Source organism: Falcatimonas sp. MSJ-15, assembly GCF_018918265.1.
GTDB lineage: Bacteria > Bacillota > Clostridia > Lachnospirales > Lachnospiraceae > Falcatimonas.
On record NZ_JAHLQC010000001.1, the window covers coordinates 230687 to 287878 of the forward strand.

Genomic DNA, 57192 nt, shown 5'->3' on the forward strand with positions numbered 1-57192 from the left:
GTTCTTTTGTTTCCGCTTGCACTTATATTATCTCAGAAGATGGTTTGTCCACTTAGAAAAGTTGCAGATTCAATCGAGCAGATATCTGATGGATATACAGAAGAGACGGTTGAAGAATCCGGATATGCAGAGACTATACTTATTGCAGAAGCGTTCAATAAGATGGTATCTAAGACCAAACAGCTTGATCTTTCAAGGCAGGAATTTGTATCTAATGTATCACATGAGCTTAAGACACCTATTACATCGATAAAAGTTCTTGCAGATTCACTTACAATGCAGGAAAATGTACCAGTTGAACTATACAAAGAGTTCCTTACTGATATAGCAGAAGAGATTGACAGAGAGAATAAGATTATAAATGATCTTTTATCACTTGTTAAGATGGACAGAACAGCGGCAGAACTTAATATATCACAGGTTAATATTAATGAACTGCTTGAACTTATTCTTAAGCGATTAAGACCGATTGCAGCCAAGAGAAATATAGAGCTTGTGTTTGAAAGCTTCAGACCGGTTATAGCTGAGATTGATGAAGTAAAACTTACTCTTGCATTCTCTAATCTTGTTGAGAATGCTATAAAATATAATATAGAAAGTGGATGGGTAAGAGTATCGCTTAATGCAGATCATAAGTTTTTTTATGTTAAAGTGTCTGATTCAGGAATAGGAATACCAGATGATGTTCAGGATAGAGTATTTGAGAGATTCTATCGTGTAGATAAAGCGAGATCAAGAGAGACAGGTGGAACAGGACTTGGCCTTTCGATTACCAAGAATGCGATACTTATGCATAAAGGTGTTATTAAATTGTACAGTAAGGAAAATGAAGGTACAACATTTACAGTTCGTATTCCATTAACGTATATATCATAAGCAGAGGAAGTGTATATAATGAAAAAAAATCTTAAAACTATTTTATTATGCATGTTTGCACTTATGCTTATGGCATCAGGATGTAAGAAAAAAGATGCAAATAATAATGAAGAAAGTAACAAATATAATATTTATTATATCAATCGAACAGGAACGTCACTTAAGACGAAAAAGTATACAGCTAAGTCAACGGATACAAGTGCACTTGCCGATGAGATTATTGAACAGATGAATACAGAACCTTCATCAGCAGATCTTAGTTCAGCAAAACCTGAAAATGTAGTGATTGATAAGATTGAGATAAGTAATAATACTATTGATTTTTATTATAGTAATGAATATTCTCAGATGAAGCAGAGTGAAGAGATACTCTATAGAGCAGCTGTTGTTAAGACAATAACACAGATACCTGATATTAACTATGTAAGATTCTATGTTGGTGATCAGCCACTTCTTGACAAGGCAGGTAAGAATATAGGAGTTATGATGGCATCAGACTATATCGAGAATATTGATGATGCTATAAGTTCAGTATCAACAACTAAGTTACGCCTGTATTTTGCCAATGATGCCGGCGATAAGTTAAAACCGCTTGATGTTGATGTCTACTATAGCAGTAATCTGTCACTTGAGAGAGTTGTAGTTGAACAGCTTATAAAAGGTAGTGGAGTTGAAGGATACAATAGAACGCTTCCGGAGTCTATGAGACTTTTGAGCATATCAGTAAAAGATGGTGTATGTTATGTTAATCTTGATGGTACATTTCTTACACAGTTAGTTAATGTATCTGATAACATACCAATATATTCAATAGTTAATTCACTGACAGAGTTAAAAGATATTAATTCTGTTGAGATATCGGTAAATGGAAGTAATAAGAGTCTTTTTAGAGATATTATACCATTGTCGAATACATTTAATAAGAATGAGGACATAATTGAATATCCTCAGGAAGAGACACAGGAGGGAACAAGCAATTAAACGGCCATTAGTATTATATATGGTGTTTGGGATACTTGGAGAGGTTATCGCACTATATGGCAATATATGGTTGTTAATTATAGTTCTTGGATTAATTGCAATAGGAATAAGATATAGAAGATTGTATGATATGAGATACTATCTTATTGTGCTATTTATAATGTCAGGTTATATAGTGATGATGCTATATAACCTGAATATAAGAGAAGATAAGATGATGCAGTATTATATAGAGAATGAAGTGAGTGTTGATGTAAGTGGAACTGTATCATCAATAACAGTAAAAGATGACAAAGCACAAATTATACTTAAAGATGTAACTGTAAAATCTGAAAATGATATGGATAGACAAGATGATAATCTGTCAGGTGATCATTCTAAAGCAGAAACAGATAAAAAAGTACAGAATAACGGATGTAATATTAAGAAAGCTATGGTATATATAAAGGGCGATATATCATCTATCAGATATGGCAATAAGATCTTAGTAAGAGGTACAGTATCAAGATTTAAGGAAGATACTAACCTGGGTGGATTTAATCTTATGCGATATTACAGAAGCCAGAATATTATATATCCGGTATATGCAGATGAATATAATATAATTGACAAGTCTTATTATTATATTAGTAATATAGCATACAAAACAGCTGCATTACTCAAAAAATCTATATACAGAGCATGTGATGTAAAAGATGCTTCTGTATTCTCAGCCATGATTCTTGGTGATAAGAAAAATCTTGATGAAGAAATATATGAACTTTATAAGAAAAATGGAATTGCACATATACTTGCAATATCAGGGCTTCACATATCGCTTGTAGGAATGTCTTTTTATAGATTATTAAGACATATAGGACTTAATTATGCGATATCAGCGACAGTTGGAAGTAGTTTTATAATATTCTATGGGCTTATGACGGGGATGGGAATATCGTCACAGAGAGCAATTATTATGTTTGTGATATGCGTTATAGCTGACGTGATAGGAAGAACATACGATATACTATCAGCAATGTCATTATCAGCACTTATAATGCTTGCATATTCACCATATCTTATAGAAAATGCAGGTTTTTGGCTGTCATATCTTGCGATTGTGGGCATAACAGTTGTTAATCCTGTGTTGCTTGATGAATATAAAAAAACTATTGCTAAGAGAGATAAAGAGAGTTATAAAAACATAGAAAAAGATAAGGCAATACAGAATTCATTTATAAAGTCAATGATAGAATCAATGATAAAATCAATGATATGCAGTATATCAATTACACTTATAACAATGCCGGTTATTATGTATATGAGTTATGAGATACCATTGTATTCTATCTTTCTTAATCTTTTAATAATACCACTTGCACCAGTGATTATATTCTCAGGAGCAGCAGTAGCAATAAGTGGACTTTTGTCGGTTAAGGTTGCTACATTTTGCAGTGGAATCGGAATATTTGTTCTTAAAGTATATGAGATTAGCTGTAAATTGTTATCTATGATACCATATAGTACTATAATAACCGGAAAGCCTATGATGATTAATATTATGATATACTATGCTATATTTATAGTTGCATTGATCCTCATAAAGACAAGCCATAAAGAGTATGGAGCAGTTGGTATGATTATAGCAATTATATGTCTTACATTCAGTTATCATTCATCACTTGAAGTTACAATGCTTGATGTCGGGCAGGGCGATGGAATTGTTATAAGAGATTACAGAGGAAGTATATATATGATAGATGGAGGTTCAACCACAGAGAAACAGTTAGCCAAATATACATTAGTACCTTTTTACAAAGCGTATGGAATAAGTAATATAGATTATGTTATAATTACTCATATGGATGCAGATCATTATTCGGGAATAAAGGAGATACTTGAAGAAGATAGCTTTAAGATTAATAATCTTATTATGGGCGATGTTGCTAATAAGAGTGATGCATATAATGAACTTGTTGAACTTGCAACTAAAAGGGGCGTAAAAGTATCTTATATATCAGATGGAATGATGATTAAGAATGGTAAATTCTCACTTGAATGTCTATCGCCGGAGAGTGGAATATATAAGGATAATACCAATGAAGTATCAGTTGCATTAGAACTTAATTACAATGATGTTAAGATGTTGTTTACAGGTGATATAGTTGATAGTGGAGAAGAATATATGAAAAGGCGAATTATGCAAAAATATGCTAATGAAGCAGCAGAATATGATATACTTAAAGTAGCACATCATGGTTCGAAATATTCAACAACAGAAGAATTTCTTGAAGGCATAGATATTGATAATGCACTTATATCATGTGGTGAGGGCAACAGATATGGTCATCCACATGATGAGACATTAGAGAGACTTATTAGTGCAGGTGCTAATATATATAATACCAAAGATGGTGGTGCTATTATGGTAAAACTCGGAATGACAGGTGAGATAAAGATTAAAGAGTATGTCAGATAAAAATCAGTGGATATGTCAGTTGATGTATAGTATTGATATTTTGGATAAAAACAAAAAACTTGTGTGTAGTTTATTTTTTTGTATTAATTATACAACTGCTTAATTGACATTGCATTAATATTACGATAGAGAGAGTGGAGAGAAAAAGATGGCTAAGACAAGAGATTTGACAAAGGGAAATATTACAGCAGGATTGTGGGCTTTTGCACTTCCGCTTATGTTTGGAAATGTATTACAGCAGATGTATAATCTTATAGATACATGGGTAGTTGGCAAGTATATAGGTGACAATGCACTTGCAGCAGTTGGCTCATCTTATACACTTATGACATTTCTTACGTCAATAATAATAGGACTGTGTCTTGGAAGCAGTTCATTTATATCAATGGCATATGGTAAAAAAGATAATCATACTATAAAAAATGGAATAAGTATGTCATTCATATCAATAGGAATACTTACTGTGCTTATCATATTAATATTTTATTTAGAGATTGATAGTATAATTAAGTTACTAAAAGTGCCAAAAGAGACAGTGGCACAGATGAAAGAATATCTTGTATATGTATTTATTGGATTTGTGGCAACATTCATATATAATTATGTATCCAATATAATGCGAGGATTAGGTAATTCACTTATACCACTTATATTCCTTGGAATATCAGTTATACTTAATATATTTCTTGATCTCTATTTTGTCTTGGTACTTGAACTTGGGATAAAAGGTGCGGCGATAGCAACAGTAATAGCACAGTATATCTCTGCGGCAGGGATATTCATATATTTTCTAAAAGGATATAAAGAATATATACCAGACAGAGAATCGTTAAGATGGAATAGTAATAATATGAAAGATATAATGGCATTGTCCGGTTTTACATGTCTTCAACAGTCAGTAATGAACTTTGGAATACTTATGGTTCAGGGAATTGTTAATAGCTTTGGACAGACTATAATGGCAGCTTTTGCAGTTGCAGTTAAGATAGATACTATAGCATATATGCCAGTTCAGGATTTTGGTAATGCTTTCTCAGTATTTGTAGCACAAAACTATGGAGCTTCAAAAACAGAGAGAATCAGAGAGGGAATAAAGAAGTCACTTATAAGTGTTACACTCTTTTGTCTGATTATAAGCACAGTAGTATTTGCATCAGCAAGGATACTTATGAGTATATTTGTAAGTGCGAATAGCATAGCAGTTATAGAAGCAGGAACAGAATATCTTAGAATAGAAGGAGCTTTTTATATAGGGATAGGTATTCTATTTATGCTATATGGATATTACAGAGCAGTTAATAAACCTGTGATGTCAGTGGTGCTTACAGTGATATCATTAGGAAGCAGAGTGCTTCTTGCATATATATTATCTAAGATACCTGCAATTGGCGTAATTGGAATATGGATAGCTATTCCGATAGGATGGTTCCTTGCAGATATAACAGGTGCAGTCTATTATATATTAAAATGCAGGAAAATGTAGAAAGAATAGCACTATCACTATTCTATTGCATATAACGAAGAACTAGAGATAAGAAATAATGTTTTGTAAAAAGTATAAGAGATAGTGTTTTACAAAAAGTATAAAAGGTAAAAGTATAAAAGTATAAAAAATAATATTTTGCAAAAAGTAGTTGCTATTTTCTAATTTGTAGAGTATAATCCTATCTTTGACAGTTGTATGAAAAGAAAATCGCTGTAATCCCAGCAAATATAAGGGATACAGCGATTTTTTGCGTCGTTTCGTTCTTTAGTAATTTATTCTTTACCTTTACTTTTTTTCTGAATGGTTTTCAATTGACTTTTTGTGATAAACTGGTAGTCTGTGTGGAAACCACAGGCATCATGTAAACCATCTGTAAGCTTGGAACGTTTATATAAGGGGATAAATCCCTGCTCCTGAATTTCGGCAAAGTTCATAGATTTTAAGGTGTCCAGAATCTCTTCACAGGTATATTTGTAATCAAGTTTTTTCTCTAAAATCCGGTAGGACAGTAATGCAAGAAAACAGATAAGAAAATGTGCTTTGATCCTGTTTTCGTCCTGAAGATAAACTGGTCTTGCAGAAAAATCTGTTTTTAGAATGCGGAAGCATTCTTCAATCTGCCATCTTCCTTCGCTTACTTTTAAGATATCACTTACATCATCATCTAATAAATCTGTGCAGACAGCGTACAGACCATCGTACAGAGCTTCATTTTCTACCTTATCTTCATCCAGGTAATGGTGTATGTTTGCTGCCTCACCATCAGCGGTAACAGCTTTGGTTCCGATAAATCTGGCTGGATCATTCGGATTTTTCCTTTGTTTTTTTGTATTCCCGGACTGAATCATTCTTTCGGCACGTTCTACCTGGGAATCCCGTATGGATTTCTGATAACGTGCGTATTTAGGTGAATAAGTAATAATGAGTCGCTGATGGAGTGTTTTTGGTGTGTAGGGCTCCTCTTTGTAATATAAATCTGTGTCATCACCTGAAAGCTCTGTGATATCTGTCAGCTTGTTATCGGTTACCCTGCGGAAGCCACTCTTATCTAATGCCCATGTTTTATCTTCAGCCGGAAGTTTTTTGATGGACTGGGTTACAATAAACGCTCTTTCACCCATGTGATTGTAATTGCGGATGCTTTCTGAACCTAAGCCCGCATCACTGCAGTAAATAAATTTCTGACATCCAAAGTCCTGAATAACCTGCTGTTCTAATGGCTTTAAAGATTTCTGCTCATTCGTATTGCCTGGAAAAAGTGAAAAAGCAAGAGGAATGCCGTCACCATCCATAAACATGCCCATCTGTATAATCGGATTAGGTCTGTGTTCTTTGCTTTTCCCATACTTTTTGTCACCATCTTCCTGCTCAATCTCGAAGTAGTAGTTAGTGCAGTCATAATAAAGAATCTTATCATTGCGAGAGCCTATGAAATGGCTGTTTTTATAAACTTCTGACTGGATGAAATCACACTCTGTCCCAAGGACATCCAATGCACGATAGACATCGTGGAGCTTATATGTTGGGTGTTCCAAAAATTCAGCAGCTGTTTTAAAAGATGAGCGTTTGCTTGCCGGTTCCAGAACTCTGGCGTAAATAAGGTCAGAGAGAATCGCATTGATATCATACTTGAATTTATATTTATCTCTTAGTTTTCGGCAGATTTTGTTCATTTGCAATCCGTAATAAATGACTTGAAGAAAGAGATAACCGCCTCGATAGAAGCATTGTTTATCATAATCTAATTGTCTGTCGGCATGAAAGGTAATCTGTACAGATTTTGCTTTTTGTTCTTTCTTATATTTTACTGTTTCGATTCTGGCTTCTTCCTTTGCCCAAAGCATGACATCGTCCCTTGTAGGACCATGTTCTTTTAATAATTCATTTAAAGTGCCGAGTTTACGAACAACAACCGAAGAACTTTTTCCTACGCTGTTTTTGAAACTTTTGGTGATATAAAAGGATTCTGAATTTTTTGATTTAGTCGTAGTTATTCTCATAATTTCTCCGTTTTTCTTTTAGTATATCATACTTTTGAAGTAATTACCACTAATTACTACTAAATAAAGCAAAAAATTTGACACAAAAAAAGCAGGTTTTATGCGACCTGCAGGTACTTTTTTCATTATTCAACTGTCAAACTCCCGTATAAAAGGTAAAAGTATAAAAGTATAAAAAATAATATTTTGCAAAAAGTAGTTGCTATTTTCTAATTTGTAGAGTATAATAAGTGAGTATGTCAAATTAATACTTTTTTGTCCAAAGGCTATACATTTGGTTATTTCTGAGATAAATAACACGATGTATAGTCTTTTTTTGCAAAAAAGCTCTGAGAGCTCTTATTGTGAAATTCTTGTAAGCAATAATATTGAAAATAAAAGATATGGAGTGAAAAAAATGGAACAAACTTTTATGAAAGAAAAGAAGATACTGCCACTGGTATTATCAATGTCATTACCGATGGTTCTGTCAATGCTTGTTAATTCTTTGTTCAATATCGTTGACAGTTTTTTCGTGGCAAAGTTAAGTGAAGATGCAATAACAGCATTGTCACTTGTATATCCGGTACAGATAACAATAACAGCAATATCTGTAGGATTCGGAGTTGGAATTAATGCACTTATAGCATACTATCTTGGAGCGAAAGAACAGGAAAAAGCAGATAAAGCAACAAGTATAGGAATGGGATTAAGTCTTATACATGGAATACTTATAATGCTTATATGTAATCTTATATTTCCAAGATATATAAGTATGTTTACAACTAATGAGTCAGTAATAACTTTGGGAATCAGATATGCAAGAATAGCATTTCTATTTTCAGCAGTAATAACAGTTGAGATTGCAATTGAAAAAGTATTTCAGTCTGTAGGAAGAATGAAAGAGACAATGATATGTATGCTTACAGGATTTATAGCTAATATTATCCTTGATCCAATTCTTATATTTGGAGTAGGACCATTTGCAAAGATGGGAATTGCCGGAGCTGCATGGGCAACTGGTATTGGACAGGTGCTTACACTTATAAGTTATATAGTATTCTATATAGTAAAACCATTACCAGTGAGAATAAAAGTTAGATCTATAGAATGGAATAGTGAGATATGGGGGAAACTATATTCAGTAGGTATACCGGCGACACTTAATCTTGCACTTTCATCAGTATTACTATCAGTAATTAATGGAATTCTTGCAATATATGGCGATGCGTATGTACTTGTATTTGGTGCATATTATAAACTTCAGTCATTCATATATCTTCCATCAGGCGGAATAATACAAGGAATAAGACCTCTTGTTGGATATAATTATGGAGCAGGTGAGAAAGAGAGAGTTAGAAAGATATCACAGACAGCACTTGTGATGGCGGCATTAATAATGCTTGTTGGAACTATATTATGTTTTGTAATTCCAAAACCTCTTATGTCAATATTTTCTAAGAATCCACAGACTATATTAATAGGAAGTAGTGCATTAAGGATAATTAGTTTTGGATTTATTATATCAGCTGTATCAGTAACTATCTGTGGTGTACTTGAGGGTCTTGGAAAAGGGATGCCGTCACTTTGGATATCTCTTGTAAGATATATAATTGTTATAATACCTCTTGCATTTATATTAAGCAGAATTATGAATTCAGAGATAGGGGTATGGATTGCATTCCCGGTAACTGAACTTATTGCAGCTGTTATATCTGTTATAGTATATAAGAGACAAGCTGGCGTTAAGTAATACAAAATACATTGCAAAGAAAGGAAAGTACAGATATAATTAATAAAGATTAGAAAAAATAAACGGGGTGAAAACAGTGAAATTACTGGAAAAAGATATAAAAGAAAAGAACTTTAAAAATGTTTATCTCCTCTATGGTGAAGAAAATTATCTGAAGCGTTCATATAAGAACAGATTAAAAAAAGCTATTCTTAATGATGAGAATGATACAATGAATTATTCTTACTTTGAAGGTAAAGATATAGATGAGATAAAGATAGTAGACACTGCCGAGACACTTCCTTTCTTTGCAGATAATAGACTTATAATAGTTGAAAACAGTGGATTCTTTAAAGAATCTAAAGAGAAGATAGCAGATTATGTTAATAATATATGTGAATCTACTATAATAGTGTTTATTGAAAATGAGATAGACAAGAGAAACAGACTGTATAAAGCAGTTAATAAAAATGGACTTGTAGTTGAACTTGGTATTCAAAAAGAAGATGCACTTGAGGTATGGATAGGTAAATATCTTAATTCAGTTGGTAAAAAAATGCTTGTATCTAATGTAAGATATCTGCTTGAAACAGCAGGAAGTAATATGGATAATCTGATGTCTGAACTTGAAAAACTTACTGCATATACACTTGGAAGAGATGAGATCACAAGAGAAGATATAGATGCAGTAGTAGTTGTTGAAGTTACAGGTAAGATATTTCTCATGGTTGAGAGTATTGCAAAGAGAGAGCAGCAGAAAGCACTTGCATTATATGATGATCTTCTTAAGTTAAAAGAACCACCACTTAAGATTCTATTTCTGATAGCAAGACAGTTTAATCAGCTTCTCATTGTAAAAGAAATGACAAGGCTTCACAATGATAAAAGTGAGATAGCAAAAAAAGCTCAGGCGGCACCTTTTGCAGTACCAAAGCTTCAAAGTCAATGTTCACGTTTTACAACAGAGCAACTAAAGATGGCTATTGAAGATTGTATAGAGACAGAAACTCTTATAAAAAGTGGTAAGATGACAGATGTGCTTGGAGTTGAGATGCTTATTATTAAATATAGTTCAAAGTGCTAGTATATGATTAAAAAATCCCTAATTGCTTATAAAATAGCGATTAGGGATTTTTTGGGTAATTAGGAAATTTTTAAAACAATTAAGAAGCTTAAAACAATTGGGGAGCTTTTAAAACAATTAAGAAGTTTAAAACAATTGGGGAGTTTTTAAAACAAATTAAGAAACTTTTAATTAGGCAACATAAAACAGGCTGAACATATATAATATGTTCAGCCTGTTCAAATATTCGTTGGGTTTAACGAAAATAATATTTGATAATTAAGCTATATTGTTAACTGCTTTTGTTAAACGAGATACTTTTCTAGCAGCTGTATTCTTGTGGTAAATACCTTTAGAAGTTGCTTTGTTGATCTCTGAAATTGCATTGATTAATGCGCTTTCTGCTGTAGCTTTATCCTTTGCTTCAACAGCTGTATCTACTTTCTTCACAGCAGTTTTAACTCTTGATTTGATTGCTTTATTTCTAGCAGCTTTAGTTTCGTTAACTAAAATTCTCTTCTTAGCTGATTTAATGTTAGCCAATCCGTACACCTCCAAATAAAAATAATATAATGGTTAATTGATTAAATTTACATTAGAATCGGACACGGACGTTCTGATGTAAACATACTACATTATTCTATACTAATGCCTCAAATATGTCAACACTTTTCCAAATTTTTTCAATAAAAACTAGTAGCCTGGGATTGTTGTGCTAAACAGATGATATAAGTGTATAGATAATTGAATTATGGAGATAATGTATAAGGATGATGTATAAATATGATGCATAAGAAAGTATATAACCGATTATGTTATGTCTTAAGAAATGACATAACAAGAAGACGGTAGTTGATAAGAATTTTTGAATAAATGATAAGAGGTAAAGATGTTTAATGTAGAATGTGAAGATTTTATAAGGTTAAGAACAGATCTTATACTTGAATCAAGTGAGATAGCAGAACCTGAAGAAGAGTATATGAGTGGGATTAAGATAGAAGAAAAGAACCTAAAAGAGAAAGATATTAAGATAACAGATGTACAGATAATTAGTGATACAGCAGCAAAAAGACTTGGTAAACAAAAAGGAAGATATATAACAATCGAGGCGGCATCGCTTATAGATAGTAATGAAGAGAGTTATCATATAAATGTATCAGAGGAGTTAAAAAAAGCAATTATCAGTATGCTTTCGATGTACAATAATATAAGACATATTCTTGTAGCAGGTCTTGGTAACCATGATGCTATGCCAGATGCACTTGGACCGGTAACTGTGTCCAATCTTAGAATTACAAGAAATATAGATGAAGATGCAGAATATATAATAAGTGCGATTGTTCCTAATGTAATGGCAAAGACAGGTATGGAATCTGCAGAAGTGCTGCAAGGGATTGTTGCAATGACACATCCGGATCTTGTAATTGTTATTGATGCACTTGCAGCTAGGCGTATGGAACGCCTTGGAAGAACAATTCAGATAACTGATACAGGGATTGCACCCGGTTCCGGAGTTATGAACAGAAGAAAGAAAGTTAATAAAGAGGTTCTTGGAGTGCCGGTGATTGCAATTGGAGTTCCGACTGTGATAGATGCAGGAACGATAGTATATGATGCAATAAGTAAGATAAGCAGTGATGAAGATGCAAAAGAATTGAAGAAATATATAGATGATTATAGCGAGAATATGTATGTCACACCTAAAGATATAGATGATTATATAAAAAGAGTAAGTTATACACTATCTGAGGCGATTAATGGTATGTCCGGAATAAAAAAATAATATCTGAATAGTATTAACTACGGAGGTATTGTGTATGTCTGGAAAGAAAAAAATTGGCAAAATGTTTGTTATTGCCTTGCTCTTGTGCCCTTCGGTAAATAGATTTCTTGATGTAGCACTTATTCTATATGAAACTAATTGTGAGTTAGTCGGGGCAAATAACAATACTGATAGTGAAATAGCAGGTACGGAATTGGTATATGATTATGTTGAAAAAGGCAAAAACAGTGATAAGAAGTGGCAAAGCGATCCATTTTATGCGATGTTAACAGAAGCTGATAATGAAAAAGAGCAAAATGAAGATAACAACAGAGAGATAAGCAAAGATAATGGCAAAGATAGTACTAGTAAAGATAATGATAGTGGAGTTGACAATACTAAAGATAAAGGATGTATATCAAAAAATAGTGAGAATGAAAGTACAGAAGAAACTGATAATGATGTATATGATGAATCAGAAGAGACTTTGGCTATTGGGACAAAAACATTTACAGATGAACAGTTAAAAGACTATAATTACCTGTATAATACTTTTTATACAGTAGACAGTACAACGATGCTTTCTGACGAATTACTCAATGGAGAAAAATTTCTTGCAAAAGATTTGACAATAGATAAGAATCCAAAAGTACCACAGATTCTTATTTTACATACACATTCACAAGAGTTCTTTGCTGATTCAGATGTTAATGATATTACCACAGGGATAGTCGGAGTTGGGGATTATCTTACAGAACTGCTCACTAAAAAAGGATATAATGTCATCCATGACAGAAGTATATATGATTATGTAGATGGTATTCTTGACAGAAATAATGCATATACGCTTGCAAGTGAAGGCGCAAAGAAGATAATTGAAGATAATCCGACAATTGAGATAGTAATAGATCTGCACAGAGATGGCATTGGCGATGAGTCTAAGCATATAACTACGGATGTTGCCGGTCAGACAGTAGCACCAGTTATGTTTTTTAATGGAATAAGTTATACCAATAAATTGGGAAATATAGAATATCTGTATAATCCATACATAGAAGACAATCTGGCAACAAGTTTTCAGTTGAAAATAAAAGCAGAAGAATATTATCCTAACGTGTTTAGAAAGATATATATAAAAGGATACAGATATGTGTTGCATTTAAAACCACGTTCAATGCTTATAGAAGCGGGATTTCAGACAAATACAAAACAGGAAGTCTGTAATTCTATGGATATACTTGCCGATATCTTTGATATGGTTTTTGCAAAATGAATACAGATTTTATGACTTGTTTTGGAAAAAGATAATTATGGCTTGTCAATATGAGCCTGCTGTAATAAAATTAATAAAGTAAATATGGAGGATAAGATTATGGACAGACAGAAGAAGACAAAGAAGCAGTTTAATAAAAAATATCTTGGATTAAAGATAATAGCGATATTGGTTTTGATTGTACTGTTAGGAGTTGTAGCCTTTAATATTTATGTTTCTGATTATTATAAGACAACAATGGATGGTCAGGAATATTTTGTAAGCGATACAGGAGCAGATGTGTTTACAAAAGGTAATAAGATTTACTTTGTTCCAAAGAGACCAAGTGATACCGGAATTATATTTTATCCGGGAGCGAAGATAGAAGCTTCAGCATATGCTCCATTAATGAAGATGCTTGCAGAAAGAGGAATATATTGCATAATATGTGATATGCCATATCATCTTGCATTTTTTGATAAAGATGCAGCAGATGATATTATAGGACAGGAAGAATTTACTAATATTAATCATTGGTATCTTGCAGGACACTCGCTAGGTGGAGCAATGGCAGCGACTTATATTAGTGATAATGCAGCAAAATATGATGGAATAATACTATTAGCATCATATTCAACAGCAAATCTTAAAAATAGAGGGCTTAAAGTACTTAGTGTATATGGTGATAAGGATGGAATTCTTAATATGGATAAGCTTGAGAAGAATTCTGATAATCTTCCGGAGGATGCAATTACAAAAGTAATAGAAAATGGTAATCATTCAGGTTTTGGATGCTATGGAGTACAAAAAGATGACAGCAAAGATGCATTAAGCAGCATTGATCAGATTAAGGAGACTGTTCAGATAATTGTAGATTTTATAGTAGATAATCAGAAGTGATTACATAAGTAAGACAATTGCTTATAAGAATAATAATTGCTTATAAGAATATTAAAAGATGATATCTAGTTGTTTTTGACAAAATCAGACTAATTATTATGAGAATGATTAGATTAATCGTATATGAAAGCTAAGGGAAGGAGAGACTGTTTAGAATATATATAATATATTTTGGGCAGCAGTAACATATGTTAAAAATAGAAAGAGATAGTGTAATGAATTTTGAAAATGCAATGCGAGGTGCAAGAAATCCACTCAATAGCTGGGCTAGAATGGATAGCTATGTTGATGAGGATGGTAACTTTGTATTTGGCGATAATGATATAGATCTTGCAAAAAGACTTAGAAAAGCAGGAAGTGATCATAGAAAGTTTATGAGACAGATTCTTGTATCATGCGATATAACAGCACCAATGTACTGGTGGAAAGAATATGATACTTATAAGGTTGCAACAGTAGCTAATTCAACAAGCACAATGCATAAGATTCATTCAAAACCTTTTGATATAGAAGATTTCAGTCATGATCATCTTACAGAAGAATCATTAAGAGCTATGAATAATATGATTGAATATCTTGAAAGCATAAGACTTAAATATGTTGAGACAAAAGATAAGAAGTATTGGTATGATCTTATTCAGCTTCTGCCATCAAGTTATAATCAGATGAGAACATGTACATTTAACTATGAGACACTTGTTAATATATATTTTTCAAGAAGAAATCATAAGCTTGATGAGTGGCATACATTCTGTGAATGGATAGAGACACTTCCTTATGCAAAAGAGATAATTATCGCAGAATAGAGAACGAGACTTTGTTAAAAAAAGAATTTTAGTATTAAGAAATGATAAAGAAGAATATTTATGGATATCAGATGCCGATAATATAATAAGAATACTAAGAGTCAGTAACTGAACATTATAGAAGTTACTGATTTATTTGTAGTAAGTTTTGTAGTAATACAGTTGAGTAGTAGCACTTAAGCTATGTTTGCAGAACAATATATCTGATAATGATATAGGGGGAAACATAATGATAAAGATAAGACGAAAAAAGTTTATTAATAGATATGTAAGAATAGTTATTTTTATATTTTTTTTGATAATCCTTTATACAATATATATATCTGTGATTAATGATGGTATAAGAGATAATATAGATATAGGTACAGATGTTAATGTTGAACATAATGGAGAGATATATGAGCATGTTAATATTAATTCATTCAAATTTGGCACAGTGAGTATAGGTGATAAAGTTACTTTAGATATTCCGATGCCGCAAAGTGATATAGTTGGTGCTATGGTTGAATTTAAAGTATATCATTGTGTTATTCATGCATATATGGATGATGAACTTATATATAGTTTTGGTGATCAATATATTCAGAATGGAAAGATGACAGGAAGTGGAACTCATTTTATAAGTCTTCCACAGAATTATCAGGGCAAACATCTTATAATTAAGCTCTATGTTACAGAGCAGAATGCGTTTACGACAATACCTAATATTAATTTCCAGAGTCAGCTTGGGATTATAGAGAATTTTATACAAAGATCTTTTTTACAGATTGTAACATCAATATTTATGCTTGGGATTGGTATTATGCTAATCGGAGTTATAGTAATCTTTGGAGATTTATCAAGAGAATATAGAACAATGGGATGGATGGCATGCATAGCGATATCTTCAGCACTATGGGTTATGGCAACGACAGGTATTATACAGTTGTTTGTCACTAATTATAGAGTTATAGGATATATAGAGTTTTTGTCATTAGATTTTTTGTTACTATTTTTCCTTATATTCATATATGAACTTCACTATGAACGAAAAGTCAAGATACCTCTAGGTGGACTTATAATAATGACGATAATATTTATCTTGACAAGTATTATATGTGACATTACGAATATTGCACATTTACCGGAATTTTTAACAGCATATCATACATTGGCAGTAATTGTATTCTTTGTAACTATAACAGTAAGTTTCTTACAATGGAGAAGAAATAAGGATTCATCAGAGGGAATACTCTTAAAAGGTATATTGTTTGTACTAATTGTGTTAATTCTTGAACTTATAAGATTTAATGGCGAAAAGTATCTGAGTGGCTTTTTTAAGGGAATGACAGTTAGTATACTTCCTATAGGAATAGTAGTCTTTATTGTGTCAATGTTTGCAATGTATGTAGTGAGAATGGTTAGAAGTTTTCATGAGAATATAGAGAAACAGACACTTATGCATATTGCGTATACGGATGTGCTTACAGGAGTGCCAAACAGAGCAAGATGTGAGGATATGTTTAGTGAGTATAATGATAATGTAGATGAATATACAATATTTAATTTTGATCTTAATAATTTTAAAAATATAAATGATACATATGGACATGCAACAGGTGATAGTCTTTTAGTTGATTTTGCTACAATAGCTAATAAAACATTTGAAAAATATGGATTTTTTGGAAGAATGGGTGGCGATGAGTTTATAGGACTTATTAACAGTTGCGATGAGCATAAGATAGCTAATCTGATTAGAGGATTACAAGAAGAGATCAGAAAAAATAATGAGAATACTACAAGAGAATATAAAATATCAGTATCATTTGGATATAAGAGTAAAGAAAAGCTAGAAGATATTACTATATGGGATGCCTACAAGATGGCTGATAAGAGTATGTATGAATATAAACAGGCATATAAAAAAGCACAAGGCGAAAATGAAGAGTGTTAAAAAGTATTAAGAAAAATATTAATGTGATACTAAAAAATATAAAAAAGCAGATGCTTAACAACTGACTAGGATTGTTAGCATCTGCTTTTTAATTAGGGCTTAATAGAACAGATTGGTAAAATATTAATTCTATTATTTGTTATTTGTTTTTATTACTTTTTCTTTAATTTGCCTAATGTACAGGCTATAAGTGTTACAAGTGATGATAATGAAACTGCTCCTAAGAAAAGTATATTGTGTGTATCGCCAGTATTAATTTCTTCACTGGCAAGTACTTCCGGTTTCTTTTCTTTTACAATTTCCATACCCAGAACTTCACCTTTTTTAGTAGGATTATTAGTGGTAGTTTCTTTTACTATTTCAGTTCCAAGAATACCAGTTGGCTTTTTAGTAGTAACTTCTTCTGTAGTGGTATTTTCTTCTTCGTAAGGTGTACTTGTTATTTCTGGAACTTTAGTAGTAGTCTCTTCCTCTGTAGTTCTAGTGACTGTCTCAGGTTCAGTATGATGAGGCTTTGTAGTCTCAGGTTCAGTATGATGAGGTTTTGTAGTCTCAGGTTCAGTATGATGAGGCTTTGTAGTCTCAGGTTCGGTATGATGAGGTTTTGTAGTCTCAGGTTCAGTATGATGAGGCTTTGTAGTCTCAGGAACAGTAACCGGAGCAGTAGTAACTTCTTCAGTAGTAGTCTCAGGAACAGTAACTGGAGTAGTAGTAACTTCTTCGGTAGTAGTCTCAGGAACAGTAACCGGAGTAGTAGTAACTTCTTCAGTAGTAGTCTCAGGAACAGTAACCGGAGTAGTAGTAACTTCTTCAGTAGTGGTCTCAGGAACAGTAACTGGAGTAGTAGTAACTTCTTCAGTAGTGGTCTCAGGAACAGTAACCGGAGTAGTAGTAACTTCTTCGGTAGTGGTCTCAGGAACAGTAACCGGAGTAGTAGTAACTTCTTCGGTAGTAGTCTCAGTAGGAAGAGTAGAAGTTTCTTCACTTAAGTTATCAGATAAAAAGTGCCATTCATTACCTGAATTAGTGAAGAATTTACTTACTATATGTCCACGACCACATCCACCAAGTGCGATATTGGCTTCTGGTGCAACGAATATACCACATCCTTCGGAGATTGTGATAATAGTATCGTTGAAGTCACTCAGATTCCATATGATAGTATCTGAGTTAAGTGCATTATCACTTGCTGAATTAGTACCATTTATAAAATATCTATTGATATAGACATTTTCAGTAACAAGATTGGTAACTTCATCGTTAACATAAGTGACTGCACCGTCATTAACAAGTTTTATGATAATTGCCTGATTATCATTTTTGTAAAACTTTAGTCCACCTGGTTGAATACATTTGTATTGACTTAATGGAACATATACTGTACAGATTGAGTCTGCACAATTTCTTACATCGATAACAGCATTATTCATATCTGACAGAGATACAACTGCGCCTTCAGTTGTATCGTCTGCAGTATATTCATTAACTGAATCAGATACTTCGTCAATAGTGGCATCAACATTCATATAATCTGGGTCAAATGCAACATTAACGCCTGATGAATTGGCAAGAAGAATTCTTGAACCATTTTCAAATGTAAGATTTGTTCCGTCAATAGTATAATTAGTACCTACGACAAGGTTATTAGTAGGATAGAGCTGGATAGTACCCGAAGTGAGTTCTTTCATATAGATAGTTCCACCTACATTTGTGAATTTACCTGTGCTGTTGCCGGAATCTGCCTGACCTGCAAATATAACATGATCGGAAGCAAAATTAGATTCCATGTCGGCATTGACACTTAGCTTATTACATATTATTCCATAATACGCAGCATCACCAATGATATTATATATATTGGTTTGCACAGGTGCGGTTGGGTTTTGGGCAAAAGTTACCAAAGATATACTTCCTGTTGTGACAACAATAGATAGTGCAACAGCAATATAAGCTTTGTTTGCCATTTTTACATATTTTTTTAAATTCATTCGAGTCATTTACAATCCTCCAAAACAAAAAAACTCTTATATAAGTATATGTTTTAAAGCTCGTCAGCTTTATAGCAAATAGTATTTTATTATCGGATGAAAAAAAAATCCCCCCCCTTTTTGGGGGGGATCTAAGGGGGGGAAGAGTGTTTTTTAAAAACAGAAAAAGCGCTGTAAGTCGCTTAAAATAAGGGAAAGATGGAATTTGGAAGATTTTTGAATAGAAAAAATAATTGTAAAAAAATAAAAAAATGAAAAATATTATGGAAGCGATTATTGATATATTACAGATTATATCTTAAGAGCAATATAAGAGCAGATAGCTTGCAGAATAAATGAAGAATACTAAAGATAGCTTGAAAAACGAATGAAGAATACAATAGATTAATGAAAAATAATAAGTGCTTCACTCTTGTTTTACAAAAATACTATGACGATATAACGAGCAGTAGATTTAAATTAAAGAATAGTAAAAAACAAAAGGGGGCACTTATTTTTTATGAACAAAGAGTATAAAGAAAAGTCTGAATTAGCAAGCAATAATACAACAGCCATGTCGGCACATATATTAATTGCACTTGTCTATGTAGTAACTTTTATCGGAGAGGCAGTCCTAGGCAACAGGAGCGTTGCATATGCAATATTAGTAATTCTATTGGCACTTATATCACCGGCTATGGAGATTGCTTATTGGAGAAAAGATCCTGAGAATATTATGATAAAACATCTTGTGGCTAGTGGATTTGCAGTATTATATACATTCGTAATGTTCACAACAACTAATGCGATGATATATGTATATGTAATCCCAATGATACTTGCTATAAGCGTATATAATGATTCGAAATATGCGATAAAGATTAATATAGGTGTTATACTTGTCAATCTTATAAGTGTCGTAGGTGGAGAAATAACAGGTAAGCTTGGTTATGTGGACAAAAGCTCAGGCATGATACAGATGACAGTAATTATATTAGCATGTCTTATGTCATATTTTGTTGTAAACAGACTTAATAAGAATTCACAGGCGAGAATAGCTGAGGCGGCAGAAGCCAAGAATGAAGCTGAACGACTTATGAAAGAAGAAAGTGAGATAGCTGATACAATGAGACAGGGAGTTTCATATATGTATTCAAGTACAGAGCAGTTATTAGAATCAGCTGAAAAGACTAAAGAAGCTATGAAAGAACTTACGCATGGTGCAACAGATACAGCTAACGCAGTTCAGACACAGACACTTCAGACAGAAGAGATACAGAAAAAAGTAGCTCTTGTGGATCAGGAAGCAAGTGATATAAGCGATAATATGGCACATACATTAGAGATACTTGAAAAAGGAAGTAAAGAAGTTAGTGTTCTCGTAACAGAAGTTGAAGAATCAGTTCAAAAGGGTGCATATATTACAGAAAAATTAGAGACACTTGATAAATATATAGAAGAGATGAATACAATAGTAGAACTTATAAGTGGAATTGCGTCACAGACAAGCCTGCTTGCACTTAATGCCAGTATTGAAGCGGCAAGAGCCGGAGAAGCAGGAAGAGGATTCTCGGTAGTTGCAACAGAGATATCTAATATGGCATCACAGACAACAGAAGCAACAGTAAGTATAACAACACTTATTGATAATGTGTCAGGAGCTATTAGCGATGTAGTTAATAATACAAGACAGATGATAGATGGAATAAGCACAGAAAAAGTATCGACCAAGAATACAGCAGAAAGCTTTAAACACATAGAGAATAATACATTTGCAATAAGAGATAATGTTGATAAACTTACAGAGCATATTAAAGAGTTAGAGAAGGCTAATAAAGAAATTGTTGATTCAGTATATACAATATCAGCAATATCACAGGAAGTATCAGCACATTCTAATGAGACATTTGAAGCAGAAGAATCTAATGTTGATATATTAGAAAATATTGCAGTAAAGGCGAGAGAACTTATAGATAAGATCGAGTCTAAATAGATTATTTTTAAAAAAATAAAAAATAATATAAAAAAATAATAAAGACAATAAACATAGAATATGATTGTAATCATAATGAATATGTGCATTGTCTTTATTTTATGCGAAGAATAGTAAAATTGACGGTATATAGTATAGATAAAAATTGTATAAATAGATATAGTAAAGAAAAAGTGCTTAAGTATGCATATATTAGCTGCGGTTATATAATTAACAAAACTTTCCGAAAAACAATGTATAGTATAGCTAAACTCGTGGAGGTAATTATGAATTATGATGTAAATATAATAACAGAATATGTATTTCTTGTTATTGCAATTTTGATATTAACTGCAATGATTTATACAAAACCAAGAAGAACCAGAATCTATCATATAGATTGTGCAGGAATGGTAATGTCAGTATTACAGATTGTTCTTAGTATAACTATAATAGGAATTACGAGAGAACCTGAAGAGTTTGATTCTATACTCTTTAATATTATATGTGCACTTTTTATGTTTAACTATCTTATTATATTGAATCTTATATTTAATTATGTATTATTATTATCACCTGAGTTAAAAATAAAATTCAGATATATTATGATAACAGAACTTATATATGATCTTGGTTATTGTATATATATGGGATATGGGATACTTGCAGGAAAAATGTATGCTTATGATGGAACAAGTATAATACTTACAGATTATTTCTACAGTTATCTTATATTTGGAATACTTGACAGTCTATATTCATGGTCTACATGGATAATAGGCAGGCGTAATATGTCAAGAATTGTAAAAATCGGAGTAGCAATTCTATCTCCATTAGATACAATATTACTTATGTTACAATGGTATGTTCGTGAGACTTGTGTATTCTCAAGTGCTACATATGTCTTTCCATTTGTTATATTTTATATACTTTTTCATAGTAATCCATACAATGAGATTGCAGGATGCCAGAATGAATACTCTTTTGAGACGAGATTTCTAGATGCGATATACCTTCACAAAAAATATACGATTATCTATGTTAAGATGACGCAGTTTCGTGTTGACGGTGAGATTGATTTTTATAATCAGCGTAAATATGCATTATCTACTAAAAGCCGTCAAATAGAACATGTATCAATAAAAATGCATAATTATATAATTAGCGATAAAGAATTCATAGTATTCATAAAAAGTGGTGAAAAAGACAAAGTACAAGGATATGTTGAACAGGTATATAATATTCTTGCAGAGGGTCTTCCATATAAGAATTCAGTACTGCATACAGATTTTAAGATGTTAGTAATGGAGAATACTCCGTATGTTAATAATATGCATATGTTAAAAGTGTTCTATGATTATATGATAAAAAAGATGCATAATAACTATGAGAATGAAAAGTATGTATGTAAAGATAAAGATTATGAACAATTCAAAGAAGAGTATGCGATTGAGAATATGCTTGTTGACATAAGAAATAAGATGGATCTTGAAGATGAGAGAGTTATATGTTATGCACAGCCAATTTACAGTATATCGACAGGAACATTCAGAACAGCAGAAGCACTTATGCGTCTTAAGATGGATGGAAGAATAATATATCCTGATAAATTTATAGAACTTGCAGAACATAATGGATGTATTCATGCACTTACATGTATTATTCTTAATAAAGTATGTAAAGAGATTAATGAACTTGCAAATACTTATGATTTTGATGCAATAACAATTAATTGTTCAACGGTTGAGATGGAAGATGAGAATCTCTATACAGAACTTATGAAGATACTTAACGATAATAAAGTAGCAAGTTCGAAGATAAGGCTTGAACTTACTGAGAGTACGATGAGTGGCAATTATGAGATTGTATCTGAGAATATGAGAAAACTTAATCAGGCAGGTGTGAAATTCTATCTTGATGATTTTGGAACAGGATATTCTAATCTTGAGAGAATTGTAAGTTTTCCATTTATGACAATAAAATTTGATAAAAGTATACTATATCGTGCAATTAGCGATTCGACAATGAACGATCTTGTAGATGGTATAGTAAGTATATTTAAGAAAAAAGGATTTGTATTGCTTGTAGAAGGCGTAGAGAATGAAGAACATAGCAAATATAGTATTGATCATGGTTTTGATTATATACAGGGATATAAATATGCAAAACCTGTTCAACTTGAAAAATTATCAGAATATTTCAGCAAAAAATAGCTTTCATCATTCTTTCAAAATAATAAGCAATATGCTATAATTAGCATAAATCTAAAACTATGAGAAACACGATGAAAGGAGACGTCACAGATATCTGTGGCAGTATAATATGGCACATATTGAACAGAGTAAAATCAGAAATTTTTGTATTATCGCGCATATTGATCATGGAAAATCAACTTTAGCGGATAGAATTATTGAAAAAACAGGACTTTTAACAAGCAGAGAGATGCAGTCACAAGTTCTTGATAATATGGAGCTTGAGAGAGAACGTGGTATAACAATTAAAGCACAGACAGTCCGTATAATATACAATGCACAGGATGGTGAGGAGTATGTATTCAATCTTATTGATACTCCGGGACACGTAGATTTTAATTATGAAGTATCACGAAGCCTTGCTGCATGTGATGGTGCGATTCTTGTTGTAGATGCTGCACAAGGTGTAGAAGCACAGACACTTGCTAATGTATATCTTGCACTTGATCACGATCTTGATGTCTTCCCTGTTATCAACAAGATAGATCTTCCAAGTGCAGATCCAGATAGAGTAATAGAAGAGATAGAAGACGTAATAGGAATAGAAGCACATGATGCACCAAGAATATCAGCTAAGAATGGTATTAATATAGAAGAAGTATTAGAGAGTATAGTAACAAAGATTCCGGCACCGACAGGAGATCCTAATGCACCACTTCAGGCTCTTATATTTGATTCATTATATGATTCTTATAAAGGAGTTATTATATTCTGTCGTATTAAAGAAGGTACAGTAAAAAAAGGAACAAGAATCAGAATGATGGCAACAAAAGCAGAAGCAGATGTTGTTGAAGTTGGATATTTTGGTCCGGGACAGTTCATACCATGTGACGAATTATCAGCAGGTATGGTTGGATATATAACAGCAAGTATTAAGAATGTAAGGGATACTACAGTTGGTGATACAGTTACAGATGCACTTAATCCATGTGCCGAACCACTTCCAGGATATAAAAAAGTTAACTCAATGGTATATTGTGGATTATATCCGGCAGATAGTGCTAAGTATCAGGATCTTAAAGATGCACTTGAAAAATTACAGCTTAATGATGCTTCACTTAACTATGAACCAGAGACATCGGTAGCACTTGGATTTGGCTTTAGATGTGGATTCCTTGGACTTTTACATCTTGAGATAATACAGGAGAGACTTGAGAGAGAATATAATCTTGATCTTGTAACAACTGCTCCTGGTGTTATATATCATGTATATAAGACAGATGGTGAGATGATAGAACTTACCAATCCATCAAATCTTCCAGATCCATCAGAGATAGAACACATGGAAGAGCCTATTGTAAATGCAGAGATAATGGTTACTAAGGAATTTGTTGGTTCAATAATGCAATTATGTGAAGAGAGACGAGGAACATACCTTGGAATGGAATATATAGAAGACACAAGAGCATTATTAAAATATGAACTTCCACTTAATGAGATAATATATGATTTCTTTGACGCATTAAAATCAAGATCAAGAGGTTATGCATCTTTTGATTATGAGATGAAAGGCTATGAAAAATCAGATCTGTGTAAACTTGATATTCTTATTAATAAGGAAGAAGTCGATGCACTCTCATTCATTGTACATTCAAGTACAGCTTACGAACGTGGAAGAAAGATGTGCGAGAAACTAAAAGAAGAGATACCAAGACATCTCTTTGAGATACCAATACAGGCAGCTATTGGAAGTAAAGTTATAGCAAGAGAGACAGTAAAAGCACTTAGAAAAGACGTCCTTGCAAAATGTTATGGCGGCGATATCTCACGTAAGAAGAAACTTCTTGAAAAACAAAAAGAAGGTAAGAAGAGAATGCGCCAGGTTGGTAATGTAGAGATACCACAGAAAGCATTTATGAGTGTTTTAAAACTCGATGAGAAGTAGAGATTAAAAGATATTAGTGTCTTAAAACTTGATGAAAAGTAGAGATTAAAAGGAATATTAATATGATAAAAGAGCAATTAGGGATATATATACATATCCCTTTTTGTGCGCGTAAATGTAATTATTGTGATTTTTTATCATGTAGGGCAGATTATGATATGATGAAAAAATATACAGAATCATTAATTAAAGAGATGCGCATAGAAAGTGAATATGTTAATAAAAAAGAATTAAAGACAATATTTATCGGTGGTGGAACACCATCCATTCTTCCAGTTGAACTTATGGAGAGTATATTACAATCGCTTAACGAGTACTGCGATATGTCATCATGTATTGAATTTAGCATGGAATGTAATCCAGGAACACTTAATGCAGATAAGCTTGACATGTATAGACAATATGGAGTTAACAGGCTTAGTATAGGACTTCAGTCTGCTAATGATAAGGAACTTAAGATGCTTGGAAGAATTCATACATTTGAAGATTTTTTGCAAAGTTATTATCTGGCAAGAGAGAAACATTATAATAATATTAATATAGATCTTATGAGTGCATTGCCATACCAGACAAGAGAGACATATTTAGATACACTAAAAAAAGTTGTTGAACTTAATCCTGAACATATATCTGCATATTCGCTTATAATTGAAGACGGAACACCAATGAAAAAGATGGTCGAAATTGCTAAGGAAAATCCACTTCCTGACGAGACAGCAGAGCGTGATATGTATTATGATACTAAGAGAGTTCTTCATGAGAATGGATATGAGAGATATGAGATATCTAACTATTCAAAGCCAGGCAGAGAATGTATTCATAATATGTCATATTGGAGGCGGACATCATATATTGGATTTGGCATTGGTGCTTCATCATATATTGAAGGAACAAGATATAATAATATATCAGATTTTCAGACATATTTTGATATATTGCAAAAAGCAGATAAAAGAGATGATATAACCAGACTACATGAGAATGTAGAATCTTTAACGAAACAAGATATGATGGAAGAATATATGTTTCTTGGACTTAGGATGATGGAAGGAGTATCTGTTAGAACATTCTATGAGGAATTTGGCAAGACTATAGATGATGTGTATGGAGATATTTTGCAAAAACATATAGATGAGAAACTTATAGAGCGAAGTGACGATCGAATCAGGCTTACAGAACTTGGAATAGATGTAAGTAATTATGTATTCTCAGACTATATTTTTTAAAAAAAGGCAATTATCCGCTTGAATGTATGTGGGAGGTATTAGGATGAAGAGAACAGATATTAATATAAGAGATCCTTTTGTGCTTGTAAAAGATGGCAAATATTATATGTATGGTTCACGAGGTGAAACAGTATGGGGACTTGCTGATGGATTTGATGTATATGTGAGCAAAGATCTTGAAGAATTTGATGGACCATATGAAGTATTTCACCGTCCGGAAGGCTTTTGGGCAGACAGACATTATTGGGCACCGGAAGTTCATGAATATAATGGAGAATATTATATGTTTGCGTCATTCAAAGCAGAGAATATGTGTCGTGGAACTCAGATATTAAGAGCAAAGACACCAATGGGACCATTTGAATTATATAGTGATGGACCTGTTACACCGAGAGATTATGAGAGTCTTGATGGAACACTTTATGTTAATAGCAAAGGCGTTCCATATATTATATTTTGTCATGAATGGACACAAGTTGTTGATGGCGAAGTATGTTATATGGAACTTAGCAGAGATTTAAAACATGCAATAGGCGAACCGGTTGTAATATTTAGAGGCTCATCACCGGAATGGACCATGGAAGGCGAGAAGCAATATGTGACAGATGGACCATTTGTATATAGAACTACCGATGGAGATCTTCTTATAATATGGTCAGGTTTTGCAAAGAGTGGATATGTTCAGGCGATAGCCAGAAGCGATAATGGTGATATAACCGGTAAGTGGACACAAGATAAAGAATTGCTATTTCCAGACAATGGTGGACATGGAATGATATTTGAGAATCTTAATGGTGAACTTATGCTTGCACTTCATTCACCTAATAATAATCCGTATGAAAGACCAGTATTCATTCCTGTTAAAGATACAGGACATACGCTTATTAGAGTATAGAAAAACTCTTATAAACAAAGTAGTGCATAGTGGATACTTAAGGTAAATGAATAGTCTATACCATAGATTTTGTGCCTGTTAGAGAATCAAAATATTACAAATTGAAATATAGCATTTCTTTTTTATGGAAAATGTATTAATATAGATAGTATCTTAATACAAATATAGAATGTCTGAACTATTATAAAACAGTTTCAGAAGTATTACGACATTAGATTATGGCATAAATTAAGATATAATATATGAGAAATGGTTGGAGGTAACTATGTACAGTTTTAACAATGATTACAGTGAGGGAGCATATCCTGGAATATTGGAAAAGTTAATGGAGACTAATCTTATTCAGACAGTGGGATATGGTCTTGACGAATATTGCAAAGAGGCAGAAAAACTTATATTAAAGCATATAGAAAAGGAAGATTCACATGTGCATTTTATATCAGGAGGAACACAGGCTAATCTGCTTGCGATCTCATCTTTTATAAAACCATATGAAGCAGTTATTACAGTAACTACCGGTCATATTAATGTTCATGAGACTGGCTCAATAGAAGGAACAGGTCATAAGATACTTACCAAATACGCATCAGATGGTAAAGTAACACCTGAGATAATTGATGCTCTTATGGAAGAGAATACAACAGAACATATGGTAAAGCCGGCACTTATATATATATCAGATTCAACAGAAGTTGGAACTATATATACAAAGAGTGAACTTGAAGAATTAAGACATAGTGCAGATAAGCATGGACTTATACTATTTATGGATGGAGCAAGACTTGGAGCAGCACTTACAGCTGATGCTAATGATCTTACAATGGCAGATATAGCAGCACTTACAGATGCTTTTTATATAGGTGGAACTAAGAATGGTGCATTATTTGGAGAAGCACTTGTAATTAATAATGAGAGACTTAATGAAGATTTCAGATATATGGAAAAACAAAAAGGTGCGATGCTTGCAAAAGGAAGAATGTTAGGAATACAGTTTATGGAACTGTTTAAAGACAATGTATTCTATGATCTTGCAGCTCATGCTAATAAGTGTGCAGCGATAATTAAAGATGCATTACTTGATAAAGATATTGAGTTCAAATATGAACCTGAGAGTAATCAGTTATTTCCTATTTTTACATATAAAGACATTGACAAACTTTCAAAAGATTATCTATTCTCAATAGATTCTAAAGTCGATGAAGAACATGCATGTGTAAGAATAGTGACATCATGGGCAACAAAAGAAAGTGCAGTAGAGGAATTTGTAAAAGCAATAAAAGAGTTATAAAGTTATAACAACCTATTATAATAGCACAGAGGAGAGTAATATGGAATTTACGAATGTTGTAGAGACTAGAAGAAGTGTTAGAGAATATGATGCAAGTAGAAAAGTAGAGAGAAGTGTTGTTGAAGAGATTATAAAAGAAGCTTCATACGCACCATCATGGAAGAATTCACAGACAGCAAGATATCATTGTATTATGTCTGAAGATATTATTAAAGAAGTAGAACAAGAGTGTCTGCCAGAGTTTAATGCAAAAAATGCAGACGGAGCAAGTGCAATTATAGTAGCATCTTTTGTGAACCATCGTTCAGGATTTGAACGAGATGGACGCAAAAGTAATGAACTTGGTGACGGATGGGGATGCTATGATCTTGGACTTAATAATATGATATTTCTATTAAAAGCACATGAACTTGGATTATCAACTCTTGTTATGGGACTTAGAGATGAGAAGAAGATTAAAGAGCTGCTTAATATAGGTGACGAGGAGACGATTGTATCAGTTATAGCACTTGGATATTCAGATGTACAACCATCTATGCCAAAAAGAAAAGATGTTGATTCTGTAGCAAAATTCTATTAAGTATACATTTAAAAATCTCATAAGGAAGGCTTAAGGCAACGCCCGGATTAATATGTGTCAACAAAAACACGCTTGCGCTAAGTGTACATCGTAACGGTACTAAGTTCGCCATACATCTAAGATGTATAGCTTACTAAGTGCCGACGATTACCACATTGTTTTTTTGATACATATTAATCCGGGCGTTGCTAATATACGTTTTTCAGAGATTTTTAAATGGATTATTGGTTTACAATATACAATTTTGCAAAATATTATTATGCGAAAACGTAGCTACGAAACTCATCGAAACGTAAATTGGATTGCCAGAGTATAGATAGCATCAAAAGAAAACAATGTGGTAATCGTCGGCACTTAGTGCGTTGGAAGGCAAAGACTTCCAACAAACTTAGTACCGTTACGCTGTACACTTAGCGAGAGCGTGTTTTTGTTGATGCTATCTATACTCTGGCAATCTTAGATAAACTATATATGAGTTTCGCATAAGTATACTTTTGAAAATTAAGAATAAAAAAATTTGCAAAAGGTGTTGACAAATATAATAGGTAGTGATATTGTATGTTTAACAAGATTAGCACTCCTTAAAGGTGAGTGCTAACAAAGAAAAAATACGAGAGGTGAGCTGATGGTTTTAGATGATAGGAAGATGAAGATATTGCAGGCGATTATCAAGAATTACCTTGAGACTGGTGAGCCGGTAGGATCAAGAACAATATCCAAGTATACAGACCTTAACTTAAGTTCAGCGACCATTCGTAACGAGATGTCGGACCTTGAAGAATTAGGACTTATAGTTCAGCCGCATACATCGGCAGGAAGAATTCCTTCAGATGCAGGTTACAGATTATATGTAGATAATATGATGCATGAGAAGGAACAGGAACTTGAGAAGCAGCAAAAAGAAGTGCTTGAGATAAAAGAACTCCTGGTTGATAAAGTTGACAAGGTTGAGACATTACTACAGAATGTAGCAAAGACGCTGGCGAATAATACTAATTATGCGACAATGATTACAGCACCAAGTTATCATAAGAATAAAGTAAAGTTCATTCAGCTTTCACAGGTTGATGAATATCATCTGTTAGCAGTTATAGTTGCTGAAGGCAATATAATAAAGAATAAGATGATAGATGTAGAGAGCATTATAGATAATGAGACGCTGTTAAAACTTAACATATTACTCAATACAAGTCTTTGTGGACTGTCAATGGAAGAGATTAATCTTTCGATTATATCTAAACTTACAGTTCAGGCAGGAGAACATGGACCACTTGTTAATCAGGTTCTGAATGCAGTAGCAGAAGCAATAGGTAATGAAGAAGACCTTAAGATATATACAAGCGGTGCTAATAATATATTCAAATATCCTGAACTTAGCGACAGCCAGAAAGCCAGTGAACTTATTAATACATTTGAAGAGAAGAAGCTTCTTACCAGCTTAGTTAATTCATCAGAAGATGATGACAATGGTATTCAGGTATATATAGGAAGTGAGACGCCGGTAACATCAATGAAGGACTGTTCCGTAGTTACAGCAACATATGAACTTTCAGAAGGCGTACAAGGAACTATAGGTATTATAGGACCTAAAAGAATGGACTACGAAAAAGTGGTTGAAACTCTCAAAGAAGTCAAAACACAGCTTGATACTGTGTATAAAAAGACTTGATGAAAGGTGGAATTATAAAAGTGTCAGAAGTTAATAATAAAGAAAAAGACTTAGAAGAAAAAATCTTAGAGGAAGACAACAATACAGACGTTGATAATACAGAAGAAGATATTGTAGACGGAGAAGTTACACAAGCAACTGAAGATGAAGAAGAAACTGAAAAAGCTAAAAAAGGTTTCTTTGGAAAAGAAAAGAAGAAAGACAAAAAAGACATTCAGATAGATGAACTTACAGACAAATATAAAAGAACAATGGCAGAATTCGATAACTTTAGAAAACGTACTGAAAAAGAAAAATCAGCAATGTACGAAGTTGGAGCTAGAGATGTAATTGAAAAAATATTACCTGTTGTTGATAACTTTGAAAGAGGTCTTAAGACAGTTGCAGAAGAAGAAAAAGATAATCCATTTGTAGATGGAATGGATAAGATTTATAAGCAGCTTATGAAGACATTAGAAGACATGGATGTAAAGCCTATCGAAGCTTTAGACAAAGAATTTGATCCGGCATTCCATAATGCAGTAATGCATGTAGATGATGAAAATGTCGGAGAGAATGTAATCGTTGAGGAATTCCAAAAAGGTTACATGTACAGAAATACAGTGGTAAGACACAGTATGGTAAAAGTTGCAAATTAAATTTGCAGATTAAATTGTTAAATAATTTCTATTTTAGATATTAGGAGGAAATAATCATGGGAAAAATAATTGGTATTGATTTAGGAACAACAAATTCATGCGTAGCCGTTATGGAAGGTGGTAAACCAGTTGTTATCGCTAATACTGAAGGTGTTAGAACAACTCCATCTATAGTAGCATTTACAAAGACTGGAGAAAGACTTGTAGGTGAACCTGCAAAACGTCAGGCAGTTACTAATGCAGACAAGACAATCTCATCAATAAAGAGACATATGGGTACAGATTATAAAGTAACAATTGATGATAAAAAATATTCACCACAGGAAATATCAGCTATGATTCTTCAGAAATTAAAAGCTGATGCAGAAAGCTATCTTGGTGAAAAAGTAACAGAAGCAGTTATTACAGTTCCAGCTTACTTCAATGATGCAGAAAGACAGGCAACAAAAGATGCAGGTAAGATTGCAGGACTTGAAGTAAAACGTATTATCAACGAGCCAACAGCAGCAGCTTTAGCTTATGGTCTTGATAATGAACATGAACAAAAGATTATGGTATACGATTTAGGTGGTGGTACATTCGATGTATCTATTATTGAAATTGGTGATGGTGTAATCGAAGTATTATCAACATCAGGTGATAAACAGCTCGGTGGTGATGACTTTGATAAGAAGATTACAGATTATATGTTAGCAGAATTTAAGAAAAATGAAGGCGTAGACTTATCAAATGATAAGATGGCTCTTCAGAGATTAAAAGAAGCTGCTGAAAAAGCTAAAAAAGAATTATCATCAGCTACAACAACTAACATTAACTTACCATTCATCACAGCAACAGCTGAAGGTCCAAAACACTTTGATATGAACCTTACAAGAGCTAAATTTGATGAATTAACACATGACTTAGTAGAGAGAACAGCAATTCCTGTTCAGAATGCTATGAAAGATGCTGGTCTTACTAATGCAGACCTTACAAAAGTATTATTAGTTGGTGGTTCAACACGTATCCCAGCTGTACAGGATAAAGTAAAACAGTTAACAGGACATGAACCAAGCAAGAGCTTAAACCCAGATGAATGTGTAGCAATCGGTGCTTCAATTCAGGGTGGTAAATTAGCAGGAGATGCCGGTGCAGGTGAAATCCTTCTTCTTGATGTTACTCCACTTTCATTATCAATCGAGACAATGGGTGGTATTGCAACAAGATTAATCGAGAGAAATACAACAATTCCTACAAAGAAGAGTCAGATATTCTCAACAGCTGCAGATAATCAGACAGCAGTTGATATCAATGTAGTACAGGGTGAAAGACAGTTTGCAAGAGATAATAAATCACTTGGACAGTTCAGACTTGATGGTATCCCACCAGCAAGAAGAGGTGTTCCACAGATTGAAGTTACATTCGATATCGATGCTAATGGTATTGTTAATGTATCAGCAAAAGACCTTGGAACAGGAAAAGAACAGCATATCACAATTACAGCTGGTTCAAATATGTCAGATTCAGATATTGAAAAAGCTGTTAAAGAAGCTGCAGAATACGAAGCACAGGATAAGAAACGTAAAGAAGGAATCGATGCTCGTAACGAAGCTGATTCAATAGTATTCCAGACAGAAAAAGCTATTGAAGAAGTTGGCGACAAACTTGATCCAACAGATAAGAGTGCAGTTGAAGCAGACTTAAATGAATTAAAATCATTATTAGAGAAAACTCCAGTAGATGGTATGACAGATTCAGATATCGATGCTATCAAAGCAGGAAAAGAAAAATTAATGAATAGTGCTCAGAAGTTATTTGCTAAGATGTACGAACAGTCTAATCCAGGTCAGGGAGCAGGTCCTGATATGGGCGGAGCAACAGGTAGTGCATCACAGGATGATGATGTTGTTGACGGAGACTACAAAGAAGTATAATATAGAGACGTAGTTAGTTAATGAGTAACATATACGCAGGGAGTCTAATAGCCCCCTGCGTAAGTCTATAAAAAAAGGTGAAAAGCAATGGCAGATAAGAGAGATTATTATGAAGTGTTAGGCGTTTCAAGAGATGCGGACGATGCTACACTTAAAAAAGCCTACAGACAGTTGGCAAAAAAATATCATCCAGATACTAACCCAGGTGATAAGGAAGCTGAAGCTAAATTCAAAGAAGCTTCAGAGGCTTATGCTGTATTAAGCGATCCTAAGAAACGTCAGCAGTATGATCAATACGGTCACGCAGCATTCGATGGAGGAGCTGGTGGAGCCGGAGCCGGCGGTTTCGACTTTAATATGGGCGATATGGGTGACATATTTGGCGACATATTTGGTGATATATTTGGTGGTGGCGGAGCTAGAAGAGCATCAGCCAATCAGCCAATAAGAGGTGCTAATGTAAGAACAGCTGTAAGAATTACATTTGAAGAAGCAGTATTTGGTGTTGAAAAAGAACTTGATATTACACTTAAGGAAGAATGTCCTACATGTAAAGGCTCAGGAGCTAAACCTGGAACAACTCCACAGACTTGTCCAAAATGTAATGGTAAAGGTCAGGTTGTATTTACACGACAGTCATTATTTGGTTCTATGCAGTCAGTACAAGTATGTCCAGACTGTGCCGGTAAAGGAAAGATTGTAAAAGATAAATGTACAGATTGTAGTGGTTCTGGATATATAAGCAGAAGACGTAAGATTCAGATTAGTATTCCAGCGGGTATTGATGACGGACAGAGTATCAGAATTCGTGATAAAGGTGAGCCGGGTACTAATGGTGGACCAAGAGGAGATCTGCTTGTAGAAGTTCAGGTATCAAGACATCCAATATTCCAAAGAGATGGATATACAATATATTCAACAGTACCTGTATCATTTGCAACAGCGGCTCTTGGTGGAGCAATCAGAATTAATACTGTAGATGGTGAAGTTGAATATGAAGTAAAACCAGGAACACAGACTGATACAAGAGTCAAATTAAGAGGCAAAGGTGTCCCAAGTCTTAGAAATAAGGCTGTAAGAGGTGACCATATTGTAACACTTGTTGTACAGGTGCCTGAACATATGAACGAAGAACAAAAAGAAGCATTAAGAGAGTACGACAGATTAATGACAGGTGGTACACTCGATGAGCATAAGAAGAAAAAAGGCTTCTTTGGTAAATAGAATAATATAGTTAATATTAAGAATGTAGGCTTATTAATATTTTTGATAAAAGATAATACCGGTTCATAATGTCATTTAAAATAGACATATATGAACTGGTATTATTTTGTTTTTTTACAAGGAAATACTATATTAAAAACTTAATGCAATAGCATCAGTTTATGTATATAATTAACACTAAGCAAAAGAAATCGTCAATAATCAGATTAACACTATAAAGAATTGCCGACAAATATGATAAAAGGCTTAAAATAAGCTAAATTAGTAATATTTACATCAGAAAAAAATACAATAGAATAAAGCATAAAAGGAAAAATCTTAGTATGAGAAAGTTGAGAAAATTATTAACTCACACAACTTGGATAATGATACTTATATATGCTTGTAGTATTGTGGTACCAAAAGATTGTTATATAAAAGTAATATATGCAGCAGAAGAAGTGACAACTAATGAAATTATAACAGGTAGTGAAAGTACAACAGATAACGAAGCTGTAATAAATGATGAAGCATCAACAAGCAGAGAGGCTACAACAGCCAATGAAACTGTAACAGATAAAAGTAGAAAAGATAACGAAGAAGTAACAGAGACGAAAGATGCAACAGATAGCAAAACAACAACAGATAATATAGAGACTGCAGGGCAACAGTCTGACGTATCGCTAGAGATATCATCGCCATGTGCTATATTAATAGAACCAACGACAGGAACTATTATATATGAAAAGAATGCAGATGAAGTAAGACCACCAGCAAGTGTAACAAAGATAATGACATTATTACTTACATTTGATGCGATAGATGATGGAAGAATATCACTTACAGACGAAGTAGTTACATCGGAACATGCAGCATCAATGGGAGGCTCACAAGTCTTTCTTGAAACTGGTGAGATTCAGACAGTTGAGACACTTATAAAATGTATATCAGTAGCAAGTGGTAATGATGCATGCGTTGCAATGGCAGAGTATATAGATGGCAGTGAGCAGGAATTTGTAAATAGCATGAATGAACGTGCAAGTGCACTTGGAATGAGCAACACACATTTTGTAAACTGCTGTGGACTTGATGCAGATGGTCATGTCACAACAGCGAGAGATATATCACTTATGTCAAGAGAACTTATATTAAAACATCCTGAGATATTTGAATATTGTTCAATATGGATGGAGAATATAACACATGTGACAAGACGTGGAAGTAGTGAATTTGGTCTTGCTAATACTAATAAACTTTTAAAACAATATGAATATGCAACAGGTCTAAAGACAGGTTATACAAGTATAGCAAAATATTGTATATCAGCTACAGCAAGAAGAGATGGTCTTGATATGATTGCTGTAATTATGGGAGCAGATAACTATCGAATTCGTACAAAAGAAGCAATTGAATTATTGAATTATGGTTTTGCCAATACAAGTATTTATAAGGATGATGATAATAATCGTGAAAAATTATTACCTGTTGATATTTTAAATGGCATAAAAGAACAAATTGTGGTAGGATATAAAGAGAATTTTTCATATCTTACAATAGGAAAAAACAGTGGAGAGATTACAAAGTCAATAGACATTAATGAGAGCATAAAAGCACCGGTAAAAACAGGTGATGTATTAGGAAAGCTTACATATTACATGGGTGATAAAGAGATAGGAACTGTAGATATAATAGCCTTAGAAGATGTGAGATGTATGAGATATTTAGATTATCTTAAGATGCTTTTTAAAAAGTGTATTGAATTCTAGATGACATTAAAGTTATGATATATAATAGCATACGATAATGTTAGGGGCAAAAGCCCCGACTTTGATGCCTACGAATTGCTCCGTTAGAATGCTATAATGGATTATACTAAGAGCACATTAAGAAAGAATGAGGAATAAAGAATGTATGATAGGTTGTAACAAAGTTACCACAAAAGAATATATAATTGAAAATAGTAAGATACCAAAAGCTTTTGATGAGTATACAATAGTAATGCTCTCAGATCTGCATGACAATCCGATTGTTGATAAGATTATAAAGAGCGTTGATATGATATCACCAGACATTATTGTATGTGCGGGAGATATGCCAGTATCTAATGTAAAATATATGGATAGACAATATATTGCAGAAGAATTAATGATAAAGTTGGCAAAACAATATAGAATATTATATGCTAATGGTAATCATGAGACGAAGATAAAAGAGCGAGAATACAAATTTGGCAAATACTATGAAGAATATAGACTAAAGCTTGAAGATGCTGGAATAGAATTCATTAATAATAAAAAGTATACAATTGAAAAAAATGGTGAACATATAGTATTTACCGGATATGAATCTACACTTGGATATTACAAGAAAGCTACCAGTCAGATACTTCCGGTAGAAGAATTAGAAAAACTTACAGGAACTAACAATCCCTATGAGTATAATATTCTTATAGCACATAATCCGGTATATTTTTCAACATACGAAGAAGCAGGATATGATCTGGTATTTTCAGGGCATGTACATGGTGGGATTATAAGACTTCCTATTATTGGAGGAGTATGTTCGCCACAAGTAAAACTTTTTCCAAAGTATGATAAAGGAAGATTTGATATTAACGATTCAGTAATGATACTTGGAGCAGGACTTGGAACACATACGATTCCTATAAGATTCAATAATCCACCTGAAATTATAGTTGTAAAATTGAAAAAAACTTATTAGAATAATGGTGTTTGCACAAGTATATCAGGTAATAAAAAATAGTTTTATAAGCTAGAGCGTAAAACCCAATACCTTTAGGTGATGGGTAGTTCACAGATACCTGATAAGTATATACAAAGGTGGGAAAAATATGGCTATACCTGTTAAAATTCAGGTTTTTGAAGGTCCGCTAGACCTTCTGTTACATTTGATTGAGAAAAATAAAATTAATATATATGATATACCTATAGTAGAGATAACAAAACAGTATCTAGACTATGTCAATGCCATGCAAAAAAGCGATCTTAATGTTGTAAGCGAGTTTCTTGTTATGGCAGCTACGCTTATAGATATAAAGTCTAAGATGCTTCTTCCGGCGGAAGTTGACGAGAGTGGAGAAGAGATAGATCCAAGAGCAGAACTTGTTGAGAGACTTCTTGAATATAAGATGTATAAATATATGTCGTATGAATTAAAAGACAGACAGGTAGATGCTAATAGATCTTTATATAAGCAGGAGACAGTTCCAGATGAGATAAAAGCATATAAAGAACCAGTTAATCTTGATGATTTACTTCATGATATTACACTTAAAAAACTTCATGAGATATTTAAAGACGTAATGCGCAGACAGGAGAATAAGGTAGATCCTATAAGAAGCAATTTTGGTAAGATTGAAAAAGAAGAAGTCAATCTTGAAGAAAAGATGGAATATGTAAAGGAATATTCTTCTACACATCAGATATTCAGTTTTAAAAATCTTCTTGAAAAACAGGCATCAAAGATGCAGATAATAGTTACATTTTTAGCTATTCTTGAATTAATGAAGATGGGTGAGATAATAATCGAACAGGCAGCAATATGTTCAGATATACTTATATGCAGAAAAAGGCAGGTGAATTAAAGTGGAGATGAAAAAACTTGAAGCGGCAATTGAAGCAATACTTTTTACAATGGGTGACTCTGTAGAATTGTCTAAGATTGCAATCGCCATAGGACATGATGAAGAGACTACAAGAAAAATATTAAGAAATATGATGGATAGATATAATGTAGAAGAGTCGGGAATAAAACTTATAGAACTTGAACAAAGTTATCAGCTTTGTACTAAGCCTGAACTATATGAATATGTTACAAAAGTTGCGGCTCAGCCACAAAAATATGTTCTTACAGATGTATTGTTAGAGACACTTTCGATTATTGCATATAGACAGCCGATAACAAAACCGGAGATAGATAAGATACGAGGTGTAAAATGCGATCATGCAGTTAATAAGTTAGTCGAATATAATCTTGTATGTGAAGTAGGAAGACTTGATGCACCGGGACGTCCGCTTATGTTTGGAACAACAGAAGAATTCTTAAGAGCATTTGGAGTTGCATCAATAGATGAACTTCCGGAGATAGATGAAGAACAGCTTGAAGATTTTAAGATGCAGGCAGAAGAAGAAGTTCAGATGACGCTTGATGTATAATTAAATTGTGTTGACTTTAAGCTGGCATAAGATTAATATATAAATTGGTGATTATATGTACTTGTTAATGTTAATGATACAGAATATTACCATTTTAGCTGTTTGCATAATTATAGAATACAATAATTGTGCATTCGCTTAAATAGCTTTATTAGGAGGAATAACAAAATGGAAAGAAAAAATGCCTGGGAAAAATATGATGACGCAAAAAGACAGGTAGTTCTTGATTTTAATGAAGACTACAAGAAATTTATCTCAGATAATAAAACAGAAAGAGAATGTGTAGCAGATACAATAAGAAGAGCTAAAGCATGTGGATACAGAGATCTTGATGAGATTATCAAAAATGGTGAATCTCTAAAAGCAGGAGATAAAGTATATGCTAATAATATGAATAAGACAATTGCATTATTTGTAATTGGTTCAAGACCACTTGAAGATGGTATGAAGATACTTGGTGCGCATGTTGATTCACCAAGACTTGACTTAAAACAGAATCCTCTATATGAAGATACAGATATAGCATATCTTGATACACATTATTATGGCGGAATTAAAAAATATCAGTGGGTTACATTACCACTTGCATTACATGGAGTTGTAGCATTAAAAACAGGTGAAGTTATTAATGTAGTAATTGGTGAAGATCCATCAGATCCAGTTGTAGGTATATCAGACTTATTAATTCACTTATCAGCAGATCAGCTTGATAAAAAAGGTGCAAAAGTAATCGAAGGTGAAGACCTTAATATTACAGTTGGAAGTATGCCACTTACATCAGAAGAAAAAGAAAAAGTTAAAGCAAATGTACTTGGAATCTTAAAATCTAAATATGGATTTGAAGAAGAAGATTTCTTATCAGCAGAGATAGAAGCTGTACCAGCAGGTCCTGCAAGAGACTTTGGTCTTGACAGAAGTATGATAATGGGATATGGACATGATGACAGAGTATGTGCATATACATCACTTGCAGCAATGCTTGAAGTAGAGAATCCAGATAAGACTTGTGTATGTCTCTTAGTTGATAAAGAAGAGATTGGAAGCGTTGGTGCAACTGGTATGCAGAGTAAATTCTTCGAGAATACAGTAGCAGAATTAATGGAATGTATGTCACAGTATTCAGGAATTGCTTTAAGAAGAGCACTTAAGAATTCAAAGATGTTATCATCAGATGTAAGTGCAGCTTATGATCCTAACTATGCAAGCGTTAATGAGAAGAAGAATTCAGCTTATTTTGGAAGAGGTATTGTATTTAATAAATATACAGGCTCAAGAGGAAAAGGTGGATGTAACGATTCTAATGCAGAATACATTGGTGAATTAAGAAAAATTATGGATAATAATGATGTAGCATTCCAGACAGCAGAACTTGGTAAAGTAGACCAGGGCGGCGGCGGAACAATCGCCTATATCCTTGCATCATACGATATGCAGGTAATCGACTGTGGTGTACCAGTACACAATATGCATGCTCCATGGGAAGTAGTAAGTAAAGTTGATGTATACGAAACTAAATGTGGATATGCAGCATTCTTAAAAGAAGCTTAATTAACAATAATTGAATACTAATTCAATAAAAACAGGTATGGAATTTATTCCATACCTGTTTTTGGCTAAGGATACATTTAAAAATCTCACAAGGCAGTTTGTTGGCTACACCCGAATTAATATGTGTCAACGAAAACACGCTCCCGCTAAGTGTCCATCGTAACGGTACTAAGTTCGCAATACACCTGCGATGTATAGCTCACTAAGTACCGACGATTTCCACATTGTTTTCTTTTGATACATATTAATCCTGGTGTAGCTGATATACGTTTTTCAGAGATTTTTAAATGGATTATCGGCTTACGATATACAATCATATAAAGCTGTAATTATATTGTTATTATTGTATCGTATGGATATTTTACATTTATAAATTTGGTCATTTATAAACTTTTGGATTTTAGAGCATATCACATAAATATATATGTAAATGTATATATTACACGAAAACGTAGCTGCGAAACTCATCGAAACGTAAATTAGATTGCCGAAGTATAAATAACATCAAAAGAAAACAATGTGGTAATCGTCGGCACTTAGTGCGTTGGAAGGCAAAGACTTCCAACAAACTTAGTACCGTTACGATGGACACTTAGCGAGAGCGTGTTTTTGTTGATGCTATTTATACTTTGGCAATCTTAGATAACCTCTATATGAGTTTCGCATAAGCATACATTTCGGAAAGAATATAAATGTGAAATATTGTGAAAACTAAAAAACAGTTTGCAATAAGTCAAAATGAGTGTATAATAGCATAGGTATTCATGAACGAAAATATATTAACCGTGAGGTTATTAGCAATAGATAAATTGAGAAGAATAGAGGTAAAGAGATTGAAGTGGAAAAAATTTAGATTAAAAACAACTACAATTGCATGTGATCTGGTAGTTGATATGCTTATGGAACTTGGAATCAATGGTGCAGAGATTGAAGATAAAGTGCCACTTACAGAATCAGATAAGAAACAGATGTTTGTTGACATACTTCCAGATGGACCGGCAGACGATGGAATTGCATATGTAAGTTTTTACTTTGAAGAAGATGAAGACGAGACAGAGAAGATGGCTAAGATAAAGGAAGGATTTAATGAGATAGCTTCATTTATGGATGCCGGAGAAGGAACTATAGAAGAATCAGAGACAGAAGATGTTGACTGGGTTAATAATTGGAAACAATATTTTAAACCATTTTCTGTAGATGATGTAATTATCAAACCTACATGGGAAGAAGTAGATAAAGCGGATGAAGGCAAGATAATTATTAATATTGATCCAGGAACAGCATTTGGTACAGGAATGCATGAGACAACACAGCTTATAATAAGAGAACTTCGTAAATATATCAAAGGTGGAGAAAAAGTACTTGATGTAGGATGTGGAAGTGGAATACTTGCAATATCAGCTCTTACTTTTGGAGCAGACAGTGCATTTGGAACAGATCTTGATCCATGTGCAATAACAGCAAGTCATGAGAATACACAGGCTAATGGAATAGATCCGGCAAGATTTACAGTTGTTGAAGGCAATATAATTGATGATGAGAAAGTAAAAGAGCAGGCAGGATATGGTTGTTATGATATTGCAGTAGCAAATATCCTTGCAGATGTTATTATGCCTCTATCAAAGGTAATTGCACCACATATTAAAAAAGGTGGATTATTCATATCATCAGGAATTATTGATATGAAAGAAAAAGATGTTGTTGACACAATTAAAGCCAATAGCGACTTTGAGATTATAGAAGTTAATCATCAGGGTGAATGGGTGTCTGTAACAGCCAGAAGACTGTAAAAAAGGATGATTATATGTACCATTTTTTTGTAGATAATAATAACATCTCTGATAAAGAAATAATAATAACAGGCTCGGATGTTAATCATATTAAAAATGTATTAAGATTAAGGGAAAATGATAAAATTTTAATCAGTGATGGACAGGGAAGCGATTTTTATTGTATAATATCGGAGATTAACAATGAAGAGATCGTGACAACAATAGAAAGCAGACTTGAAGAAAGTAATGAACTTCCGTCTAAGATATATCTGTTTCAGGGATTGCCTAAGAATGATAAGATGGAACTTATTATTCAAAAAGCAGTTGAACTTGGAGCATATGAGATAATTCCGGTAGCAATGAAGAACTGTGTGGTAAAGCTTGATAGTAAAAAAGAAGTATCAAAGTTAAAACGATGGGAAGCAATAGCTGAGAGTGCAGCAAAACAGAGCAAAAGATGTATAATTCCTAGTATTCATAATGTACTTAATTTTAAACAAGCTATTGAATATGCCAGTGAACTGGATATCAATATAGTACCTTATGAGAATCAAAAAGGAATTGATGAGACAAGACGTGTAGTTGACAGTATAGAGCCAGGACAAAGCATAGGTATATTCATAGGACCGGAAGGTGGCTTTGACGAGAAAGAGATAGAATATGCAATATCACAATCATTTATTCCGCTTACACTTGGACGCAGAATATTGAGAACTGAGACAGCAGGACTTGCGATGCTTTCAATACTTATGTACAATCTTGACAGATAATAAGAAGATAGTATATTAACAGAGGTAATACAATGAATGCATATTTAGATAATTCAGCAACAACAAAAGTATATGATTCAGTAAAAGATGTAATGGTAAAGGTTATGCTTGAAGACTATGGTAATCCTTCATCATTACATATGAAAGGCCTTGAGGCTGAGAATTATGTAAAAGACGCAGTTAAGACAATTGCAAAGAGTTTAAAAGCAACAGAAAAAGAGATTATATTTACATCAGGAGGAACAGAATCTAACAATATGGCACTTATAGGTGGTGCTATGGCTAATAAAAGACGAGGCAATCATATTATTACAACAGCTATAGAACACGCATCAGTAGCTAATCCTGTAAAATATCTTGAAGAAGAAGGATTTAGAGTAACATACCTGCCGGTTGATCATAATGGAATTGTTGATCTTGATGCTTTAAAGGAAGCATTATGCGAAGAGACGATTATCGTATCTATAATGTATGTTAATAATGAGATAGGTGCAGTTGAACCGATTGAAGAGATAGGTAAGATTGTAAAAGAATATAATCCTGCTATTTTATACCATGTTGATGCTATCCAGGCGTATGGTAAATATAATATAGTTCCTAAAAAAGCGAATATAGATCTGTTGTCAGTAAGCAGTCATAAGATACATGGCCCAAAAGGAGTAGGATTCCTATATATGAGAGAAAAATCAAAAGTAAGACCTATAATACTTGGTGGTGGACAGCAAAGAGCGATGCGTTCAGGAACAGAGAATGTCCCTGGAATAGCAGGAATGGCACAGGCAGTTAAAGAGATATATACAGATTTTGATAGCAAGATAGACAGAATGTATAGTATTCGTGAAGCTTTTATAGAAGGTGTCAAAGATATAGAAGGTGTTACAATTAATGGTAAGACAGATAGAAGTAATGCCCCACATATTGTAAGTGTGAGCTTTGAAGGAATAAGAAGTGAAGTTCTTCTTCATTCACTTGAAGATAAGAATATATATGTATCAGCCGGATCAGCATGTTCATCTAATAAGCCATCAATAAGTGCGACACTTAAGAGCATAGGAATTGACAATGGACTTCTTGATTCCACAATTAGATTTAGTTTTAGTACTATGACAACGATGGAAGAGATTGAATATGCAATAGAAGAACTTAAGAATATAGTTCCTGTGCTTAGAAGATACAGAGCAAGATAATGATAATATAGCGATTTAGTAACGGTATAAGACCAAGAAAACCAAATGATAAATAAAATTTAGGAAAGGAAAAGCTATTTTGATGATGTAACCTAATCTAATTATTAAAGTGAATTTGTAGACATATGCTGATAGTTTAATCGGAAATATACGATTGTGGCGAATCATCGGGCATATACATTTGTATATGTTTTTAGCAGCGAAAAATGATGTTTAAAGCATTTTTAATTAAGTATGGCGAGATTGGTATAAAAGGTAAAAACAGATACCTTTTTGAAGATGCGCTTATGAATCAGATACGTTTTTCTTTAAAAAATGTTGATGGTACATTTGAAGTAACAAAAGAACAAGGAAGAATCTATGTAGAAGCTAAGAGCGAGTTTGAATATGATGAAGTTCTTGAAGCATTAAAGAGAGTATTTGGTATTGTAGAGATATGTCCTATGGTACAGGTTGAGAGTACAGATTTTGAAGGAATATCAGCAGCAGTACTTGACTACATTGATAAGACATATAAAGACAAAAACTTTACATTTAAGGTTGATGCAAGAAGAGCAGACAAGAAGTTCCCTATGAATTCAATGGATATTAATATGGAGATGGGACATAGAATTCTTGAAAAATTCCCAGAGATGAAAGTTGATGTGCATACACCAGATGTATATTTTCATATTGAGATAAGAAATATGGTTAATATATATTCTCAGAAGATACCAGGCCCAGGCGGAATGCCAGTTGGAACTAATGGCAAAGCTATGCTTCTTCTCTCAGGTGGTATTGACAGTCCGGTAGCAGGATATATGATAGCAAAACGTGGTGTTAAGATAGATGCAACATATTTTCATGCTCCACCATATACAAGTGAGAGAGCAAAACAGAAAGTTATAGATCTTGCAAAACAGGTTGCAAAATATTCAGGACCAATCAATCTGCATGTTGTTAATTTTACTGATATACAGTTATATATATATGACAAATGTCCTCATGATGAACTTACAATTATTATGAGAAGATATATGATGAAGATAGCAGAACACTTTGCAAAAGAAGGTGGTTCATTAGGACTCATTACCGGAGAGAGTATTGGTCAGGTAGCAAGCCAGACTATGCATTCGCTTGCATGTACTAATGAAGTATGTACAATGCCAGTATTCAGACCGGTTATAGGCTTTGATAAACAGGAGATTATTGATATTGCAGAGAAGATAGGAACATTTGAGACATCGATACTTCCATTCGAGGACTGCTGTACAATATTTGTTGCAAAGCATCCTGTAACAAAACCTAACATCAATGTTATAAAACGTTCGGAACAGAATCTTGAAGAAAAAATTGATGAATTAATGAAAATAGCAATTGAGACAACAGAAGTTATTGAATGTTACTAATAATAAAAAATGAGCCGGATATACAATTAGATTGAATATCCGGCCCATAAAAAATTAGATTAAATATGGAGCAAGAACGCTTAAAATTTCATCTACGTTATCTGCATGAATATTTAAATCGATTGGTTTAGATAAATCTAAACTGAAAATACCCATAATTGATTTTGCATCGATTACATATCTACCAGATACTAAATCGAAATCAACATCAAACTTAGTGATGTCATTAACAAATGCCTTAACTTTGTCAATTGAGTTTAAAGAAATCTTTACTGTCTTCATGTGGAAAACCCTCCTTATTTTGTTTAATGCATATACTATGTATGCAAACTTATTTTTGTAAATAAGATGTCAAAACATCTACTAATATAGTACAGTTTTACAATTACGATGTCAATATACAATATAAATAAAATTGGTAATGCAAGGTGTATAAAATGATGAATTTCTGAGAACAGAAAGACTATAATTTAAATATAATATAGATTATTTTATACAAGTATTGTTGAATACTGAAAGGAGAAAAATATAATGATAAAAGCAGCATTACATACACTTGGCTGCAAAGTTAATGCTTATGAAACAGAAGCTATGGAACAGAAGCTTGCAGCTAATGGATATACAATTGTTCCTTTTGATGAAGTCGCAGATGTGTATATAATCAATACATGCACAGTAACTAATATTGCCGACAGAAAATCAAGACAGATGCTTCATAAAGCTAAAAAAATGAATGAAAATGCGATAGTTGTTGCAGTTGGATGTTATGTTCAGGCAGCACATGATACTCTTGTAGAGGATCCGTATGTAGATATAGTTGTTGGTAATAATAAAAAAGGTGATATTGTCACAATTATTGATGAATATATGAAAGATCATAATAATAAAGAATCTGTTATCGATATAGGCAAAGAACATGATTTTGAAAAACTTGAGATAGACAGAGTCAATGAGCATACACGAGCTTATATAAAAGTACAGGATGGATGTAATCAGTTCTGTTCATACTGTATAATACCTTATGCAAGAGGAAGAGTAAGAAGTCGTAATATAGATGACGTATGTAGTGAAGTAACAACACTTGTCAACAATGGATATAAAGAGATTGTTCTTACAGGAATACATCTTAGTTCTTATGGTATCGATTTTGAAGAAGGAAGCAAAGAAACTCTTCTTAGCCTTATAGTACGACTCAATGATATTGAAGGACTTAAGAGAATAAGACTTGGTTCATTAGAGCCAAGAGTAATAACAGAAGAATTCGCACAGACACTTAGTTCGCTAGACAAGATATGTCCACATTTTCATCTGTCACTTCAAAGTGGATGCGATGCGACTCTTAAGCGTATGAATAGAAAATATCTGGCAGAAGAGTTTTATGAAAAATGTATTCTGTTACGTAAATATTTCAAGAATCCGGCACTTACAACTGATGTGATAGTAGGTTTTCCGGGAGAGACAGAAGAAGAATTTGCAATAACAGAAGAATTCCTACGTAAAGTTCGATTCTATGAGATGCATGTGTTCAAATATTCTAAGAGACAAGGAACTGTTGCAGCAACTATGAAAGACCAGGTTGATGAGCAGATAAAAACAAAAAGAAGTCAAATTCTCATTAAGATGGATGAAGAATTGTCCGAAGAATATAGAGAAAGTGTGCTTGGAAATATAGAAGAAGTTTTGCTCGAAGAAGAGATAGACATAGATGGAATGAGATATATGATAGGTCATACAAAGACATATATTAAAGTTGTAGTTCCAATGTCAGAAGAACTAAGATCAAACATGATAATATCATGTAAAATGGATAAAATCATGGATGGTGGATTAATTCTTGGACTTAATTAATTATTTCCTTGCCGAAAGCATTAAATTATATTAAAATAGAAGTACATACAGGAGAGGACGTGAATTATTATGCAGGATATTAAGAACACTCAATATTTTAAGGTTGAACAGGATAATTCAATTTCAGTGGCGGATATATTGGACAAAGTATACAAAGCACTAGTAGAAAAAGGATATAATCCGGTTAATCAGATTATTGGTTATGTTATGTCTGGTGATCCAACTTATATTACAAGTCACAATAATGCCAGAAGCTTAATTATGAAAGTTGAACGTGATGAGTTATTAGAAGAAATCCTTAAGTACTATATTAAGAATAAACAGTTATAATATACATAAGGTTATTTAGAGAACTACCATACAGTTCACTAGATTCTGCTTATGATATACGCATTATAGTAAGCCAAAGTCTGCCTTATGGCATGACCTTGGCAGTTACTGCGTTAAGGCACGAACTTAGAGAATAAGTTAAGACTCTTACTACAAGATTAATAAAATGTCCCAGGAGGAATTAATGATATGCGAGTTATGGGATTAGATTACGGCACAAGAACTGTTGGTGTTGCTATTAGTGATGCCCTGAAGATAACAGCCCAGGGAATTGAGACCATAGAGAGAAAAGAAGAAAACAAACTTCGCAAGACGTTGCAAAGAATTGAAGCATTAATAAAAGAATATGAAGTAGATACAATAGTTCTTGGATATCCTAAGAATATGAATGATACTGTCGGAGAGAGAGCTGAGAGAAGTCTTGAGTTTAAAGAGATGCTTGAGAGAAGAACAGGTCTTACTGTTGTTATGTGGGATGAACGTCTTACTACTGTAGCTGCTGATAAAGTTCTTATGGAATGTGACGTTAGACGAGAGAATAGAAAAGCTTATGTTGACAGAATTGCTGCTGTATTCATATTACAGGGATATCTTGATATGATAAGCATGAATAGTTAATAGATACAGGTATATTATGTAATCATATACTTTAATGGAATATATGATATATATAATATTTAATAATAAAAATAGTATTTTTAGAATAGAATTAGAATAGAAAAGGAATTAGCAAGTATGGAAAAGATACAATTTGTTACAGAAGACAATGAAAATGTAGAATTTTATGTTATAGAAGAGACAAAGATAAATGGAATGAACTATCTTCTTGTTACAGACAGTGAAGAAGATGACGATGAAGAAGCTGCTGCATATATTTTAAAAGATTTATCATCAGATGATGATGAAGAAGCAGTTTATGAATTCGTTGAAGATGATGATGAGATAGAATATGTTTCTAAGATTTTTTCAGAGATCTTAGATGATATAGATATAGAATTATAAATATAATGATGTGACCCGGGTGGTGTTAAGATGGCAATTGATGAAGGACAGTTTAAAAAGTTATTAAAAGAAAAGGGACTCAAGGTGACTAACCAAAGAGTAATGGTTCTGCGAGTGTTATCAGAACATCCAGGAGCACATATGACTACAGAACAGATATATGACCTTGTTAAAAGTGAATATCCAGAGATAGGACTAACTACAGTTTACAGAATATTACAATTACTTTTAGAACTCGGACTTATAGATAAAGTTAATCTTGATGACGGATATATGCGTTATGAGATTGGAAGTAATAGTGGTGATAGGGAAAAACACCATCACCACCATTTAGTATGCGTGGAATGTGGTAAAGTTATGTCTTTTAATGATGATATGTTAGACCGTTTGGAAGATAAGATAGATAAGACAATGGATTTTGAAGTTATAGATCATGAAGTGAAATTCTATGGTTATTGTAGTCAGTGTAGAAAAAGGGTTACACATTAGTTTAATATTTTAATTGACTAGTGGAGGTGCAATTTTTTTGAAAAACGAAATTAATGACAAAAAAGTAAAGATCATTCCTTTGGGTGGTCTAGAGCAGATTGGAATGAATATGACTGCCTTCGAATATGAAGACAGTATAATTGTAGTAGACTGTGGTCTTTCATTCCCAGATGATGATATGTTAGGAATAGATCTTGTAATTCCTGATATAACATATCTAAAAGAGAATGAAGACAAAGTCAAGGGTATAGTTATAACACATGGACATGAAGATCATATAGGTGCAATACCTTATGTGTTAAAAGAACTCAATGCTCCATTATATGCTACTAAGCTTACAATGGGTATTATTGATACAAAATTAAAAGAACATAATCTTTTAAAGCAGACAAAGAGAAAAGTAATTAAATATGGTCAATCAATCAATCTTGGATGTTTTAGAATTGAATTCATAAGAACTAATCATTCAATTGCTGATGCAGCTGCACTTGCTATATTTACACCAGCAGGAATAATAGTTCATACAGGCGATTTCAAAGTTGATTATACACCAGTATTTGGAGCACCAATTGATCTTCAGAGATTTGGCGAACTAGGTAAAAAAGGAGTACTTGCATTAATGTGCGATAGTACTAATGTAATGCGACCTGGTTTTACAATGTCAGAGAGAACAGTAGGTAAGACATTTGATAATATATTTAGCGATAATAGAAATAGTAGAATTATAGTTGCAACATTCGCATCTAATGTTGACAGAGTTCAGCAGATTATTAATTCAGCATGCAAATATGGAAGAAAAGTTGTTGTTGAAGGACGAAGCATGGTCAATATTATCAATGTTGCAAGTGAGTTAGGATATATTAACATTCCTGATGGTACATTGATAGATATTGAGAATATGAAGAATTATCCGGATGAGCAGATGGTTCTTATTACAACAGGAAGTCAGGGCGAATCAATGGCAGCATTATCAAGAATGGCGGCATCAATACACAGAAAAGTGTCAATAAAGCCAGGTGATGTTGTAATATTCAGTTCAACACCAATTCCTGGTAATGAAAAGTCAGTTTCAAAAGTAATTAATGAATTATCAATGAAAGGTGCAAAAGTTATATTCCAGGATACTCATGTATCAGGACATGCATGTCAGGAAGAGATAAAATTAATATATTCATTAACAAAACCACAGTATGCAATACCTGCACATGGTGAATATAGACATCTTATGTGCCATGCAGAACTTGCAGAGAGTATGGGAATACCAAGAGATAATATATTCCTTCTCTCATCGGGAGATGTACTCGAACTTGGTGAAACAGGTGGAAAAGTAGTAGAGCATGTAACATCAGGTGGAATCTTTGTAGATGGCCTTGGCGTTGGTGATGTTGGAAATATTGTATTACGAGATAGACAGAATCTCTCTGAAAATGGTATAATAATTGTAGTATTAACATTGGAGAAGTATAGCAATCAACTTTTAGCAGGACCAGATATAGTATCAAGAGGTTTTGTATATGTAAGAGAGTCAGAGAATCTTATGGAAGAAGCAAGACAGGTTGTTGATGATGCAGTTAACAGTTGTCTTATGAAGAATATTACAGACTGGAGTAAGTTAAAGACTGTGATAAAAGACAGCTTAAGCGAATTCCTGTGGAAGAAGATGAAACGTAGTCCAATGATATTACCAATAATAATGGAGGTATAACATAACTGTTGTACACTAAAGATTGGATAGTGATAATATGAGCAGAGTTGATGATTTGGCAGTTGAGCTTGCAACTGCCATTCAGGAAAGTGATGAGTATAAACAGTATCTAAGATGTAGAAGTGAACTTATGCAGGATGAAGAACTGTTTAGAAAAGTTAATGAGTACAGAAGAAACAATTTTTATTTGCAGAATCAGAGTAACAATCCAAGACTTGTGGAGGATGTTGAAGCTTTTCATGCGCAGAATGCAGAACTTACAGCTAATATACTTGTTAATAAATATCTTCTTGCAGAGATGGCACTTTGCAGAATGATAAAACAGGTTGAAAGAACACTGATTGAGAATGTTGAACTGGATCTGGATTTTTTAGACTAATTAATTAATGCCGGAGGATTTTTTGACATGAATATTAAGAAAGTGTTGTTGACAATAATAAGTATATCATTAAAGATGATATGTATTGCTATTGCAATCATGGCAATATATACAGTTGGAATTAAGGCATATGATTTTGGAGTTAAACTTTTTGCAGAGACATCTGTTGATGAAGTACCGGGAACAGATGTAAGAATCACAATATCTGAAGGTATGACATCAGGTGATATAGCAGATGAACTTGCAAAAAAAGGTGTAATAGAGAGTGCGTTGGCATTTAAAGTAAAAGCGAAACTTATCAAGTTCGATAAGCATATAGCTGTTGGAACGTATACTCTTAATACATCAATGAAGATGTCGGATATAATGGATATAATCGAAGAGAAATATGAAGAAGAATCATCAATTCAGGCTGTGGAAGATGCTTCTAGAAAAAGCGAGGAGTTAAATGCGACTACAGCAGTACAGTCTGATGACAGTACAGAGGAAACAACAATTGCAGAATGAGGAATAGGATATGATAGTAAATGATAGAATTGTAGCATATATTAATTCACTTGATAATGGTAACAGTGATATTTGTAATTCTATTGAAAAACAGGCAAGAGCTGACAATATTCCTATTATTAGAAAAGAGATGGGGAGTCTGCTGAAAGTCTTATTAAGACTGAAACAGCCAAAGAGAATTCTTGAGGTTGGAACAGCAGTAGGCTACTCATCTATTCTTATGAGTGAGAATATGCCAAAAGGTTGCACGATTACTACAATAGAAAAGTATGAAAAAAGAATACCTGTTGCAAAGAGTAATTTTGAACTTGCAGGTGTAACAGATAAGATAACACTTATAGAAGGTGATGCAATAGAAGAGATGCAGAAACTTGAAGGTGAATATGATTTTATATTTATGGATGCAGCAAAAGGACAGTATATCAATTTTTTACCTGAAGTAATGCGCTTATTATCTGTTGGAGGACTTCTTATATCAGATAATGTATTGCAGGAAGGTGATATTGTTGAGTCGAGATATGCTGTTGTAAGACGTAATCGTACGATTCATACAAGAATGAGAGATTATCTATATACACTAACACATATGGAAGAACTAGAGACAAGTATAGTTCCTATAGGTGATGGAATAACTCTTAGTGTAAGAGTGAAGTGATATATTAGATATAAAACTATTATAATTGAAGATCAATATATACTAAATGTAAAGTTAAAATATGATAATTGATAGGAAATATTAATGTAATTATCTGGAAGTTAGGAATTTTGAAAGGAAGAAAGAATAATGAGACATCCTGAATTATTAATACCAGCAAGCAGTCTGGAAGTACTTAAAGTAGCTGTAATATATGGAGCAGATGCTGTATATATAGGTGGAGAAGTATTTGGGCTTAGAGCAAATGCAAAAAATTTTTCACTAGAAGATATGAAAGAAGGTATACAGTTTGCACATGAACATGGTGTAAAAGTATATGTAACAGCTAATATTCTGGCACATAATGGAGATCTTGAAGGAGCAAGACAGTATTTTAGGGAACTTAAGGATGTAGCTCCAGATGCTCTTATAATATCAGATCCGGGAATGTTCACTATAGCAAGAGAAGAATTACCTGATATGGAATTGCATATTAGTACACAGGCCAATAATACTAACTATGCTACATATAATTTTTGGTATAAACAGGGAGCTAAGAGAGTTGTATCTGCGAGAGAATTATCACTTGAAGAGATAAAAGAGATAAGACATAATATTCCGGATGATCTTGAGATAGAGACATTCATTCATGGAGCTATGTGTATATCATATTCAGGAAGATGCCTTCTTAGTAATTATTTTACAGGACGTGATGCCAATCAGGGAGCATGCACACATCCTTGCAGATGGAAATATGCAGTAATGGAAGAATCAAGACCGGGTGAATATCTTCCAGTATACGAGAATGAGAGAGGAACTTATATATTCAATTCAAAAGATCTGTGTATGATTGAATATATACCAGAGATATTAGCGTCAGGTATAGATAGTCTTAAGATAGAAGGACGAATGAAGACAGCATTGTACGTTGCTACGGTTGCTAGAACTTACAGAATGGCTATTGATGATTGCAAGAAGAGTGAAGAATATTATAGAAGCAGAATTGACTTTTATAAAGAAGAGATTGCAAAATGTACATATAGACAGTTTACAACAGGCTTCTTCTTTGGTAAACCAACAAGTGAGACACAGATATATGATTCTAACACATATAATAAGAATTATACATATCTTGGAATTGCCGGTGAACGAAATGAATGGGGTTACAGACTTGAACAGCGTAATAAGTTCTCAGTAGGTGAAGAAGTTGAGATTATGAAGCCTGATGGAAGAAATATAACAACTGTTGTTAAGTCAATTCGTGATGAAGAAGGAATAACTCAGGAATCAGCACCACATCCAAAACAGGTAATATATGTAGATTTTGGTATGGAACTTGATAAGTTTGATATTATAAGAAGACGTGAAGAAGCGTAATATTAATTAGTATAGTTAATATGGAATAATAGAGAATATAAGCTGTAGTATAATAATAGCATAAAGAATAATAGCATAAAGAATAATAGCATCAAAGTCGGGGCGTTTGCCCCCGACATCTAGTATATAATATAAATATAACAATATTAAAATTAAATTAATAAAGTATAAAATAATGTGTATGGACTGACGATAAATAATTGAGTAGATTATTATAGCAGTAGTGACTGCAAGAAATGGAGGATAACAGTATGTTTATAAAAAAACAGGAAACACAGTTTGATAACAATATTCCACCATTGCCACCACATCATGTTCCATGCGCAGAGATTGAAAAGCCGGCAAAGGTGCCTTTTGCACAGAAAGCAGCAGTATTCGCAGCGGCATTCTTAGGAGCATTCCTTGGATTATGTGCAGCAATTCTTGTACAGAGAAGAGAAGCAGGCGAGTAAATACAAAATAGTATATAATAATGCACAATGACATACATAATATTATAACAGAATGATAATGCACAATGACATATATAATTTATACAGAATGATAATGCACAATGGCATATATAATTTATAACAGAATAATATTATACAAGGACAGAGTATATAAGAATACCATGATTAGTGAACATCTGACAGACATATTGATATGTATCATATAGATATTAAGCAGGAATGTAGGTGTAGAGGTTCATTAATCGTGGTATTTTTTTATTATTGAAGATAATAGTAACATAAGTTAAGATAAGGCATATTATATAGTAAGATTATATTTGAAAAGTAGGAGTGTTTTTTGAAGACTTTTCCAAAGCCCCTTACTAGAGCAGAGGAAATGCATTATCTCAGGAGTTTTAAAAAAGGAGATATTGAGGCAAAAAGAATACTCATAGAGAAAAATATGAGGCTTGTTGCACATATAGTTAAAAAATATTCCTACCCCGAGGATCAATTTGAAGACCTGATTCAGACTGGAACCATAGGGCTTATAAAGGCAGTCAATTCTTTTGATTGTGATAAAGGTAACCGCTTTGCAACTTATGCAGCAAAGTGTATAGAGAATGAGATACTTATGTATTTTCGTAATAACAAAAAGCGATCAAGAGATGTATCAATATATGGTCCGATTGGTATTGATAAAGAAGGCAATGAGATTAATCTGTTAGATGTATTTGAGACTTTTGATGATGATATTATAGAAAAATTAGAAGAAGCTAATACACTTAACAGATTAGGAGAATTGATGAATAGGGTTCTTACAGATAGAGAGAAGACGATACTTGAGATGAGATATGGACTTGGTGGATATGAAGAGATAACACAGCGTGAAACAGCAGCAAAGCTTGGAATATCACGTAGTTATGTCAGCAGAATAGAGAAAAAAGCAATAGCAAAACTTTCTAAAGGGATACTCAAATAAAACTCTGATTTGAAATGATGACAATAAAACTGTAAAATGATGAAAATAAACATTGAATTAGTAGAAAATACTGAAAAAATGTTGTAATATAAAATCCAGATAAAGTAAGAAATTAAAAAAACAAAAGCTATGGATGGTTGCGAAACTTATATTATTGGAGTCATTTAAAAGTTTTGCGATTAATTATAGACAACTAAGGAAAAGGAAAACAAAGGTGTATAATTATGAAAATATCATTGGATAAGAAAAAGAACAGAGAATTGATTCTTACTGGAAATATTGTTACAGCAATATTAGTGCTTGCAATACCTGTAGTTCTTAACAGCTTTATTCAGACAATGTATAATCTTACAGATACATTTTGGCTTGGCAAACTTGGTAAGACATCTCTTGCAGCGATAACTCTGGTATCACCGGTTCAGAATATTGTAGTGAATTTTGGTCAGGGAATTACAACAGCAGGAGCGATACTTATAGCACAGTATCTTGGCTCTGGCGATATGAAGAATACATGTAGAATGGCAAATCAGATATTTGTATGTTCAATGCTATTCTCGGTAGTATGTGCTTCAATATGTTGTGTGGCAACACCGGCATTACTTATATGGCTTGGGGCATCAGGTGAAGTATTTGACAAAGGAAAAGCATATCTTCAGATAGTTATTCTTGATATGCCATTTTTATTTATGATTAATCTGTTCACAGCAGTTAATCAGGCACAGGGAGATACTGTAAGACCAATGCTCCTTAATCTGGTTGGTGTAATTATTAATATAATACTTGATCCACTTTTTATAATGGTATTTGAATGGGGCGTTCATGGAGCTGCATCAGCTACTCTTTTATCAAAAGTACCTTGTGCGCTTATAGCATTTTTATCTCTTATTAAGAAAAGTAACCCTGTGAATATCAATCTTAAGGGATTTAGATTTGAAAGAGAAAAACTTATGTCAATAATAAAAATCGGTCTGCCAACTGCAATTGGTGGCAGTACAATGCAGTTTGGATTTTTGCTTATGACTAAGAATGTGTTGAAGTATGGAGATACAGCTGTAAGTGCATACGGAATAGGAAATAAGATTAATGGTCTTATAACATTGCCATCTAATGCAATGGGTTCAGCGGTTTCGACAATTGTAGCACAGAATATTGGAGCAAAGCAAAAAGAAAGAGCAAGAAAAGCATATCGTATAGCGATGGTGATATCGGTTGTATTTTTATTTGTATGTGGAATGATATTATCAAGACCTGTAGTGTCAACAGCATTTGTTAAAGTGTTCGCACATGAGGATGATGTAATAGTGCTTGCATCTGAATTCCTAAGTATAATGGCATTCTGGTGTTTTACTAATGGTATATATAATTCGACATCAGGTCTGTTTAATGGCTCAGGTCATACAATGGTTACTATGATTGTTGATGCTTCAAGAATATGGATATTCAGATTTGTTACACTGTTTTTCTGTGAGAAGATACTTAATATGGGAGTTCAGAGTATATGGTATTCAGTAGTTGTAAGTAATGGAATATCAGCATTGATTCTCTTTGCTATATACAAGACAGATCTTTGGAGAAAAGATGTAGTCAAAATTAAATAAAAAGCATAATCGAAGTTATGTAAAAGAAGTTATCAAAAATAAATAAAAAGGCATAATCGAAGTTATGTAAAAGAAGTGATCAAAAACAAATAAAGAATAGTTATAATTAAATAAAATGAATAATTGAAATTACATAAGAAAAGTGATTATAACTAGAAAAAAGGGTTTGTCACATTGAGAAAAATCGGTTCTAAACTTTACCTGGGGGTAGAGTTTAGAACCTTTCATTTTTATAAAAAAAGATAGGCATAAACAATCCCATAAGTTATAATTAAATCACCACAAAATAATCAACAAAGGAGAATGCTTATGCCTAATACTAATTTTATATCAAATCTTCTAGAAATTAAAGAC

48 protein-coding genes (1 of these 48 running past the window's edge) are annotated in these 57192 nt (G+C 33.1%); 44 read left to right on the forward strand and 4 right to left on the reverse strand.

Annotation, left to right across the window (positions count from 1 at the left end; all coding sequences use genetic code 11):
- The 4 genes from KQI85_RS00845 to KQI85_RS00860 all read left to right on the forward strand — a co-directional run.
- A protein-coding gene (locus KQI85_RS00845; RefSeq protein ID WP_253293694.1) for a cell wall metabolism sensor histidine kinase WalK crosses the window boundary here: on the forward strand, positions 1-876 show its 3' portion. It extends 531 nt beyond the left edge of the window; the window shows 876 of its 1407 coding nt (coding positions 532-1407); its start codon lies off the left edge, out of view; the stop codon is at positions 874-876.
- An 18-nt stretch (positions 877-894) separates the two neighbouring features.
- Positions 895-1857 carry a GerMN domain-containing protein gene (locus tag KQI85_RS00850; RefSeq protein WP_216574144.1) on the forward strand — a complete coding sequence of 321 codons (963 nt, stop codon included), beginning with the start codon at positions 895-897 and terminating at the stop codon, positions 1855-1857.
- A gap of 19 nt (positions 1858-1876) precedes the next feature.
- Positions 1877-4315: a DNA internalization-related competence protein ComEC/Rec2 gene (locus KQI85_RS00855; protein WP_216574145.1), complete on the forward strand. Its 2439-nt coding sequence runs from the start codon at positions 1877-1879 to the stop codon at positions 4313-4315.
- Positions 4316-4463: 148 nt separating this feature from the next.
- Positions 4464-5798, forward strand: coding sequence for an MATE family efflux transporter (locus tag KQI85_RS00860; RefSeq protein ID WP_216574146.1), 1335 nt, complete (start codon positions 4464-4466; stop codon positions 5796-5798).
- A gap of 275 nt (positions 5799-6073) precedes the next feature.
- Here KQI85_RS00860 and KQI85_RS00865 read toward each other — a convergent pair whose 3' ends face one another.
- Positions 6074-7801: an IS1634 family transposase gene (locus KQI85_RS00865; protein WP_216574147.1), complete on the reverse strand. Its 1728-nt coding sequence runs from the start codon at positions 7799-7801 to the stop codon at positions 6074-6076.
- Between the two features lie 397 nt (positions 7802-8198).
- Between KQI85_RS00865 and KQI85_RS00870 the strand changes: the two genes are divergently transcribed.
- Together KQI85_RS00870 and holA are read left to right on the forward strand one after the other, a co-directional pair.
- Complete coding sequence (locus KQI85_RS00870; protein ID WP_216574148.1) at positions 8199-9533, forward strand: MATE family efflux transporter; 1335 nt, start codon at positions 8199-8201, stop codon at positions 9531-9533.
- 76 nt (positions 9534-9609) lie between these two features.
- A complete protein-coding gene (gene holA, locus KQI85_RS00875) occupies positions 9610-10596 on the forward strand; it encodes a DNA polymerase III subunit delta (RefSeq protein WP_216574149.1) in 987 nt (328 codons plus the stop codon).
- 258 nt (positions 10597-10854) lie between these two features.
- On the opposite strand, the gene rpsT is transcribed toward holA, so the two are convergent.
- On the reverse strand, positions 10855-11118 hold the full coding sequence (gene rpsT, locus KQI85_RS00880) for a 30S ribosomal protein S20 (RefSeq protein WP_216574150.1): 264 nt from the start codon (positions 11116-11118) through the stop codon (positions 10855-10857).
- 346 nt (positions 11119-11464) lie between these two features.
- Between rpsT and gpr the strand changes: the two genes are divergently transcribed.
- The 5 genes from gpr (at position 11465) to KQI85_RS00905 (ending at position 17228) form a co-directional block, all read left to right on the forward strand.
- Positions 11465-12358 (forward strand): GPR endopeptidase, encoded by an 894-nt coding sequence (gpr, locus tag KQI85_RS00885; RefSeq protein ID WP_216574151.1) that lies wholly within the window; start codon positions 11465-11467, stop codon positions 12356-12358.
- A gap of 34 nt (positions 12359-12392) precedes the next feature.
- A complete protein-coding gene (locus KQI85_RS00890; RefSeq protein ID WP_216574152.1) occupies positions 12393-13610 on the forward strand; it encodes a stage II sporulation protein P in 1218 nt (405 codons plus the stop codon).
- A gap of 99 nt (positions 13611-13709) precedes the next feature.
- On the forward strand, positions 13710-14489 hold the full coding sequence (locus KQI85_RS00895; protein WP_216574153.1) for an alpha/beta hydrolase: 780 nt from the start codon (positions 13710-13712) through the stop codon (positions 14487-14489).
- 188 nt (positions 14490-14677) lie between these two features.
- On the forward strand, positions 14678-15295 hold the full coding sequence (locus KQI85_RS00900; protein ID WP_216574154.1) for a hypothetical protein: 618 nt from the start codon (positions 14678-14680) through the stop codon (positions 15293-15295).
- Between the two features lie 229 nt (positions 15296-15524).
- Positions 15525-17228, forward strand: a complete 1704-nt coding sequence (locus KQI85_RS00905) for a GGDEF domain-containing protein (RefSeq protein WP_216574155.1) — start codon at positions 15525-15527, stop codon at positions 17226-17228.
- Between the two features lie 152 nt (positions 17229-17380).
- On the opposite strand, the gene KQI85_RS00910 is transcribed toward KQI85_RS00905, so the two are convergent.
- Positions 17381-19225 (reverse strand): hypothetical protein, encoded by a 1845-nt coding sequence (locus KQI85_RS00910; RefSeq protein WP_216574156.1) that lies wholly within the window; start codon positions 19223-19225, stop codon positions 17381-17383.
- Positions 19226-19715: 490 nt separating this feature from the next.
- Between KQI85_RS00910 and KQI85_RS00915 the strand changes: the two genes are divergently transcribed.
- The 20 genes from KQI85_RS00915 (at position 19716) to thiI (ending at position 45556) form a co-directional block, all read left to right on the forward strand.
- A complete protein-coding gene (locus KQI85_RS00915) occupies positions 19716-21188 on the forward strand; it encodes a methyl-accepting chemotaxis protein (RefSeq protein WP_216574157.1) in 1473 nt (490 codons plus the stop codon).
- A 266-nt stretch (positions 21189-21454) separates the two neighbouring features.
- Positions 21455-23380, forward strand: coding sequence for an EAL domain-containing protein (locus KQI85_RS00920; RefSeq protein WP_216574158.1), 1926 nt, complete (start codon positions 21455-21457; stop codon positions 23378-23380).
- A 109-nt stretch (positions 23381-23489) separates the two neighbouring features.
- A complete protein-coding gene (gene lepA, locus KQI85_RS00925; RefSeq protein WP_216574159.1) occupies positions 23490-25304 on the forward strand; it encodes a translation elongation factor 4 in 1815 nt (604 codons plus the stop codon).
- 62 nt (positions 25305-25366) lie between these two features.
- Positions 25367-26530 (forward strand): radical SAM family heme chaperone HemW, encoded by a 1164-nt coding sequence (gene hemW / locus KQI85_RS00930; protein ID WP_216574160.1) that lies wholly within the window; start codon positions 25367-25369, stop codon positions 26528-26530.
- A 43-nt stretch (positions 26531-26573) separates the two neighbouring features.
- Positions 26574-27425 carry a glycoside hydrolase family 43 protein gene (locus KQI85_RS00935; protein WP_216574161.1) on the forward strand — a complete coding sequence of 284 codons (852 nt, stop codon included), beginning with the start codon at positions 26574-26576 and terminating at the stop codon, positions 27423-27425.
- A gap of 265 nt (positions 27426-27690) precedes the next feature.
- Entirely contained in the window at positions 27691-28713 is a 1023-nt protein-coding gene (locus KQI85_RS00940; protein WP_216574162.1) for a low specificity L-threonine aldolase, read from the forward strand.
- 40 nt (positions 28714-28753) lie between these two features.
- Positions 28754-29293 carry a nitroreductase family protein gene (locus KQI85_RS00945; protein WP_216574163.1) on the forward strand — a complete coding sequence of 180 codons (540 nt, stop codon included), beginning with the start codon at positions 28754-28756 and terminating at the stop codon, positions 29291-29293.
- Positions 29294-29918: 625 nt separating this feature from the next.
- Complete coding sequence (gene hrcA / locus KQI85_RS00950; protein ID WP_216574164.1) at positions 29919-30962, forward strand: heat-inducible transcriptional repressor HrcA; 1044 nt, start codon at positions 29919-29921, stop codon at positions 30960-30962.
- A gap of 20 nt (positions 30963-30982) precedes the next feature.
- Positions 30983-31600, forward strand: coding sequence for a nucleotide exchange factor GrpE (gene grpE, locus KQI85_RS00955; protein WP_371820504.1), 618 nt, complete (start codon positions 30983-30985; stop codon positions 31598-31600).
- Between the two features lie 56 nt (positions 31601-31656).
- Positions 31657-33513 carry a molecular chaperone DnaK gene (gene dnaK, locus KQI85_RS00960; RefSeq protein WP_216574166.1) on the forward strand — a complete coding sequence of 619 codons (1857 nt, stop codon included), beginning with the start codon at positions 31657-31659 and terminating at the stop codon, positions 33511-33513.
- An 87-nt stretch (positions 33514-33600) separates the two neighbouring features.
- Positions 33601-34737, forward strand: coding sequence for a molecular chaperone DnaJ (gene dnaJ / locus KQI85_RS00965; protein ID WP_216574167.1), 1137 nt, complete (start codon positions 33601-33603; stop codon positions 34735-34737).
- 323 nt (positions 34738-35060) lie between these two features.
- Complete coding sequence (locus KQI85_RS00970; protein ID WP_253293695.1) at positions 35061-36482, forward strand: D-alanyl-D-alanine carboxypeptidase family protein; 1422 nt, start codon at positions 35061-35063, stop codon at positions 36480-36482.
- A gap of 145 nt (positions 36483-36627) precedes the next feature.
- Entirely contained in the window at positions 36628-37437 is an 810-nt protein-coding gene (locus tag KQI85_RS00975) for a metallophosphoesterase (protein WP_216574168.1), read from the forward strand.
- 130 nt (positions 37438-37567) lie between these two features.
- Positions 37568-38320 carry a ScpA family protein gene (locus KQI85_RS00980; RefSeq protein ID WP_216574169.1) on the forward strand — a complete coding sequence of 251 codons (753 nt, stop codon included), beginning with the start codon at positions 37568-37570 and terminating at the stop codon, positions 38318-38320.
- 7 nt (positions 38321-38327) lie between these two features.
- Positions 38328-38891, forward strand: coding sequence for an SMC-Scp complex subunit ScpB (scpB, locus tag KQI85_RS00985; RefSeq protein ID WP_253293705.1), 564 nt, complete (start codon positions 38328-38330; stop codon positions 38889-38891).
- Between the two features lie 168 nt (positions 38892-39059).
- A complete protein-coding gene (locus tag KQI85_RS00990; RefSeq protein WP_216574171.1) occupies positions 39060-40439 on the forward strand; it encodes an aminopeptidase in 1380 nt (459 codons plus the stop codon).
- A gap of 833 nt (positions 40440-41272) precedes the next feature.
- Positions 41273-42229 (forward strand): 50S ribosomal protein L11 methyltransferase, encoded by a 957-nt coding sequence (prmA, locus tag KQI85_RS00995; protein WP_216574172.1) that lies wholly within the window; start codon positions 41273-41275, stop codon positions 42227-42229.
- Positions 42230-42243: 14 nt separating this feature from the next.
- Positions 42244-42981 (forward strand): 16S rRNA (uracil(1498)-N(3))-methyltransferase, encoded by a 738-nt coding sequence (locus KQI85_RS01000; RefSeq protein ID WP_216574173.1) that lies wholly within the window; start codon positions 42244-42246, stop codon positions 42979-42981.
- Positions 42982-43013: 32 nt separating this feature from the next.
- On the forward strand, positions 43014-44168 hold the full coding sequence (locus tag KQI85_RS01005) for a cysteine desulfurase family protein (RefSeq protein ID WP_216574174.1): 1155 nt from the start codon (positions 43014-43016) through the stop codon (positions 44166-44168).
- A 206-nt stretch (positions 44169-44374) separates the two neighbouring features.
- The gene (gene thiI / locus KQI85_RS01010; protein WP_216574175.1) at positions 44375-45556 is read left to right on the forward strand and encodes a tRNA uracil 4-sulfurtransferase ThiI; all 1182 of its coding nucleotides are present in this window, start codon (positions 44375-44377) and stop codon (positions 45554-45556) included.
- 54 nt (positions 45557-45610) lie between these two features.
- On the opposite strand, the gene KQI85_RS01015 is transcribed toward thiI, so the two are convergent.
- The gene (locus KQI85_RS01015; RefSeq protein ID WP_216574176.1) at positions 45611-45838 is read right to left on the reverse strand and encodes an HPr family phosphocarrier protein; all 228 of its coding nucleotides are present in this window, start codon (positions 45836-45838) and stop codon (positions 45611-45613) included.
- 249 nt (positions 45839-46087) lie between these two features.
- On the opposite strand from KQI85_RS01015, the gene mtaB reads away from it, so the two are divergent.
- The 13 genes from mtaB to KQI85_RS01080 all read left to right on the forward strand — a co-directional run bounded on the left by mtaB (position 46088) and on the right by KQI85_RS01080 (position 56838).
- Positions 46088-47404 (forward strand): tRNA (N(6)-L-threonylcarbamoyladenosine(37)-C(2))-methylthiotransferase MtaB, encoded by a 1317-nt coding sequence (mtaB, locus tag KQI85_RS01020; protein ID WP_216574177.1) that lies wholly within the window; start codon positions 46088-46090, stop codon positions 47402-47404.
- 69 nt (positions 47405-47473) lie between these two features.
- The gene (locus tag KQI85_RS01025) at positions 47474-47734 is read left to right on the forward strand and encodes an IreB family regulatory phosphoprotein (RefSeq protein WP_216574178.1); all 261 of its coding nucleotides are present in this window, start codon (positions 47474-47476) and stop codon (positions 47732-47734) included.
- Positions 47735-47923: 189 nt separating this feature from the next.
- Positions 47924-48352, forward strand: coding sequence for a Holliday junction resolvase RuvX (gene ruvX, locus KQI85_RS01030; RefSeq protein ID WP_216574179.1), 429 nt, complete (start codon positions 47924-47926; stop codon positions 48350-48352).
- A 117-nt stretch (positions 48353-48469) separates the two neighbouring features.
- On the forward strand, positions 48470-48736 hold the full coding sequence (locus KQI85_RS01035) for a DUF1292 domain-containing protein (RefSeq protein WP_216574180.1): 267 nt from the start codon (positions 48470-48472) through the stop codon (positions 48734-48736).
- Between the two features lie 30 nt (positions 48737-48766).
- The gene (locus tag KQI85_RS01040) at positions 48767-49225 is read left to right on the forward strand and encodes a Fur family transcriptional regulator (RefSeq protein ID WP_216574181.1); all 459 of its coding nucleotides are present in this window, start codon (positions 48767-48769) and stop codon (positions 49223-49225) included.
- A gap of 37 nt (positions 49226-49262) precedes the next feature.
- On the forward strand, positions 49263-50930 hold the full coding sequence (locus tag KQI85_RS01045) for a ribonuclease J (RefSeq protein WP_216574182.1): 1668 nt from the start codon (positions 49263-49265) through the stop codon (positions 50928-50930).
- A gap of 37 nt (positions 50931-50967) precedes the next feature.
- The gene (locus KQI85_RS01050) at positions 50968-51309 is read left to right on the forward strand and encodes a YlbF family regulator (RefSeq protein WP_216574183.1); all 342 of its coding nucleotides are present in this window, start codon (positions 50968-50970) and stop codon (positions 51307-51309) included.
- A 27-nt stretch (positions 51310-51336) separates the two neighbouring features.
- The gene (locus KQI85_RS01055; protein ID WP_216574184.1) at positions 51337-51816 is read left to right on the forward strand and encodes an endolytic transglycosylase MltG; all 480 of its coding nucleotides are present in this window, start codon (positions 51337-51339) and stop codon (positions 51814-51816) included.
- A 10-nt stretch (positions 51817-51826) separates the two neighbouring features.
- Positions 51827-52471 carry an O-methyltransferase gene (locus KQI85_RS01060; protein ID WP_216574185.1) on the forward strand — a complete coding sequence of 215 codons (645 nt, stop codon included), beginning with the start codon at positions 51827-51829 and terminating at the stop codon, positions 52469-52471.
- A 129-nt stretch (positions 52472-52600) separates the two neighbouring features.
- Positions 52601-53827: a U32 family peptidase gene (locus KQI85_RS01065; RefSeq protein ID WP_216574186.1), complete on the forward strand. Its 1227-nt coding sequence runs from the start codon at positions 52601-52603 to the stop codon at positions 53825-53827.
- Between the two features lie 251 nt (positions 53828-54078).
- The gene (locus KQI85_RS01070) at positions 54079-54279 is read left to right on the forward strand and encodes a hypothetical protein (protein ID WP_216574187.1); all 201 of its coding nucleotides are present in this window, start codon (positions 54079-54081) and stop codon (positions 54277-54279) included.
- A 376-nt stretch (positions 54280-54655) separates the two neighbouring features.
- Positions 54656-55240 (forward strand): RNA polymerase sporulation sigma factor SigK, encoded by a 585-nt coding sequence (gene sigK, locus KQI85_RS01075; RefSeq protein WP_371820506.1) that lies wholly within the window; start codon positions 54656-54658, stop codon positions 55238-55240.
- A gap of 224 nt (positions 55241-55464) precedes the next feature.
- On the forward strand, positions 55465-56838 hold the full coding sequence (locus tag KQI85_RS01080; protein ID WP_216574189.1) for an MATE family efflux transporter: 1374 nt from the start codon (positions 55465-55467) through the stop codon (positions 56836-56838).
- Positions 56839-57192 lie beyond the last annotated feature (354 nt).

Excerpts from the sequence above, each read along its gene's own strand:
- scpB (WP_253293705.1), top strand. The coding sequence starts at position 38,328 with ATGAAAAAACTTGAAGCGGCAATTGAAGCAATACTTTTTACAATGGGT.
- KQI85_RS01015 (WP_216574176.1), bottom strand. The coding sequence starts at position 45,838 with ATGAAGACAGTAAAGATTTCTTTAAACTCAATTGACAAAGTTAAGGCA.
- KQI85_RS00905 (WP_216574155.1), top strand. The coding sequence starts at position 15,525 with ATGATAAAGATAAGACGAAAAAAGTTTATTAATAGATATGTAAGAATA.
- hrcA (WP_216574164.1), top strand. The coding sequence starts at position 29,919 with ATGGTTTTAGATGATAGGAAGATGAAGATATTGCAGGCGATTATCAAG.
- KQI85_RS01035 (WP_216574180.1), top strand. The coding sequence starts at position 48,470 with ATGGAAAAGATACAATTTGTTACAGAAGACAATGAAAATGTAGAATTT.
- KQI85_RS00860 (WP_216574146.1), top strand. The coding sequence starts at position 4,464 with ATGGCTAAGACAAGAGATTTGACAAAGGGAAATATTACAGCAGGATTG.
- KQI85_RS00940 (WP_216574162.1), top strand. The coding sequence starts at position 27,691 with ATGTACAGTTTTAACAATGATTACAGTGAGGGAGCATATCCTGGAATA.
- KQI85_RS01005 (WP_216574174.1), top strand. The coding sequence starts at position 43,014 with ATGAATGCATATTTAGATAATTCAGCAACAACAAAAGTATATGATTCA.
- hemW (WP_216574160.1), top strand. The coding sequence starts at position 25,367 with ATGATAAAAGAGCAATTAGGGATATATATACATATCCCTTTTTGTGCG.
- gpr (WP_216574151.1), top strand. The coding sequence starts at position 11,465 with ATGTTTAATGTAGAATGTGAAGATTTTATAAGGTTAAGAACAGATCTT.
- KQI85_RS00935 (WP_216574161.1), top strand. The coding sequence starts at position 26,574 with ATGAAGAGAACAGATATTAATATAAGAGATCCTTTTGTGCTTGTAAAA.
- KQI85_RS00910 (WP_216574156.1), bottom strand. The coding sequence starts at position 19,225 with ATGACTCGAATGAATTTAAAAAAATATGTAAAAATGGCAAACAAAGCT.
- KQI85_RS00895 (WP_216574153.1), top strand. The coding sequence starts at position 13,710 with ATGGACAGACAGAAGAAGACAAAGAAGCAGTTTAATAAAAAATATCTT.
- KQI85_RS00850 (WP_216574144.1), top strand. The coding sequence starts at position 895 with ATGAAAAAAAATCTTAAAACTATTTTATTATGCATGTTTGCACTTATG.
- KQI85_RS00890 (WP_216574152.1), top strand. The coding sequence starts at position 12,393 with ATGTCTGGAAAGAAAAAAATTGGCAAAATGTTTGTTATTGCCTTGCTC.
- thiI (WP_216574175.1), top strand. The coding sequence starts at position 44,375 with ATGATGTTTAAAGCATTTTTAATTAAGTATGGCGAGATTGGTATAAAA.
- KQI85_RS00920 (WP_216574158.1), top strand. The coding sequence starts at position 21,455 with ATGAATTATGATGTAAATATAATAACAGAATATGTATTTCTTGTTATT.
- dnaJ (WP_216574167.1), top strand. The coding sequence starts at position 33,601 with ATGGCAGATAAGAGAGATTATTATGAAGTGTTAGGCGTTTCAAGAGAT.
- KQI85_RS00865 (WP_216574147.1), bottom strand. The coding sequence starts at position 7,801 with ATGAGAATAACTACGACTAAATCAAAAAATTCAGAATCCTTTTATATC.
- KQI85_RS01050 (WP_216574183.1), top strand. The coding sequence starts at position 50,968 with ATGAGCAGAGTTGATGATTTGGCAGTTGAGCTTGCAACTGCCATTCAG.
- KQI85_RS00915 (WP_216574157.1), top strand. The coding sequence starts at position 19,716 with ATGAACAAAGAGTATAAAGAAAAGTCTGAATTAGCAAGCAATAATACA.
- KQI85_RS01025 (WP_216574178.1), top strand. The coding sequence starts at position 47,474 with ATGCAGGATATTAAGAACACTCAATATTTTAAGGTTGAACAGGATAAT.
- KQI85_RS01000 (WP_216574173.1), top strand. The coding sequence starts at position 42,244 with ATGTACCATTTTTTTGTAGATAATAATAACATCTCTGATAAAGAAATA.
- KQI85_RS00855 (WP_216574145.1), top strand. The coding sequence starts at position 1,877 with ATGGTGTTTGGGATACTTGGAGAGGTTATCGCACTATATGGCAATATA.
- KQI85_RS01070 (WP_216574187.1), top strand. The coding sequence starts at position 54,079 with ATGTTTATAAAAAAACAGGAAACACAGTTTGATAACAATATTCCACCA.
- KQI85_RS00945 (WP_216574163.1), top strand. The coding sequence starts at position 28,754 with ATGGAATTTACGAATGTTGTAGAGACTAGAAGAAGTGTTAGAGAATAT.
- KQI85_RS01055 (WP_216574184.1), top strand. The coding sequence starts at position 51,337 with ATGAATATTAAGAAAGTGTTGTTGACAATAATAAGTATATCATTAAAG.
- sigK (WP_371820506.1), top strand. The coding sequence starts at position 54,656 with ATGCATTATCTCAGGAGTTTTAAAAAAGGAGATATTGAGGCAAAAAGA.
- KQI85_RS01060 (WP_216574185.1), top strand. The coding sequence starts at position 51,827 with ATGATAGTAAATGATAGAATTGTAGCATATATTAATTCACTTGATAAT.
- KQI85_RS00970 (WP_253293695.1), top strand. The coding sequence starts at position 35,061 with ATGAGAAAGTTGAGAAAATTATTAACTCACACAACTTGGATAATGATA.
- mtaB (WP_216574177.1), top strand. The coding sequence starts at position 46,088 with ATGATAAAAGCAGCATTACATACACTTGGCTGCAAAGTTAATGCTTAT.
- KQI85_RS00980 (WP_216574169.1), top strand. The coding sequence starts at position 37,568 with ATGGCTATACCTGTTAAAATTCAGGTTTTTGAAGGTCCGCTAGACCTT.
- ruvX (WP_216574179.1), top strand. The coding sequence starts at position 47,924 with ATGCGAGTTATGGGATTAGATTACGGCACAAGAACTGTTGGTGTTGCT.
- KQI85_RS01040 (WP_216574181.1), top strand. The coding sequence starts at position 48,767 with ATGGCAATTGATGAAGGACAGTTTAAAAAGTTATTAAAAGAAAAGGGA.
- KQI85_RS01065 (WP_216574186.1), top strand. The coding sequence starts at position 52,601 with ATGAGACATCCTGAATTATTAATACCAGCAAGCAGTCTGGAAGTACTT.
- KQI85_RS00990 (WP_216574171.1), top strand. The coding sequence starts at position 39,060 with ATGGAAAGAAAAAATGCCTGGGAAAAATATGATGACGCAAAAAGACAG.
- KQI85_RS01080 (WP_216574189.1), top strand. The coding sequence starts at position 55,465 with ATGAAAATATCATTGGATAAGAAAAAGAACAGAGAATTGATTCTTACT.
- lepA (WP_216574159.1), top strand. The coding sequence starts at position 23,490 with ATGGCACATATTGAACAGAGTAAAATCAGAAATTTTTGTATTATCGCG.
- dnaK (WP_216574166.1), top strand. The coding sequence starts at position 31,657 with ATGGGAAAAATAATTGGTATTGATTTAGGAACAACAAATTCATGCGTA.
- KQI85_RS00975 (WP_216574168.1), top strand. The coding sequence starts at position 36,628 with ATGATAGGTTGTAACAAAGTTACCACAAAAGAATATATAATTGAAAAT.
- KQI85_RS00870 (WP_216574148.1), top strand. The coding sequence starts at position 8,199 with ATGGAACAAACTTTTATGAAAGAAAAGAAGATACTGCCACTGGTATTA.
- KQI85_RS00900 (WP_216574154.1), top strand. The coding sequence starts at position 14,678 with ATGTTAAAAATAGAAAGAGATAGTGTAATGAATTTTGAAAATGCAATG.